61 protein-coding genes and 2 pseudogenes (2 of these 63 only partly in view) are annotated in these 53,287 nt (G+C 71.2%); 25 read left to right on the top strand and 38 right to left on the bottom strand.

Annotated features, from left to right (window positions below; translation table 11 throughout):
* Both AB0L37_RS31420 and AB0L37_RS31415 read right to left on the bottom strand, forming a co-directional pair.
* Positions 1–371, bottom strand: partial view of a virginiamycin B lyase gene (locus AB0L37_RS31420; protein ID WP_365512997.1) — the 5' portion only. Its footprint begins 571 nt before the window's first position; only the first 371 of its 942 coding nucleotides appear in the window; its start codon is at positions 369–371; the stop codon falls past the left edge of the window.
* On the bottom strand, positions 368–1,045 hold the full coding sequence (locus tag AB0L37_RS31415) for a CatB-related O-acetyltransferase (RefSeq protein ID WP_365512994.1): 678 nt from the start codon (positions 1,043–1,045) through the stop codon (positions 368–370). The genes AB0L37_RS31420 and AB0L37_RS31415 overlap by 4 nt, the downstream gene beginning before the upstream one ends.
* Positions 1,046–1,263: 218 nt before the next feature.
* Here AB0L37_RS31415 and AB0L37_RS31410 point away from each other — a divergent pair, with 218 nt between their 5' ends.
* Positions 1,264–2,241, top strand: a complete 978-nt coding sequence (locus AB0L37_RS31410; RefSeq protein WP_365512991.1) for a LysR family transcriptional regulator — start codon at positions 1,264–1,266, stop codon at positions 2,239–2,241.
* Between the two features lie 342 nt (positions 2,242–2,583).
* Positions 2,584–2,809, top strand: a pseudogene (locus AB0L37_RS31405) (hypothetical protein); the annotation flags it as partial.
* A 50-nt stretch (positions 2,810–2,859) separates the two neighbouring features.
* Here AB0L37_RS31405 and AB0L37_RS31400 read toward each other — a convergent pair.
* Complete coding sequence (locus AB0L37_RS31400) at positions 2,860–3,429, bottom strand: GNAT family N-acetyltransferase (RefSeq protein ID WP_365512988.1); 570 nt, start codon at positions 3,427–3,429, stop codon at positions 2,860–2,862.
* Positions 3,430–3,695: 266 nt separating this feature from the next.
* On the opposite strand from AB0L37_RS31400, the gene AB0L37_RS31395 reads away from it, so the two are divergent.
* Complete coding sequence (locus AB0L37_RS31395) at positions 3,696–4,112, top strand: ANTAR domain-containing protein (RefSeq protein WP_365512985.1); 417 nt, start codon at positions 3,696–3,698, stop codon at positions 4,110–4,112.
* A 26-nt stretch (positions 4,113–4,138) separates the two neighbouring features.
* Positions 4,139–4,357 carry a hypothetical protein gene (locus tag AB0L37_RS31390; protein ID WP_365512982.1) on the top strand — a complete coding sequence of 73 codons (219 nt, stop codon included), beginning with the start codon at positions 4,139–4,141 and terminating at the stop codon, positions 4,355–4,357.
* Positions 4,358–4,431: 74 nt separating this feature from the next.
* On the opposite strand, the gene AB0L37_RS31385 is transcribed toward AB0L37_RS31390, so the two are convergent.
* The 5 genes from AB0L37_RS31385 to AB0L37_RS31365 form a co-directional block, all read right to left on the bottom strand.
* A complete protein-coding gene (locus AB0L37_RS31385) occupies positions 4,432–6,777 on the bottom strand; it encodes a LuxR C-terminal-related transcriptional regulator (protein ID WP_365512979.1) in 2,346 nt (781 codons plus the stop codon).
* Positions 6,778–7,186: 409 nt separating this feature from the next.
* The gene (locus AB0L37_RS31380; RefSeq protein WP_365512977.1) at positions 7,187–7,432 is read right to left on the bottom strand and encodes a helix-turn-helix transcriptional regulator; all 246 of its coding nucleotides are present in this window, start codon (positions 7,430–7,432) and stop codon (positions 7,187–7,189) included.
* A complete protein-coding gene (locus tag AB0L37_RS31375; RefSeq protein WP_365512974.1) occupies positions 7,432–7,932 on the bottom strand; it encodes a DUF2975 domain-containing protein in 501 nt (166 codons plus the stop codon). The genes AB0L37_RS31380 and AB0L37_RS31375 overlap by 1 nt, the downstream gene beginning before the upstream one ends.
* Positions 7,933–8,079: 147 nt before the next feature.
* Entirely contained in the window at positions 8,080–8,916 is an 837-nt protein-coding gene (locus AB0L37_RS31370) for a phytanoyl-CoA dioxygenase family protein (RefSeq protein WP_365512971.1), read from the bottom strand.
* 4 nt (positions 8,917–8,920) lie between these two features.
* On the bottom strand, positions 8,921–9,127 hold the full coding sequence (locus AB0L37_RS31365) for a hypothetical protein (RefSeq protein ID WP_365512968.1): 207 nt from the start codon (positions 9,125–9,127) through the stop codon (positions 8,921–8,923).
* A 39-nt stretch (positions 9,128–9,166) separates the two neighbouring features.
* Here AB0L37_RS31365 and AB0L37_RS31360 point away from each other — a divergent pair, with 39 nt between their 5' ends.
* Both AB0L37_RS31360 and AB0L37_RS31355 read left to right on the top strand, forming a co-directional pair.
* Entirely contained in the window at positions 9,167–9,769 is a 603-nt protein-coding gene (locus tag AB0L37_RS31360) for a CGNR zinc finger domain-containing protein (protein WP_365512965.1), read from the top strand.
* Between the two features lie 5 nt (positions 9,770–9,774).
* On the top strand, positions 9,775–10,170 hold the full coding sequence (locus AB0L37_RS31355; RefSeq protein ID WP_365512962.1) for an SRPBCC domain-containing protein: 396 nt from the start codon (positions 9,775–9,777) through the stop codon (positions 10,168–10,170).
* A gap of 434 nt (positions 10,171–10,604) precedes the next feature.
* On the opposite strand, the gene AB0L37_RS31350 is transcribed toward AB0L37_RS31355, so the two are convergent.
* The 3 genes from AB0L37_RS31350 to AB0L37_RS31340 form a co-directional block, all read right to left on the bottom strand.
* Positions 10,605–10,949 (bottom strand): hypothetical protein, encoded by a 345-nt coding sequence (locus AB0L37_RS31350; RefSeq protein ID WP_365512959.1) that lies wholly within the window; start codon positions 10,947–10,949, stop codon positions 10,605–10,607.
* Positions 10,946–11,785 carry a phytanoyl-CoA dioxygenase family protein gene (locus AB0L37_RS31345; RefSeq protein ID WP_365512957.1) on the bottom strand — a complete coding sequence of 280 codons (840 nt, stop codon included), beginning with the start codon at positions 11,783–11,785 and terminating at the stop codon, positions 10,946–10,948. Before AB0L37_RS31345 ends, AB0L37_RS31350 begins: the two co-directional genes overlap by 4 nt.
* A gap of 82 nt (positions 11,786–11,867) precedes the next feature.
* On the bottom strand, positions 11,868–12,662 hold the full coding sequence (locus tag AB0L37_RS31340; protein WP_365512954.1) for a helix-turn-helix transcriptional regulator: 795 nt from the start codon (positions 12,660–12,662) through the stop codon (positions 11,868–11,870).
* 68 nt (positions 12,663–12,730) lie between these two features.
* Between AB0L37_RS31340 and AB0L37_RS31335 the strand changes: the two genes are divergently transcribed.
* The 3 genes from AB0L37_RS31335 to AB0L37_RS31325 all read left to right on the top strand — a co-directional run bounded on the left by AB0L37_RS31335 (position 12,731) and on the right by AB0L37_RS31325 (position 16,834).
* Positions 12,731–13,108 (top strand): nuclear transport factor 2 family protein, encoded by a 378-nt coding sequence (locus AB0L37_RS31335; protein ID WP_365512951.1) that lies wholly within the window; start codon positions 12,731–12,733, stop codon positions 13,106–13,108.
* Between the two features lie 188 nt (positions 13,109–13,296).
* Positions 13,297–14,031, top strand: a complete 735-nt coding sequence (locus AB0L37_RS31330) for a D-Ala-D-Ala carboxypeptidase family metallohydrolase (protein ID WP_365512948.1) — start codon at positions 13,297–13,299, stop codon at positions 14,029–14,031.
* Between the two features lie 247 nt (positions 14,032–14,278).
* Complete coding sequence (locus AB0L37_RS31325; RefSeq protein ID WP_365512945.1) at positions 14,279–16,834, top strand: discoidin domain-containing protein; 2,556 nt, start codon at positions 14,279–14,281, stop codon at positions 16,832–16,834.
* Positions 16,835–16,924: 90 nt separating this feature from the next.
* On the opposite strand, the gene AB0L37_RS31320 is transcribed toward AB0L37_RS31325, so the two are convergent.
* Positions 16,925–18,235 carry a glycoside hydrolase family 18 protein gene (locus AB0L37_RS31320; RefSeq protein ID WP_365513030.1) on the bottom strand — a complete coding sequence of 437 codons (1,311 nt, stop codon included), beginning with the start codon at positions 18,233–18,235 and terminating at the stop codon, positions 16,925–16,927.
* Positions 18,236–18,410: 175 nt separating this feature from the next.
* Entirely contained in the window at positions 18,411–18,629 is a 219-nt protein-coding gene (locus tag AB0L37_RS31315) for a hypothetical protein (RefSeq protein WP_365512942.1), read from the bottom strand.
* Between the two features lie 152 nt (positions 18,630–18,781).
* Between AB0L37_RS31315 and AB0L37_RS31310 the strand changes: the two genes are divergently transcribed.
* Both AB0L37_RS31310 and AB0L37_RS31305 read left to right on the top strand, forming a co-directional pair.
* Positions 18,782–19,273 (top strand): DUF2975 domain-containing protein, encoded by a 492-nt coding sequence (locus AB0L37_RS31310; RefSeq protein ID WP_365512939.1) that lies wholly within the window; start codon positions 18,782–18,784, stop codon positions 19,271–19,273.
* Positions 19,273–19,494, top strand: a complete 222-nt coding sequence (locus AB0L37_RS31305) for a helix-turn-helix transcriptional regulator (RefSeq protein WP_365512937.1) — start codon at positions 19,273–19,275, stop codon at positions 19,492–19,494. Before AB0L37_RS31310 ends, AB0L37_RS31305 begins: the two co-directional genes overlap by 1 nt.
* Before the next feature lie 19 nt (positions 19,495–19,513).
* Here the strand turns inward: AB0L37_RS31305 and AB0L37_RS31300 are convergent, their stop codons facing one another.
* The 3 genes from AB0L37_RS31300 to AB0L37_RS31290 form a co-directional block, all read right to left on the bottom strand.
* The gene (locus AB0L37_RS31300) at positions 19,514–20,053 is read right to left on the bottom strand and encodes a GNAT family N-acetyltransferase (protein ID WP_365512935.1); all 540 of its coding nucleotides are present in this window, start codon (positions 20,051–20,053) and stop codon (positions 19,514–19,516) included.
* Between the two features lie 9 nt (positions 20,054–20,062).
* The gene (locus AB0L37_RS31295) at positions 20,063–20,638 is read right to left on the bottom strand and encodes a GNAT family protein (protein ID WP_365513027.1); all 576 of its coding nucleotides are present in this window, start codon (positions 20,636–20,638) and stop codon (positions 20,063–20,065) included.
* A gap of 128 nt (positions 20,639–20,766) precedes the next feature.
* Positions 20,767–22,245, bottom strand: coding sequence for a non-reducing end alpha-L-arabinofuranosidase family hydrolase (locus tag AB0L37_RS31290; protein WP_365512933.1), 1,479 nt, complete (start codon positions 22,243–22,245; stop codon positions 20,767–20,769).
* A gap of 395 nt (positions 22,246–22,640) precedes the next feature.
* Here AB0L37_RS31290 and AB0L37_RS31285 point away from each other — a divergent pair, with 395 nt between their 5' ends.
* Complete coding sequence (locus tag AB0L37_RS31285; RefSeq protein WP_365513024.1) at positions 22,641–24,020, top strand: endo-1,4-beta-xylanase; 1,380 nt, start codon at positions 22,641–22,643, stop codon at positions 24,018–24,020.
* An 89-nt stretch (positions 24,021–24,109) separates the two neighbouring features.
* On the opposite strand, the gene AB0L37_RS31280 is transcribed toward AB0L37_RS31285, so the two are convergent.
* Complete coding sequence (locus AB0L37_RS31280) at positions 24,110–24,499, bottom strand: hypothetical protein (RefSeq protein WP_365512930.1); 390 nt, start codon at positions 24,497–24,499, stop codon at positions 24,110–24,112.
* A 318-nt stretch (positions 24,500–24,817) separates the two neighbouring features.
* Here AB0L37_RS31280 and AB0L37_RS31275 point away from each other — a divergent pair, with 318 nt between their 5' ends.
* Positions 24,818–25,783: a YihY/virulence factor BrkB family protein gene (locus tag AB0L37_RS31275; RefSeq protein WP_365512927.1), complete on the top strand. Its 966-nt coding sequence runs from the start codon at positions 24,818–24,820 to the stop codon at positions 25,781–25,783.
* Between the two features lie 23 nt (positions 25,784–25,806).
* On the opposite strand, the gene gvpJ is transcribed toward AB0L37_RS31275, so the two are convergent.
* Both gvpJ and AB0L37_RS31265 read right to left on the bottom strand, forming a co-directional pair.
* Positions 25,807–26,154: a gas vesicle protein GvpJ gene (gene gvpJ / locus AB0L37_RS31270; RefSeq protein WP_365512923.1), complete on the bottom strand. Its 348-nt coding sequence runs from the start codon at positions 26,152–26,154 to the stop codon at positions 25,807–25,809.
* The gene (locus tag AB0L37_RS31265; RefSeq protein WP_365512920.1) at positions 26,151–26,618 is read right to left on the bottom strand and encodes an ATP-binding protein; all 468 of its coding nucleotides are present in this window, start codon (positions 26,616–26,618) and stop codon (positions 26,151–26,153) included. Before AB0L37_RS31265 ends, gvpJ begins: the two co-directional genes overlap by 4 nt.
* A 108-nt stretch (positions 26,619–26,726) precedes the next feature.
* Here AB0L37_RS31265 and AB0L37_RS31260 point away from each other — a divergent pair, with 108 nt between their 5' ends.
* A complete protein-coding gene (locus AB0L37_RS31260) occupies positions 26,727–27,038 on the top strand; it encodes a DUF6191 domain-containing protein (protein ID WP_365512917.1) in 312 nt (103 codons plus the stop codon).
* Between the two features lie 27 nt (positions 27,039–27,065).
* On the opposite strand, the gene AB0L37_RS31255 is transcribed toward AB0L37_RS31260, so the two are convergent.
* The 3 genes from AB0L37_RS31255 to AB0L37_RS31245 are packed head-to-tail and all read right to left on the bottom strand — an operon-like array spanning position 27,066 to position 29,383.
* Positions 27,066–27,308, bottom strand: coding sequence for a non-oxidative hydroxyarylic acid decarboxylases subunit D (locus tag AB0L37_RS31255; RefSeq protein ID WP_365512914.1), 243 nt, complete (start codon positions 27,306–27,308; stop codon positions 27,066–27,068).
* 43 nt (positions 27,309–27,351) lie between these two features.
* Complete coding sequence (locus AB0L37_RS31250) at positions 27,352–28,779, bottom strand: non-oxidative hydroxyarylic acid decarboxylases subunit C (protein WP_365512911.1); 1,428 nt, start codon at positions 28,777–28,779, stop codon at positions 27,352–27,354.
* Positions 28,769–29,383 (bottom strand): non-oxidative hydroxyarylic acid decarboxylases subunit B, encoded by a 615-nt coding sequence (locus tag AB0L37_RS31245; RefSeq protein ID WP_365512908.1) that lies wholly within the window; start codon positions 29,381–29,383, stop codon positions 28,769–28,771. The genes AB0L37_RS31250 and AB0L37_RS31245 overlap by 11 nt, the downstream gene beginning before the upstream one ends.
* A gap of 108 nt (positions 29,384–29,491) precedes the next feature.
* Between AB0L37_RS31245 and AB0L37_RS31240 the strand changes: the two genes are divergently transcribed.
* Entirely contained in the window at positions 29,492–30,349 is an 858-nt protein-coding gene (locus AB0L37_RS31240) for a helix-turn-helix transcriptional regulator (RefSeq protein ID WP_365512905.1), read from the top strand.
* Between the two features lie 4 nt (positions 30,350–30,353).
* Here the strand turns inward: AB0L37_RS31240 and AB0L37_RS31235 are convergent, their stop codons facing one another.
* From AB0L37_RS31235 to AB0L37_RS31225, 3 genes are read right to left on the bottom strand one after another with little or no spacing between them, the layout of a single operon-like run.
* Positions 30,354–31,340 (bottom strand): aldo/keto reductase, encoded by a 987-nt coding sequence (locus AB0L37_RS31235; protein ID WP_365512902.1) that lies wholly within the window; start codon positions 31,338–31,340, stop codon positions 30,354–30,356.
* Between the two features lie 26 nt (positions 31,341–31,366).
* Positions 31,367–31,771 carry a cupin domain-containing protein gene (locus tag AB0L37_RS31230; protein ID WP_365512899.1) on the bottom strand — a complete coding sequence of 135 codons (405 nt, stop codon included), beginning with the start codon at positions 31,769–31,771 and terminating at the stop codon, positions 31,367–31,369.
* 54 nt (positions 31,772–31,825) lie between these two features.
* Positions 31,826–32,149 carry a carboxymuconolactone decarboxylase family protein gene (locus tag AB0L37_RS31225; RefSeq protein ID WP_365512897.1) on the bottom strand — a complete coding sequence of 108 codons (324 nt, stop codon included), beginning with the start codon at positions 32,147–32,149 and terminating at the stop codon, positions 31,826–31,828.
* A 227-nt stretch (positions 32,150–32,376) separates the two neighbouring features.
* On the opposite strand from AB0L37_RS31225, the gene AB0L37_RS31220 reads away from it, so the two are divergent.
* Positions 32,377–33,258, top strand: a complete 882-nt coding sequence (locus AB0L37_RS31220) for a helix-turn-helix transcriptional regulator (RefSeq protein WP_365512894.1) — start codon at positions 32,377–32,379, stop codon at positions 33,256–33,258.
* 10 nt (positions 33,259–33,268) lie between these two features.
* On the opposite strand, the gene otnI is transcribed toward AB0L37_RS31220, so the two are convergent.
* Entirely contained in the window at positions 33,269–34,063 is a 795-nt protein-coding gene (gene otnI, locus AB0L37_RS31215; RefSeq protein WP_365512891.1) for a 2-oxo-tetronate isomerase, read from the bottom strand.
* Positions 34,064–34,266: 203 nt separating this feature from the next.
* Between otnI and AB0L37_RS31210 the strand changes: the two genes are divergently transcribed.
* On the top strand, positions 34,267–35,226 hold the full coding sequence (locus AB0L37_RS31210) for a hypothetical protein (protein WP_365512888.1): 960 nt from the start codon (positions 34,267–34,269) through the stop codon (positions 35,224–35,226).
* A gap of 36 nt (positions 35,227–35,262) precedes the next feature.
* Here AB0L37_RS31210 and AB0L37_RS31205 read toward each other — a convergent pair whose 3' ends face one another.
* From AB0L37_RS31205 to AB0L37_RS31180, 6 genes are all read right to left on the bottom strand, one after another.
* Positions 35,263–36,798: a catalase gene (locus tag AB0L37_RS31205; RefSeq protein WP_365512885.1), complete on the bottom strand. Its 1,536-nt coding sequence runs from the start codon at positions 36,796–36,798 to the stop codon at positions 35,263–35,265.
* A 104-nt stretch (positions 36,799–36,902) separates the two neighbouring features.
* Positions 36,903–37,937 carry an MASE1 domain-containing protein gene (locus AB0L37_RS31200; protein ID WP_365512882.1) on the bottom strand — a complete coding sequence of 345 codons (1,035 nt, stop codon included), beginning with the start codon at positions 37,935–37,937 and terminating at the stop codon, positions 36,903–36,905.
* On the bottom strand, positions 37,937–38,800 hold the full coding sequence (locus tag AB0L37_RS31195) for a PP2C family protein-serine/threonine phosphatase (RefSeq protein WP_365512880.1): 864 nt from the start codon (positions 38,798–38,800) through the stop codon (positions 37,937–37,939). The genes AB0L37_RS31200 and AB0L37_RS31195 overlap by 1 nt, the downstream gene beginning before the upstream one ends.
* A 91-nt stretch (positions 38,801–38,891) precedes the next feature.
* Positions 38,892–41,024, bottom strand: coding sequence for a xanthine dehydrogenase family protein molybdopterin-binding subunit (locus AB0L37_RS31190; RefSeq protein WP_365512877.1), 2,133 nt, complete (start codon positions 41,022–41,024; stop codon positions 38,892–38,894).
* 77 nt (positions 41,025–41,101) lie between these two features.
* Positions 41,102–41,422 carry a hypothetical protein gene (locus tag AB0L37_RS31185; RefSeq protein ID WP_365512874.1) on the bottom strand — a complete coding sequence of 107 codons (321 nt, stop codon included), beginning with the start codon at positions 41,420–41,422 and terminating at the stop codon, positions 41,102–41,104.
* 29 nt (positions 41,423–41,451) lie between these two features.
* Positions 41,452–41,931 carry a DoxX family membrane protein gene (locus AB0L37_RS31180; RefSeq protein ID WP_365512871.1) on the bottom strand — a complete coding sequence of 160 codons (480 nt, stop codon included), beginning with the start codon at positions 41,929–41,931 and terminating at the stop codon, positions 41,452–41,454.
* Between the two features lie 90 nt (positions 41,932–42,021).
* Here AB0L37_RS31180 and AB0L37_RS31175 point away from each other — a divergent pair, with 90 nt between their 5' ends.
* On the top strand, positions 42,022–42,636 hold the full coding sequence (locus AB0L37_RS31175; RefSeq protein ID WP_365512868.1) for a TetR/AcrR family transcriptional regulator: 615 nt from the start codon (positions 42,022–42,024) through the stop codon (positions 42,634–42,636).
* Entirely contained in the window at positions 42,633–43,628 is a 996-nt protein-coding gene (locus AB0L37_RS31170) for an EamA family transporter (protein WP_365512865.1), read from the top strand. The genes AB0L37_RS31175 and AB0L37_RS31170 overlap by 4 nt, the downstream gene beginning before the upstream one ends.
* Here the strand turns inward: AB0L37_RS31170 and AB0L37_RS31165 are convergent.
* Genes AB0L37_RS31165 through AB0L37_RS31155 form a run of 3 tightly spaced genes read right to left on the bottom strand, consistent with a single transcriptional unit; the run spans position 43,615 to position 46,156 of the window.
* Entirely contained in the window at positions 43,615–44,286 is a 672-nt protein-coding gene (locus AB0L37_RS31165) for a 3-oxoacid CoA-transferase subunit B (protein WP_365512863.1), read from the bottom strand. The genes AB0L37_RS31170 and AB0L37_RS31165 overlap by 14 nt on opposite strands.
* Positions 44,283–44,954 carry a 3-oxoacid CoA-transferase subunit A gene (locus AB0L37_RS31160; protein WP_365512860.1) on the bottom strand — a complete coding sequence of 224 codons (672 nt, stop codon included), beginning with the start codon at positions 44,952–44,954 and terminating at the stop codon, positions 44,283–44,285. The genes AB0L37_RS31165 and AB0L37_RS31160 overlap by 4 nt, the downstream gene beginning before the upstream one ends.
* On the bottom strand, positions 44,951–46,156 hold the full coding sequence (locus tag AB0L37_RS31155; protein WP_365512857.1) for a thiolase family protein: 1,206 nt from the start codon (positions 46,154–46,156) through the stop codon (positions 44,951–44,953). The genes AB0L37_RS31160 and AB0L37_RS31155 overlap by 4 nt, the downstream gene beginning before the upstream one ends.
* A 94-nt stretch (positions 46,157–46,250) precedes the next feature.
* Between AB0L37_RS31155 and AB0L37_RS31150 the strand changes: the two genes are divergently transcribed.
* Together AB0L37_RS31150 and AB0L37_RS31145 are read left to right on the top strand one after the other, a co-directional pair.
* Positions 46,251–47,138 carry a LysR substrate-binding domain-containing protein gene (locus AB0L37_RS31150; protein WP_365512855.1) on the top strand — a complete coding sequence of 296 codons (888 nt, stop codon included), beginning with the start codon at positions 46,251–46,253 and terminating at the stop codon, positions 47,136–47,138.
* Positions 47,139–47,195: 57 nt separating this feature from the next.
* Positions 47,196–48,416: a hypothetical protein gene (locus AB0L37_RS31145; protein ID WP_365512852.1), complete on the top strand. Its 1,221-nt coding sequence runs from the start codon at positions 47,196–47,198 to the stop codon at positions 48,414–48,416.
* Here AB0L37_RS31145 and AB0L37_RS31140 read toward each other — a convergent pair.
* Together AB0L37_RS31140 and AB0L37_RS31135 are read right to left on the bottom strand one after the other, a co-directional pair.
* The gene (locus AB0L37_RS31140) at positions 48,400–49,287 is read right to left on the bottom strand and encodes a carbon-nitrogen hydrolase family protein (RefSeq protein ID WP_365512849.1); all 888 of its coding nucleotides are present in this window, start codon (positions 49,285–49,287) and stop codon (positions 48,400–48,402) included. The two genes, AB0L37_RS31145 and AB0L37_RS31140, sit on opposite strands and share 17 nt — an antisense overlap.
* Before the next feature lie 9 nt (positions 49,288–49,296).
* Complete coding sequence (locus AB0L37_RS31135; protein ID WP_365512847.1) at positions 49,297–50,721, bottom strand: APC family permease; 1,425 nt, start codon at positions 50,719–50,721, stop codon at positions 49,297–49,299.
* 263 nt (positions 50,722–50,984) lie between these two features.
* Between AB0L37_RS31135 and AB0L37_RS31130 the strand changes: the two genes are divergently transcribed.
* Positions 50,985–51,587: a TetR/AcrR family transcriptional regulator gene (locus AB0L37_RS31130; protein ID WP_365512845.1), complete on the top strand. Its 603-nt coding sequence runs from the start codon at positions 50,985–50,987 to the stop codon at positions 51,585–51,587.
* On the opposite strand, the gene AB0L37_RS31125 is transcribed toward AB0L37_RS31130, so the two are convergent.
* Positions 51,548–52,432 carry a LysR family transcriptional regulator gene (locus AB0L37_RS31125; protein WP_365512842.1) on the bottom strand — a complete coding sequence of 295 codons (885 nt, stop codon included), beginning with the start codon at positions 52,430–52,432 and terminating at the stop codon, positions 51,548–51,550. The genes AB0L37_RS31130 and AB0L37_RS31125 overlap by 40 nt on opposite strands.
* Before the next feature lie 71 nt (positions 52,433–52,503).
* Here AB0L37_RS31125 and AB0L37_RS31120 point away from each other — a divergent pair, with 71 nt between their 5' ends.
* From AB0L37_RS31120 to AB0L37_RS31110, 3 genes and pseudogenes are all read left to right on the top strand, one after another.
* Positions 52,504–52,839, top strand: coding sequence for a hypothetical protein (locus AB0L37_RS31120; RefSeq protein WP_365512839.1), 336 nt, complete (start codon positions 52,504–52,506; stop codon positions 52,837–52,839).
* Between the two features lie 153 nt (positions 52,840–52,992).
* A pseudogene (locus AB0L37_RS31115) lies at positions 52,993–53,136 on the top strand (haloacid dehalogenase type II); the annotation flags it as partial.
* A gap of 83 nt (positions 53,137–53,219) precedes the next feature.
* On the top strand, positions 53,220–53,287 hold the 5' end (the start) of the coding sequence (locus AB0L37_RS31110) for an enoyl-CoA hydratase/isomerase family protein (RefSeq protein WP_365512836.1). Its footprint extends 946 nt past the window's final position; the window shows 68 of its 1,014 coding nt (coding positions 1–68); its start codon is at positions 53,220–53,222; its stop codon lies off the right edge, out of view.

Raw genomic sequence — 53,287 nt, 5'->3', positions numbered from 1 at the left:
CGGCCGATGCGGTCCGCGGCGGTTTCGGTGAACCACAGTGCGCCGTCCGGCCCCACGGCGATCCCGAAGGGACCGCACCGCGCGGTGGGCAGAGGGAACTCGGTCACCTCACCGGCGGTGGTGATCCGGCCGATCCGGTGCGCGCGGTACTGAGTGAACCACACGGCACCGTCCGGACCGGTGCAGATGACGGAGGGGCCGCTGTCCGGGTCCAGTTGATGATGTATCGGCTCCCGACCTGGCACGAATCGTCCGATCCGGCCACTGTGCACCAAGGTGAACCACAGCGCACTGTCCGGACCCGTGGTGATCGCGTACGGGCCGCCCGCGGGATCGGACACCACGTGCTCCTCGACGGTCCGTTCCGTCATCGGTGCCCCAGTCCTTCGGTGGCGGCGATACGGGCGATGTCCTGTGGCGAACCGGCCATGATGGTGCGGGCGTTGGCGCTCACCACGTCCACGGGCCAGTCCCACCAGGCGGCGCGCAGGAGCTGCTCGACAGCCTGGTCGTCGAAGCGCTGCCTGATCGTTCTGGCCGGGTTCCCGCCCACGATGGTGTACGGCGGCACATCGGCGGTGACGACCGATCCAGCTGCGACCACGGCACCGTCGCCGATCCGTACACCCGGCATCACCGTGGCCCCGTATCCGAACCACACGTCGTTGCCGACCACCGTGTCTCCGCGGCTCGGCATTCCGGTGACGATGTCGAGGGTCTCCTCGGCCCACTGGCCTCCGAACATGGTGAAAGGGAAGGTGGACGTCCCCATCGACGGATGGGCGGCGCCTGCCATCAGGAACCTCGTACCGGTGGCGATCGCACCGTACTTGCCGATGATCAGGCGCTCCGGGCCGTAGGCGTACAGCACATTGCGCTGCACGAAGTCGGTCGCGCCGTCGGGATCGTCGTAATACGTGAAGTCGCCCGCCACCACATGGGTCCCTGCGACGAGCGGTTTGAGGAAGACGACTCGCTCGTGCTCCGGCAGTGGATGGAGCGTGTCCGGATCGGGTGTGCGCACAGAATTGCGGTCAGACGTCACGCGGGAATCTCTTCCTTTGAGTTCCGGGGGGGCAGGCAAGCGGCCGCGCAGGGAGTGGAAGCCCCAGAAGGCGGCTGAACTGGCTCCGTTCCAGCATGCGCAGCCCCAAGCCCGGCAACAACTGCCGATCTTGTTATGGTCGTTAACTCAGAGGTTCACGATCCGGTACCGCCGCACGGCAACCGGCTCGGGACGCCGCGCGGAGGGGCCGGAGCGGGATGGAACTGCGGGAGATAGAGATCTTTCTGACGCTCGCCGAGGAGCTCCACTTCGGCCGCAGCGCCGAACGTCTGAGAGTCTCCCCGGCTCGAGTCAGCCAGGCGATCAAGAAGCAGGAACGTCGCATCGGAGCGCAGCTTTTCGAGCGGACCAGCCGGCACGTACGCATGACAGCCCTCGGCGAAGAGCTGCACCGGAGGCTGAAGCCGGCCTATGAGGACATCCAAGCGGCCATGGCCGAGGTGACGGCCATCGCCCGTCGGCCTCCCGCCACGCTGACCGTGGGGGTGATGGGTGCTCAGATGCATGAGATGCGCTCGGTCCTCGACCACTTCCGGTCCGGGCACCCCGCCGTCGAACTCCGGTTCAAAGAGGTGTTCTTCAGTGACCCGTTCGGAGCGCTGCGGGCCGGTGAGGTCGACATCCTGGCCGCCTGGCTGCCAGTACGCGAGCCGGACCTCACCGTCGGCGTCGTGCTGCGCGAGGAACCGCTTCGCCTGATGGTGGCCGCGGACCATCCGCTCGCCGGGCAGTCGCCGGTGAGCATGGAAGTGCTCGGCGACCATCAGGTGCCGAGCCTGGCCGGTTCTCGTCCCGCCTACTGGGTGAGCGCTGTCCTGCCGCTCTACACACCGGCGGGGCGCCCGATCCGCCGTGGCCCGTCCGTCGGCACCTTCTACGAAGTCCTCGCCCTCGTTGCGACAGGAGAGGTGGTGTGCCCTGTCCCTGACGAGGGCCGGCGCTACTACCCCCAACCCGACATCGCCTTTCTGACCATCCACGATGCACCGCCCGTCCAATGGGGCCTGATCTGGCGCACGGACCGTGCGACCCCACTGGTGCACGCGCTCGCCGAGGCGGCGACGGAACGCGGAGCCCGATGGTGCGGTAGTGCCGGGCCCCACGGCCTGGCAAGCTCCCGTCCCGGTCCCGTCGCTGCACCAGCAGGAGGTACGCCCGAAGTTCCTGGACGATGACCGGACTCTCCTGCTGGCGGCGACCGTCTCGACCGCCCGCATCCGGGCGCCCTCGCGGAAGACCCGCCGCTCATCCGTAGGCCCGTTTCTGGTGACCGCCCTGTGCCGACGGGAGCGGACACGGTCCGCCGAGGCCGGCCGTGGGGTAGCAGACGGCAGGTTGCTCATCCACAAGCCGGCCGGCGCCGCCGCGTCGGCCGGCCTGTCCCTTAGCCGCTGTGCCGGCGAGCGTGTCCCCTGGCCGCACCTGAAGCTTGGTGAAGCGGGAGGTCGTACGGCCCTTGCTGCCCTGGCGCGGCCGACGCCGGCACCCGTCGGGCGGTCCCAGGGAGCGCCGGTGCGGTGCTCCTCGTAGACCGACTCGATGCGGAGGGAAAGCCGGGCTCAGCCACGGATGCCTGGTTCGACGGCCACAGGCGCGGGGCGGTCGTCGGCCGTGATCCGCGGGCGTCGGGCGAGTTCCTGGAGGCCGCTGTCGTCGCGGGCCTGGCCAGCGGGCGTCGATGTCCTGTGCGTCGGTGTGCTGCCCACCCCTGCGGTGGCGTATCTCAGCGGTGCGCTGGGGGCGGCCACGGCAGACACCAGCTTCATTTCCACGAGCGACGCGCCGCGCGCCTCCTAAAACTGCCGCCGCTCCCACTGATCCTTCGTGATCTCGTACCGCACACCCCCGTACTCGGAACCCTCCACTGTCATCATGTCGTCCGGTGTGGGGATGCTCTGTGCGAGCGTCATCCCGAGCTTCTCCATCACCTTGCGCGAAGGGCGGTTCACGGTCATCGTCTCGGCCCACACCATGCGGATCCCCAGCTCGGTGAACCCCTTCGCCACCAACGCATGCGAGACCTCCGTGGCATAGCCACGGCCCCAAGCCGCCTGGCGCAGCCGGTAGCCGAGTTCGGCCTCCTCCCGCGGGCCGCTGCGCAGCGGGCGCAGGCAGAACCAGCCGATGAACGCCCCGCCGTCCCTCTCGTGCGCGGCGAACAGGCCTAGGTCGTGGCCCCAGCGCTCGTAAGCGGCGAGGATGCCCGGGATGACCAGGTCGCGGACCTCCTGCGGCGGCGTCGGAGCGCCGCCGGTCAGGTAGCGCATCACCGCCGGGTCACTGTCCAGCTCGATCAGAAGGTCCGCGTCGGCGGCGGTAAAGGGGCGCAGGGTCAACCGCTCGGACTCCAGGTAGGTGGCCACGTAAAGATCATGGCCATGGCGGGCCTGACGGTCCAGGCGTTTTCCGACCCCGACGGTCACCAGGGGCTGAAGGGGCATGGCACGGCCGCTTTCACATGACAGCCCGTACGGCTGCCGAAACATGGTGAGGACCTTCGGAAGATCGGTGAGTGGGATGCCCGGTTTCCACCAAGGCGCTCTCACTCTTTGTGGCCTGCTGGATAGTCGGGTGCAACAGTGGGCAGGAGCGCCTTAGTCCCCCCACGCGACCCGACGGCGGTTTCTCGATGGCCTTCTTCGCTCTGCACCCGGCGGAGCCGCTGGTGCTGCTCTCACACGAGGATCTTGCGCGCGAGCATGCACGCCTACTCGCCATGGCCGGCCAACTGGAGCAGGCGGTGGCCTCTCACGCGGTCATCGATCAGGCCGTGGGCGCGGTGGCCGCCCTCGGGGGCATAGCCCCGGAGGAAGCGTGGCGGGTCCTGCGGGACGTTTCCCAGCGCACCAACACCAAAGTGCGATTGGTCGCCGAACATGTACTGGACTTCGTTCAGGGAGGCACCCTGTGCGAGCCGGAGCGGGCTGAACTTCAGCGCGCCATCGACCGCTACGCCACACTGCGCCGGCAGGCCCACGCCGCGAGCCCCACATCGGACGATGAAGATTCCGCCCGCACGGTGGTGGGCGACGGCGCTGACAGGTAAGAGCGCGTCTCGGTCTGGGAGATGGCGTGCAACTCTCCCTCGCGATGATCCAGATCGCCATCGCCACGGTGGTCGAGTACCGCCTCGACCCGCGACTCCCCTACGCCTGCCTCGTGCTTCCCGTCTACCCGCTCGCCTACTGGACCATCAACGCCCTCGCCTCGATCACTGCCCAGACCAGAGGGCTCGCCCGCGGCCCGCGCGACAGACGCGTCGTGTGGGACCTGCCCCGCGACACCACCTGAGTCGTGGACCGTCCGCAGCCGGTCCGTGCAGGGTGCCGAAGGCGCGCTCTTCCTGTGGTGCGGCCGGCACCCGGTCACAACTCGCGGCGCAGTGCCGCCAGTTTCACTGCGATCCGGTTCCGCGTCGCGATACCCAGTTTGGCCAGCACCCGCTCCATGTGGGCGTCCACGGTCCGCCGCGAGATGACGAGGCGTTCGGCGATCTCCCGGTTGGACAGGCCCTCGGACGCCAGCGTGGCAACCTCACGCTCGCGCGGCGTCAGCCCTGCATCCCCGTCGGCCCGCGGCTGCGGCACCAGGGAGGGTGCCGCAGGGTCGTCGCACTGGCTGCCCGCCACCTCCACGACCACCGCGGTCGGGGCCTCGGCCCCGGCCCGCGCCAGATCCTGGTACCGCTCGGCGCCCAGCGCGGCCTCGGTGGCGGCGGCCCTCTGGCAGTGGAACTCCTCCATCACCGGGGTCCCGCTCAGCCGCACACCGACCTTCTGCCACAGCGCATCGGAGGCACCGAGCAGCCAAGCGGCCCGCGTGAAACGCTGTGCGTCGGCGGCCAGCCAGGCCAGGCCCTCGACGCAGTAGCCGACGCCGATGACATCGCCGAGATCCGCCTTGATCGGGAGGGCGATGCGCAAGGAGCGGTCGCTCAGCTCGGGGTCACCCTTGGTGAAGTGGGCCATGCCCGCGACCGTATGGAGGAAGCCGCGCAGCCAACCCTCGGTCGAACCGGGCCCGAGCCGGGCCAGGCCCTGGTTCGCGCGCTCCAGGGCCCGGTCCGCCTCGCCCGCCAGGTGGTACTGGTACCCGGCCTGCACGTCGAGCGAGATCAGGCCCGTCAGATCACCCAGGGCGGCCAGGCGCTCCTGCGCGGTGGCGGCCGCTGTCTGAGCCTTGTCGAAGTCGCACAAGAACGTGTAGGCGCACTGCACATACAGCCAGCCGCGGGCTCTGATCAGCGGCTCCCCGATCCGGTCGGCGATGTCGATGCCCGCGTACAGGTCCGGGAGTGCTCCGGCCGGGTCGCCCTGGAAGACCGTGATGAAACCGCCCACCACCAGCGCCCAGGCCCGCTCGGGGGTGTCACCGGGGAACGTCTCGGCCACCTTCTCCTGCCAGTACCGGCCCTCGGTCAGCAGCCCGGAGATCTGCCAGTACCCCCAGAGCGCGCCGGCCAGCCCCGCGCCCTTGCGGGCCGACTCGCGCCGGCCGAGCGCGTGCTCCAGGGCAACGCGGATGTCCGCGTGTTCGCGCCGCAGTTCACGAAAGCGCCGCATCTGGCTGTTGTCGGTGAAATGCCGGTCGAACTCGTCGGCACGCACCACGTAACGGGCCAGGTGCCGGTCGCGCAGGGTCCTGTCCTCACCGCGCTCAAGAAGCCTCTCGGCGCCGTATTCGCGCAGCGTGTCCAGGAGTCGGTAGCGGGTACCGGGACCCGCTGGCTCCTCGCCGTCGGCCGGATCGGTGTCGACGCGCTGCACGACGGACTTGTCGACGAGGTCGATGAGTACCTCCATCACGTCGTCGGCGTCCAGGTCACCGAATCCGCAGACCTCCTCGGCGGCCGGAATGTCGAAGACATCGGCGAACACCGACAGCCGCGCCCACAGCAGCCGTTCCCGCTCGTCGCACAGGTCGTGACTCCAGTCGATGGCCGTACGCAGTGTCTGGTGGCGCGGCACCGCGGTGCGGCGGCCGCCGGTGAGCAGGCGGAAACGGTCCTCCAGACGGTCGATGAGCTGACGCAGCGGCACCGCGCGCAGCCGCACCGTGGCCAGTTCGATGGCAAGCGGCATGCCGTCCAGACGGCGGCACAGGCGCACCACGTCACCGCGGTTCGCGTCGGTGACCTCGAACCCGGGCACCACATCGGCGGCCCGTCGTTCGAAGAGTTCCACGGCCTCGCCGCCGTCGTCGGCGACCTGGAGCGGAGAGACAGGGAAGGTGCACTCGCCGGGAACGTCGAGGGGCTGACGGCTGGTGGCGAGGACCCGGACCCGGTCGGTCTCGCGCAGCAGGATGTCGACCAGCGCGGCGCACGCGTCGATCAGGTGCTCGCAGGTGTCCAGGATGAGGAGCAACTCGGTTTGGACGCTTCGCAAGTGGTCGAGCACGACGTCGAGTTGGGGTCGGATGTCCTGCTCGGGCAGGCCGAGGCAGGCGGCGAGGGTGTGCGGGAGCAGCGCCGCGTCACGGAGTGCGGACAGTTCCACGAGGCATGCCTGCCGCTTCCCGTCGCTCACGAGGTCCTGTGCGCAACGCAGGGCCAGCCGCGTCTTGCCCACTCCCCCGGGCCCGATCACGGTGACGCTGCGCCGGCCCCGCACCGCCGCCCGCAGCCTGCCCGCCTCCCGCTCACGGCCGACGAACTCCGTGATGTCCCGGGGCAGTTCTCCGGGACGCCTGCGAACCATGCCGAGCGTCATACGGCGCACGATCGCGCACGGAAGCCCGCCTTGGGCCCAGTTTCCAGAAAATCTCACCGCGGGCACAATGCGACTGCTCTCCCACCGCCCACGCACCCCGAACCTGGCACTACGTATCCGCCGACGGCGGCCGTCCTCATGGCAGAGCCTGGGTGAAGTGCGCGGCGCAACTGCCCATATGAGGGAGCAGTCTCCGCGGGGCGCGGCCGTCGACGAGCGCGTCGTACGTGCCGCCCCGGCGTGAATGAGCCGCTGCCGGGTCTGTTGAAGCCTCCGCCACGGCCGTGACCTCCACCGCCCGGAACAGCACACCGCCCCTCATTGCCTGAAGCAGCGGATCGCCGCGTCCTCGACGGCGCGCCCGTGTGCGCGGGGCGCCACCGCGGCGGCGGGCTGACCACCACTCCTTCTACACCGGTGCGCCCTGGTCGAAGACGCGTTCCTGCTCGTCCGCAGGGGCCCACCGCAGCAGGTCCCCCGGCTGGCAGTCGAGTACCTCGCAGAGCGCGGCAAGCGTAGAGAAGCGCACCGCCTTGGCCCGGTTGTTCTTGAGGACGGCCAAGTTGGCCGCGGTGATCCCGACACGTTGGGCGAGCTCGCCCACTGACATCTTTCGCTTGGCGAGCATCACATCGATGTCAACGATGATCGGCATCAGATGACCTCGTTGAGTTCGGCCTGCATGTGCGCCGCCTCCCTGTCGCGGGCGACAGCCTGGGCGAGCACCATGCGCAGCACGAGCACGACGAGCGCGACCCCCAGCGCGGCGAGGCCGACGCCACCGATCAGGAGAACCACGCCTGGCGCGACGGCCTCGCCGGGCGCCAGGACGAATCCGAGCGTCCACGACAGGAGCGCCGCCGCGGCGAACGCGCCGGTCACGATGTCGACCTGCCGGAAGGCGGCAGGCGAGACCACCGTGCCGCGGCGGACCTTGGTGACGAGCTGCCAGACACAGACGAGGACGATCTCGGCGCACACGATCCCGAGCAGGAGGATCAGCAGGATCGGCACCCGCGGCAGGTTTGCCGCATCCCCGTCGAGACCGTTCAGGTCATGCCCGAACAGCGGCACCATCACTGTCTGCACCACCACCGAGCCGGCAAGCAGTGCCACGATCACGGCCCGTAGTGCGAGCATCGTCAACTTCCCCATGAGCTTCCCTTCTATCGAAATTCGATAGTAAACCATCGTTCTTCGATAGAAGCGTTCGCGTCGCGGATGCCCGAAACGCGGGATCGATGCGGACAGCACCGCGGGCCTCAGAGCAGGGCAGAGAGCGAACCGCCGCTCCCCCCGGCCTCAGAGCGGCCCTCTCCCGCCTCCCCTTTCGACCCGAGTCGCCCTTCCGGACCGCTTGTCATCACCGACCACGTGTCCCAGGCCCTGGCGGATCGCTGCTTCCACGGGTGAGTACGCGCCGTCCGCTCGCTCCAGTTCGTACGGTGCGGCCGGCATCAGCGGCGGCTGCGCCATGAAACGCGGCCGCAGCCCATGGTGCGGTTGCGCCGCGTGCACCAGGAACGGGTGACACAGGAAGACGTCGCCCGGGGACCCGGTAGCCAGGGCGACGGGCCGGTGCTCAGACGCGGCCACGAGATCGGGGGCGAGCGTCAGCCCGCTCGCCCCGTCCTCCCCGTACTTCTCCAGCACCTTGGGTACATCCAGGTGTGAGCCGACTCGGATCCGGGTCGGGGCGTCCGCGTCACCGACCTCGCTGAACAGGAACAGCATCAGCAGCGCCCGGCCCCGGGAACGCAGATTCGTGAAGTACCAGCTCTCGCCTTCCGGCAGGTAGCTCCCCTCGATGTGCCAGCCCGCGTCGTCCGGTTCCTCCTCGTGCGGGAAGCGCAGCGGGAACGTGCCCAGCGAGTAGCGCGGCTCCCAGCGTCCTTCTCCGGCGAGCAGGTCATAAGCCCGGTGCAGGGCGGGCGAGTTGGGCGCGGCGGCGAACGGCCCCTGCGCCATGCCGGCCACCCAGTGCACGGGCTGTTTCCACGTCGACGGGTCGTCCGGGGCGCAGCCCGTCTCCCGCCAGAGCAGCCGCGCGCAGTCCGCGGCCACGCGCGGCGCGACAGCGCCTTCCAGCTTCACGAAGCCGTCGCGGAGGAAACGGGATACCAAGGTCGTGTCTTCCATGCCCTCAGCGTGCGGCGAAACCGCCCCGGTCACCCGACATCCACCGCACCGCTTTTGTCGGGCGATCACTACAGCGCGACGGCACATCTGAGGCGTGGTCGAGGCGCAGGCGGTTCGTGTCCGCCTTGCCTTCGGGCGCGTCCTGGAAGCGCAGACGCCGGCCGCGGCCGACGCCGCTGATTTCGTCGAACGGGTTGATGTCGATGGCCAACTTCCCACCCGACGCCATGTAACCCGTTATATTGGTTACATGGATTCCTCGGCATCGAAAGGGCTCACGCTGCGCTCTCATACCGGCGTGGCCTACCGATTCGACCCCGGCGCACTGTGCCTGGAACTGCTGACCACCGGCGGCCCCGGCCCCTACCGTCGGTACGAGGTCCTGCACGAGCCTGCCGACCTGGCCGCGTGGGCGGGCCGATCGCGGCTCACCCCGACAGCCGCACTGGATATCTCCGCAGCCGAGGTGGCCGACGCGCGCAGGCTCCGCGACGCACTGTTTCGCGCGGTCATCGCCCACACGCACGGCGAGCCATACCCGCCTGGAGACCTGGAGACCATCAACGAGGCAGCCGCCCGTCCGGCCCTGGCCCCCGCCATCACACCGGCCGGGAAGCGGCAGTGGGCCGGGGCTCCCAGTGGCGCGCACCTGATGGCCACCGTCGCCCGGGACGCCGTCGAGCTGCTGACCGGCCCCTTCGCCCACCGCATCCGTACCTGCGCCGCCGAGGACTGCCACCTCATCTACGTCGACACCTCACGGCCCGGTCGGCGCCGCTGGTGCTCCATGGAGCACTGCGGCAACCGCAACAAGGTCAGGGCGCTGCGCGCCCGCCATTCCGAGGAAGGATGACCGCCATGCCCACAGGACTCACCCAGGACGCCGGCTGGCAGATCGGCGTGTCCCGCACGCTGCCCCACGCCACACCCATCGTCTGGGACTTCGTCAGCAGTCCCGAAGGGCTCGCCCTCTGGCTCGGCCCCGGCACGGCCCTCTCCCCCGAACGCGGCACCTCCTACCGGACGACCGACGGAGTGACAGGTGAGGTGCGCGGCTACCACTGCGGGAAGAAGATTCGCGTCACCCACGGCACCACCACGATCCAGGTCGCTCTCACCCCCGCCGCCGACGGGACCCGGACGATGCTCCGCTTCCACCAGGAGCACCTGGCAAGCGCCGAGGAGCGCGAACGGCGACGGGCGCACTGGCAGCGCGTCATGGACCAGGTCGCCATCGCCCTCGCCCGAAGCTGACGACGACGTGTGACACCTGACCGGAGACGGACGCGCCGCCAGCCGTCGTCGACCGCGCAGGGGGCGTGCCCTGATTCGCCCGCCCATGCCGCTCGACCTACGCGGCGGGGCGGGCGGCGGTCGGTCGGTCGGCGACGTGAACACCGCCTGCCGCGAAAGCATCTGTCGGCCCGTCACTGTTGGACCACTGCTGGAGCCCAGCAAACAGGGAAGCGCGTGCTTCTCGCCGGTGTCGGCGCCATGTCGCCGACACCGGTGACCCGGCCTTGGGCGTGCCGCCGTACTCGCAACGGTGGTTCAGCGGAATGGTCGGCTCAGTCACTCGTCTGTCGCTCAGCCCTGTACGAGCAGCGATCCAAGCGCCCCACGGTCACACTTGCGGTCGCCCTAACTGGACCCGGAGCCGATGGTCCGTGCGTCTACCGGGCGAAGGGTCACGACCTCGCCTCCGCCACGGACGCCGGGTCCGCCGTGGCCGCCATGTCCACGAGGCGCTCGAAGAAGAACTCGTGCTTGAGGAAGGAGACGTCGTACTCGTGGCCCGGGGCCGGCGGGATGAGCTGCGAGGCCTGGATCAGCCGCCAGCCGTCGAGGAGGGCGGCGACGCCGGTCTCGTAGGGCGGCTCGTCGCTGTCGCCCGTGGTCGGGGTGGTGCGGCCGGTCCCGTCGTACCGGGCCCAGCCGACGACGGGGGAGTCCAGGGCGGACGTCGACAGGTAGAGGACGAGCACCTGCTGACGCGGCGTCATGAGGGCGGGGTTGTTCATGGCGGCGCTCATGCGGCGGGCTCCTGCGGGCGGTTGGCGACCCTGGTCACCCAGTGGTCGAGGTCGAAGGTGTCGTCGCCCGTCAGCGCGCGCCACAGCAGGACGCGGTTGTAGCGTTCCAGGCGGCCGGCGGCCTGCTCGTACCACGGGAAGTGCGCGTCGAGTTCGTGGCGCACCCGTGGGTCGTCGAGGTCCGTGGTGTCCCACAGGAGCCGCTGGCGGACCCGCGGGTTGAACCGGACCTTGAACATGTAGCGGACGACGTCGCTGTCGTTGCGGCGGCCGCCGTGCCAGATGCCGTGGTGCAGAAACACCACGGTGCCGGCCGGGCAGACGAGGCGGTCCTGGCCGCGCAGGTTCTGGTAGCGGCCGGTGTCGGTCTCGTTGATGCGCCGCAGATGGCTGCCGGGCACGCTGAGCGTGCCGCCCATCTCCAGGGTGACGTCCTGCGGGTAGTACATGAGCTGCACGTCGAACGCGTCAGGACGTACGTCGATGATGGCGTCGGCGTGCAGCGGCTGGGCCTCGCCGCCGCGGGGCTCGCGGATGTGCACGGCGTGGTGGTCGATCGCCGGCTCCGGGCCGACCAGGCTGTGCAACGCGCCTGCCACCTGCGGGAGTTCAAGGAGTCGGGCGGCGAACGAGCCCGGGTCGTACGCCTTGGAGAGCGGAGTTCCGTACGGCACGTCGGGTACGCCGTCGGCCAGGCCGCCCAGCGCCTCGGCGTTCATCCCTGGCGGCACCACCGCGTCCAGGCGCAGGGCGCCGCGGGCCACGAAGCGGGCCATCTGCACCGAACTCAGCAGGTGCTCACCCGGCCCCGGGGCGTTCTTCGCTGTTTCTTCCATGACCGTCACGCTAGAAGCGACGCCGAAGGAACGCGTGGGCCGTGTTCACCTTCTGCTGGTCAATTCTCACCATCAGGTCGGGTCAGGGCAGGTCGGCCGCACGGACCGCGCGCGGGGACCTCCCCAGTTCACGGCGGCACGCCTTGTTGAACGCCTGGAGGTCCGGGATGCCCACGGACGCGGCGACGGCGGGGATGGACAGTGTGCTGGCCCGCAGCAAGTGGCGGGCCTGCGCCATCCTGCGCGCCCGGATGTAGCCGATCACGGTCTCCCCCATGGCCGCCCGGAAGAGCCGGGTCAGATGGTTGTGCGAGACACCGGCCGCCCGCGCGATCTCCGGGACGGTGAGGGGCACGGCGAGATGTTCCTCGATGAACGCGACGGCCACCGCCACCGCCGCATGCGTGGCCGGCGCGGCACCGCCCTGGGCCGGCGCCAGCTCGGCCACCCGCCACAGCGCGGCCCACACCTCGGCCACCGCCCGCCCCGGGGTGCTCGACCAGGCGGCCAGGGCCTGTCTCAACTGGCCGTCGAGCAGGGCGACTTGGCGGCCCGCATGCTGCACGGCCGGCACCTCACGGGGCCGCCCGGACGACCCGAGGCGCAGATGCACGTAAAGGTGCTCGGAGCGGCCCCGGTAGCGGTAGCGGACCGGCGTGCCCGGCGGCACCAGGCTGACGCTGCCGGGGCGGATCTCGTACGCGACACCGTCGACGGTGAGCTCGGCCTCGTAGTCGTACAGGTGGAACTGCCACAGGTCCGGCAGCTGGAAGTCGTCGACGTGTCCGGCCGGGCCGTGGATGCCGACGCCGATCGCGGCGGGGGCCGGCGGCTCGTCGAGCGGAACGAGCACGAGGGAGGAGGGCGGCGAGCTCATCCGGCAATGATCCCGAATGATCCCGCTCGCGGGACAGGCACCCGCGCGACGGCTGGTATTACTGGGGTATGCAGGAAGAGACGGCACGCTCCGCGATCGACACGTTCATCTCCGCGTTCAACGCCTCGGACGACAGCTATGTCACCGCCTTGCTGTCACAGGCCCTGACCACGGACGTCGTCTTCTGGGGGCCGTTGGGCCGCAGCGAGGGGATCGCGGCGGTCGAGCGGTTCGTGCTGGACATCCGGCACCACCCCGCGGGGGCCGGCACGATGGTGCGCTGCTCCGCGGTGGACATGCCTGACGAATGGGCCCGGTACCAGTGGGTCTTCACCACGCCTGACGGCGGCCCCCGCCTGACGGGCACGGACGTCGTGCATCTGCGACGCAGCCTCATCGACCAAGTCATCGTGTTCGCCGGGGAGATCAAGCCGTCCGGCTCCTGAGGAGTCCCTGCCCGCGAGCGTGGCGGGGGTGCCGGCGCCGCGGTGGAGGCGGTGGTGAACGCGACACCGGGTACAGCCTGCCGGGCACGCCCCGCAGGCCCTATTGACGCGCGTAGCGGCAGTCGGACACTGTCGATGCTCGACTCTTCGTTCCCTCCTTCGCTCCCCTTCTCCCGTCAGGAGTCATCGTGCTCAGACGTCACCTTCGCGCACTGCTCACGCTTGTCATGCTCGCCTCACTGACGACGATCGGCGCCGCGGCCACCACCGGAACCGCGCACGCCGACACCTGCTACACGTGGAACCGGACCCTCAGCGAGGGCACCAGCGGTGAGGACGTGCGGCAGTTGCAGATCCGGGTCGCCGGATACCCGGGGTACGGCGGAGTGCTCGCCGTCGACGGCGAGTTCGGGCCGGGCACCAAGGCCGCGGTCACCCGCTTCCAGCAGGCGTACGGGCTGGCCGCCGACGGCATCGCCGGCGCCCAGACGTTCAGCAAGATCTACGCCCTGCAGGACAGCGACTGCACTCCGGCCCACTTCACGTACGCCGAGATGAACCGCTGCAACTCCGACTGGTCGGGCGGCGCCGTGTCCGCCGCCGCCGCGAAGGCCAACGCGCTCCAGCAGATGTGGAAGCTGGAGGCCCTGCGGCACGCCCTCGGCGACCGCGCCCTCACCACCAGCAGCGGCTTCCGCTCCTACTCCTGCAACAACGCGGTCGGCGGCGCCTCCAACAGCAACCACCTCTACGGCCGCGCCATCGACCTCGTGGGCACCCCGACCTTCTGCGAGATCGTCAAGCAGGCCCGCTCGCACGGCTTCAACGAAATCCTCGGCCCGGGCTACCCCGGCCACAGCGACCACGCCCACCTCGGCAGCCAGAGCTCGCGCTACTGGTCGGCCTCCTCCTGCGGCATCTGACGTCGCAGCGCTCGCACCGGCGCCTCCATTTCCTGACAGCACTCAAGTGAACGCCGCCGCACCGTTCGCAACATCAGAGCAGGTGGGCGGGGTGCAGGGGCCGGTGCGGGCGATCTCTTCGTTCGGGTTGTGAAAAGAAGTAGCTCCCGGGGTCTTGCCGAACAATTACCTCAACTCTTAAATCAAAGCTCGAACTAAGCAGCTTCATACGGCAGTTCCCCCCTCACCCCCGCACGGAGTGACACGCATGAGACACAGATCGCTGGGGATAGCGCTCGCCACGGCGGCGGCGCTGCTGACCATCCCCGCCCAGACCTCGACGGCCACCGCCGCGGCCGCCGAGACGCCGCTCTCCCAGGGCAGGACCGCCACGGCCTCCTCCACCGAGAACGGCGGCACGCCCGCCGCGTACGCCGTCGACGGCGACACCGGCACCCGCTGGTCGTCCGCCGCCACGGACACCCAGTGGCTCCAGGTCGACCTCGGCGGATCGGCGACGGTCAGCAAGGTCGTCCTGAACTGGGAGGCCGCGTACGCGAAGGACTACAAGATCCAGGTCTCCGACAACGGGAGCACCTGGTCCGACCTCAAGTCCGTCACCGGTTCCGACGGCGGCACCGACACCCTCGACGTCTCCGGCCAGGGCCGGTACGTGCGCATGTACGGCGTCACCCGCGCCACGCCGTACGGCTACTCCCTCTGGGAGTTCCAGGTGTTCGGCACCTCCGGGAGCACTCCCCCGGCCGACGGCTGCTCGACGACGAACGCCGCCAAGGGCCGCACGGCGACCGCGTCGTCCACGGAGAACGCCGGCACCCCGGCCTCCGCGGCGTTCGACGGCGACACCGCGACCCGCTGGTCAAGCGCCGCGTCCGACCCGCAGTGGGTGCAGGTCGACCTCGGCTCCGCGCAGAGCATCTGCAAGGTGGACCTCAACTGGGAGGCCGCGTACGCCAAGGCCTTCAAGATCCAGGCCTCGGCCGACGGCCAGAGCTGGACGACCCTGAAGGACGTCACGGGCGCCACCGGCGGCACCACCTCCTACGACGTCAGCGGATCGGGCCGCTACCTGCGGATCTACGGGACCACGCGGGCGACGACCTACGGCTACTCGCTGTGGGAGGTCGCGGTGCACACCGGTTCCGGCGGCTCCGTCCCGCCCGTCGAGGGCGGCGGCGACCTCGGTCCGAACGTCATCGTCGTGGACCCCAACACCGCGAATCTGCAAGCCAAGTTCGACCAGGTCTTCGCCCAGCAGGAGTCGAACCAGTTCGGCTCGCAGCGCTACCAGTTCCTGCTGAAGCCGGGCACGTACAACAACATCAACGCCCAACTCGGCTTCTACACCTCGATCTCCGGGCTCGGGCTCAACCCCGACGACACGAAGATCAACGGTGACGTCACGGTCGACGCGGGCTGGTTCAACGGCAACGCCACGCAGAACTTCTGGCGCTCCGCCGAGAACCTCTCGCTCAACCCGGTCAACGGCACCGACCGCTGGGCCGTCGCGCAGGCCGCGCCGTTCCGCCGTATCCATGTCACGGGCGGTCTCAACCTGGCGCCCAATGGCTACGGCTGGGCCTCGGGCGGCTATATCGCCGACTCGAAGATCGACGGCACGGTCGGCCCGTACTCGCAGCAGCAGTGGTACACCCGGGACAGTTCGGTGGGCGGCTGGACCAACGGCGTGTGGAACATGACGTTCACCGGGGTGCAGGGCGCCCCGGCGACCAACTTCGACACCGGCCCGTACACCACGCTCGACACGACGCCGGTCTCCCGCGAGAAGCCGTTCCTGTACCTGGACGGCAGCGACTACAAGGTGTTCGTGCCCGCCAAGCGCACGAACGCGCGCGGCGTGTCCTGGCCCGCCAACGCGGGGACGTCCCTCCCGCTGAGCCAGTTCTATGTCGTCAAGCCCGGCGCGACCTCGGCCACCATCAACCAGGCGCTCTCGCAGGGCCTCAACCTGCTGTTCACCCCCGGCGTGTACCACCTCGACCAGACGATCGAGGTCAACCGCGCGAACACCGTGGTGCTCGGGCTCGGTCTCGCGACGATCGTCCCGGACAACGGCATCGACGCGATGCACGTCGCCGATGTCGACGGCGTGAAGCTCGCCGGGTTCCTGATCGACGCGGGCGCCAAGAAGTCGGACACGCTGCTGCAAATCGGCGGTTCCGGCGCGAGCGCCGACCACGCCGCGAACCCGACCTCCATGCAGGACGTGTTCGTCCGGATCGGCGGCGCGGGCCCCGGCCTCGCCACCAACTCCGTGGTCGTCAACAGCGACGACGTGATCGTCGACCACACCTGGATCTGGCGCGCCGACCACGGTGACGGCGTCGGCTGGGAGACCAACCGCGCCGACTACGGGCTCGTCGTCAACGGCGACGACGTCCTGACCACCGGCCTGTTCGTCGAGCACTTCAACAAGTACGACGTGCTCTGGAACGGCGAGCGCGGCCGCACGATCTTCTTCCAGAACGAGAAGGCGTACGACGCGCCGAACGCCGCCGCCATCACCCATGACGGCATCGTCGGCTACGCCGCCTACAAGGTCGCCGACAGCGTCAACACGCACGAGGCGTGGGGGCTCGGCAGCTACTGCAACTACACCTCCGACCCGAGCATCGTGCAGCACCACGGCTTCCAGGTCCCGGTGAAATCGGGCGTGAAGCTGCACGACATCCAGGTCATCTCGCTCGGCGGCAAGGGGCAGTACGCCCACGTCGTGAACGACACCGGCGCCCCGACCTCCGGCACCGACACCGTCCCGTCCAAGATCACGTCGTTCCCGTGATCCGGATCCCGCTCCACTGAACGCCCGTGCGGGGCGGCTCCGTCAGGGCCGCCCCGCACGCTTGTCCGAGAGCCCGCTGCGGGGCCCGCCTCAGTGGCCGAGGGCGCGATCGACCGTCCGCACCAGTTCCCCGTCGGGGGTGTCGCCGTCCAGCGACCAGAACATCGCGCCGCCGAGCCCCTTCGCCCGTACGTAGCGCGACTTCCGGGCGAGGACCTGCGGATCGTCGTACGTCCACAGGGTCGTGCCGTCGAAGAGCCAGGCGTGGCCGGCGCGACGGTCGCGGTGGAGGGTGTACGTGCCCGAGCCCGCCAGCGCCTTCAGCTCCTTGTAGTCCGCGTAGCCGTCGGCCCACTTCGCCGGGGCGGGGGCGGTCGCGGGCTGTCCGAGGCCGTCGCCGCCACCGCTGACGCCGGTCCAGCCCTGCCCGTAGAACGGCATGCCGACGACGAGCTTGCGGGCCGGGGCGCCCCGCCGCAGCCACGCGTCCACCGTGCCGTCGACGCTGAAGTCGTCGCGGGCGAACAGTGCGGACTGCTGGGCGGTGGTCTTCTCGCCGCTGACGTGGAAGTCGTAGCCCTGGAGGTTGACGAAGTCGAAGTCCTTCATGATCCTGCGGACCTCGAACCCCGCGTCGATCTTCGCGGGGGCCGTCGGGACGAACGCGGAGAGCTCGTAGCGCTGGTGCCGGGTACGACCGTAGTCGTCGAGCTGGCGGCGGAACTCCCCCACCAGAGCGGTGAAGTTCTGCTTGTCCTCCGGGCGGTACACGGTGTCGCTCTCGCCCTCGGAGCCGGGCCACTCCCAGTCCAGGTCCACGCCGTCGAAGACACCGGCCGCGGCGCCCGGGCCGCCGCGGGCCCCGTCCCGCGGCAGGTTGCCCTTGATGTAGAGGTCGAGGCAGGAGGCCACAAGGGCCTTGCGGGCGGCGGGAGTTCGCACCGAGTCCGAGAAGTGCGTGGACCAGGACCAGCCGCCCAGCGAGATCATCACCTTGAGGCCGGGGTGGGCGGCCTTCAGCTCACGCAGCTGGTTGAAGTTGCCCGCGAGGGGCTGGGTGTCGGTGTCCGCGACGCCGTCCACGGAGTTCTCGGCGTCGAGCGGCCGCTGGTAGTCGGCCCAGGGGTCGGACTCGCCGGCGACGTTGCCCATGAGGCATTTTCCGTCGGGCCCGATGTTGCCGAAGGCGTAGTTGACGTGGGTCAGCCGGGCGGCGGCGCCGCTGCGGTCCAGGTCCTGGACCTGGAAGTCGCGCCCGTAGACGCCCCATTGGGTGAAGTAGCCGACCCGGCGCGGGGACTCGTCGGGCCCGCCGTGGGCGGAGGCGGCCGGCGCGAGCGCGCCGAGGAGGGAGAGCGACGTGACGGCGACGGCAGCCCGGGACAGAAGTCTTCGGCGCAGGCGTGAACGCATGGCGGGGCTCATTCCTGTGAGGCGGTAAGCAAGTGCCGTACGGGACAACGGACTTGCACGCACGAGAAACTATTGGTCTGGACCATCCGGGTCAAGAGTTCGGAAAGGCCAGGCCCGCCCCATGGTGCCGTTCTTGTGGTGTTGTCGGGTGGCGCCGCCCCGCCTACCGCAGGTCGAGGGAGTCGGCCGCGGCGACGAGGCGCCGCAACTCCTTCTCACTCCAGCCGGTCAGCCGCGCCACGCGGGCCCAGTCCTCGGGGGTCGCGTCGCCGGAACGCAGGGCGGCGGCCGCCTCCGTCTCCAGGTCGGCGCGGGCCGCGTCCAAGGCGGCGACGGCATCCCGGTGCCGCTGCAGCGCGAGTTCCGTCTTCGTCAGGTCCATGACCGCCTCACCTTCACTTGCCGGCACCGATGCCTCGCCACTCGTATGCCCACGACGTCCCAGATTCACGTCCCCCGCTTCTATGTCACCCGACTTTGCTTCACCTATCGAAATTCGATAGGTTTCCATCGTCACTCGATGGAGGATGAGTCATGGGAAAGCTGACGGTCCGTGCCCTACGCGCCGTACTCGTGGTGGTGCTCGCGGGCACCCTGTTCGTTCAGGCGTCGATGGCGTGGGTCCTGGTCAGCGGGTCCGATCCGGAGGACGGCTCGGCCGCGCTGACGGCGATGCGCTTGATCACGCTCCTGGGCATGGTGACGGTCCAGGTCGCCCTGGTCTGCGTCTGGCGGCTCGTGGCGATGGTGCGGCGCGGCACCGTCTTCTCCCACGCGGCCTTCCGGTACGTGGACGGCGTGATCGGGGCGATCGTGGCGGCGGCCCTGCTGTGGTTCACGGTCACGGCCGTCAACGCGCCGGGCCAGCGGGACGATCCGGGCGTCACCCTCATCATGGGCGGGATCGGCCTCGCGGTCCTGGGCGTCGCGCTCATCGTGCTCGTGCTGCGCATGCTCCTCGCGCAGGCTGTCACACGCGATGCTCAAGCGGCCAAGATGCAGGCCGAGTTGGACGAGGTGATCTGATGCCGATCGTCGTCGACATCGACGTGATGCTGGCGAAGCGCAAGATGTCCGTCGGCGAGCTGGCGGAGCGCGTCGGGATCACCCCCGCCAATCTCGCCGTCCTCAAGAACGGCCGCGCCAAGGCCGTGCGTTTCGCGACGCTCGCCGCGCTCTGCGAGGCCCTCGCCTGCCAGCCCGGTGATCTGCTGCGGTGGCAGGCCGAGGACGCCGCCGGAGCGTGAGGCGCCGGCGGCCGTCCGCTCAGCCGACCCGCCGGGCCAGCACCTGCCCCGGCCACTGCCCGGACAGGAAGCGGTCGGTGCGGGTGAAGCCGTTGCGCTCGTAGTAGGCGACCAGTTCGCCCCCGCCGCCCGCCCAGCAGTCGACCCGCAGCAGCTTCACCCCGGCCCGCCGCGCCTCGTCCTCGGCATGACCGAGAAGAACCGAGCCGATGCCCGCGCCGGCGCGGCGCCGGTCGGTGATGAGCAGCCGGACATACCGCTCGGGCTCCTCGGCGGGCGCGATCGGCGTCTGTGGACTGGGGCCCGAGTCGAGGACCAGCGCCCCGACCGGGGTGCCGTCCAGCTCCGCGATGAACGGGGCCTTCTCCGTCAAATAGCTCTCGACCCGCGCGACCCCGCCGGGCTTCCGCGAGTACGGGGTGACGCCCCACTGCTCGGTGTTGCCGCGCGCGTTCATCCACGCCACGGCGGCGTCGAGCATGTCCAACACAGCCTGCGCGTCGCTCAGATGGCCCGGCCGGATGCGTACACCAGAACTCCCGTGCGTCCTCTCGTCCATGGCCCGAACCTAGAGTTCGCCTCGCCCTGCGCCCTCCTGGGGCCGCCACTCCCGCCGGAGCAGACCGAACACCCATGAGTCGGACACCTCGCCGTTGACGACGCAGTCCTCCCGCAGCGTTCCCTCCCGGACGAATCCGAGCTTCTCCAGGACCCGGCCGGACGCCGCGTTGCGCGTATCGGCCTCGGCCTGCACCCGGTTCAGATCCAGGGTGTCGAACGCCCACCGCAACACGGCGTGCGCGGCTTCCGTCGCGTACCCGTGCCCCCACATCGGCTCGTCCAGGACGTAGCCCAGCGAGGCGCTGCGGTTGCCCTCGTCCCAGCCGGTCAGCCCGCACCAGCCGACGAAGGCGCCGTCGGACGCACGGTCGATGGCCACCCGCGCCCCGGTGCCGTCCTGCTCCAACTGCCCGCAGATCGCGATGAAACGGTCGGCGCGCGCCCGGTCGCTCCACGGCGCGGAGTCCCAGTAGCGCATGATGCGGGTGCTGCTGTGCAGGGCGAAGAGGCGGTCCGCGTCGGCCTCGGTGAAGGGCCGCAGTCGCAGGCGGTCGGTGTGCAGGATGGGCGTGGCCAGAGTCATGCGCCCCATCTTGCGGCTCCTGGGCGGGGGCAGAAACCGAATTTCGTGGGTGGCCCAGGCGTAGCGGACAGGGGGCGCAGGACCGGCGACCGGTCCCACGCCCCCACCTTGACGCGCTCGACCGGATGTCAGCGCTGCAAGGTCAGCAGGCCCGGGCGGTAGGGCAGGAGGCCGTAGTCTCCGCCCGAGTTGGGGCTGCGCCCCTGGTAGAGCAGTTGCAGGTGGCAGGGGTCGACGGTCATGGTCTGGTCGGCGCTGGTACGGATCAGCTCGCCGTGGCTGATGTCATTGGTCCAGGTGGCGCCGCTGTTGGCCTTGCCCGCGAAGGGGTTGCTCTCGGTCGCGGCCTGGGGCGTCCAGGAGCCGTTCAGACTCGTGGCCGTGAACGAGCGGAAGTAGCGGCCCTGCGAGCCGATCGCCTCGACCATCATGAGGTAGCGGTTCTGGCCCTGGAGCTTGTAGACCTGCGGGGCCTCGAACAGGTTGTTCGTCGAGTCGCTCATGACGACGGTCGAGGTCGAGCCGAAGCTGCCGGGGAAGTTCCCGATCGGCATGCTCGCCCGGTAGATCTTGCCGTTGTCACCGGCGAAGAACAGGTACATGTTCGTCCCGTCGCCGATGATCGTCTGGTCGATCGGGCCCGTGCCGGAGCCCGCGATGGTCCCGGAGAAGAGCACCTGCGGAGCCGACCAGCCGTTCGCGTTGGTGGGATCGCTCGACGTCCGGTACGAGAACGCGCTCGCGCCCCACTGGTAGGTGAGCACCCAGATGTTCTTCGGGGCGAAGTAGAAGAGCGAGGGCGCGACCGTGGAGCTCGACATCGCGTTCTGGCCGGCCGAGGCCATCTCCGACCAGTTGCCGAACAGGTTGAAGTTCATCGAACCCCAACTCGTCCCCGTGTCATGGGTCGTCGCGTACACGAGCTGCTTGCCGTTGTACGGGGCGACGGTGAAGTCCTTGAGCGACGCCCAGCCCGCCTTGGGCTGCGCGAGGGCGCCCGTCGAGGACCAGCGGTAGGAGGCCGGCAGGTCGCACGGGGCGGAGGTGTCGTCGCCGACCTTGACGAGCTTCCACTGCTGGTTGGTGCCGCCCCAGTCGTCGTACTGGACGATGTTCCCGCCGTCGGCGGTGGAGGCGCCCTGCACCTCGAGGGCCTTGTTGCTGTGGCGCGATATCAGCCGCACGTAGCCGTCCGAGCTGTCGGCCAGCCGCCACTGCTGGTTGGTGGCGTTGAGATCGGACCACTGGACGATCGAACCGCCGTTGGCGGTCGACCAGTTGTAGACATCGAGGACCTTGCTGGAGAGGCGGGACTTGACGCGGTAGTAGCCGTCCCCGGAATCGACGAACTGCCACTGCTGCTGGCTCTGGTCGTTCCTGGTCCACTGCGTGATGCGGGCGCCGTCGCTGGTCGCCATGTTGTAGACATCCAGGGCCTTGCCGCTGTTGCGGTTGACCAGCACGTACGAGGCGTTCGGGTCGACCGTCGCCGCTTCGGCCGGCTGGGCGCCGAGGAAGGCTGCCACCAGCAACAACGGTGTGAGGACGGCGAGTAAGCGTCTGCGCAGGCGTCCCGGACGGGCTGGTGACGGGGGGTGAGACCACATCGGGCGGCTCCTTGGGTGTGGGGTGACCCGCGACCCCGGTTCCGAAAGTTTTTCGGAAGGTTCCCGGAATCCGTGACGCCACAAGCTAGGAATCCGCAGCCCTCCGGTCAAGGCATCTCACCGATCTGTCTGAAACAGCGGGTAGACGGCTCGCCGATGCATCGGAAGTTTCGGAAACTCAACGGAAACTGTTTTTGCCGCGAGTCTTGACGCGCCACGGTCAATCCCCCAACCTCCCTGTCTGAGGAACCGACCGCAGTTCGACATACCGACCGACGTCGGCCCATCCCCTCTCTCCAGGAGATACAGCCATGAGCTTGTATGCCCTCCCCCGCCCCGACAGCCCAAGACCCGCTGCCCGCAAGGCCGTCGACCGCCGCAGGTCACGCGGGTTCATGCTGGCGCTGGCCGCCGGCGTCCTCGGTACGGTCGTCGCGCTGGCCACGCCCCCCGCACCCGCGCACGCCGCCGAGAGCACCCTCGGCGCCGCGGCCGCGCAGAGCGGCCGCTACTTCGGCACCGCCATCGCCTCGGGCAGGCTGAGCGACTCGGCGTACACCACCATCGCGAACCGCGAGTTCAACATGGTGACGGCCGAGAACGAGATGAAGATCGACGCCACCGAGCCGCAGCAGGGCCAGTTCAACTTCACCGCCGGCGACCGCGTCTACAACTGGGCCGTGCAGAACGGCAAGAAGGTGCGCGGCCACACGCTCGCCTGGCACTCCCAGCAGCCCACCTGGATGCAGAACCTGAGCGGCAGCACCCTGCGCCAGGCGATGATCAACCACATCAACGGCGTCGTGGGCCACTACAAGGGCAAGATCGCCCAGTGGGACGTCGTGAACGAGGCCTACGCGGACGGCAGTTCGGGCGCCCGGCGCGACTCCAACCTCCAGCGCACCGGCAACGACTGGATCGAGGTCGCCTTCCGCACCGCGCGCGCCGCCGACCCGGCCGCCAAGCTCTGCTACAACGACTACAACATCGAGAACTGGACGTGGGCGAAGACCCAGGCCGTGTACAACATGGTCAAGGACTTCAAGGCGCGCGGCGTGCCGATCGACTGCGTCGGCTTCCAGTCGCACTTCAACAGCAACAGCCCGTACAACAGCAACTTCCGTACGACGCTGCAGAGTTTCGCGGCCCTCGGCGTCGACGTGGCCGTCACCGAACTCGACATCCAGGGCGCCTCGTCCTCGACGTACGCGGCCGTGACCAACGACTGCCTGGCCGTCTCGCGCTGCCTCGGCATCACCGTCTGGGGTGTGCGCGACACGGACTCCTGGATCTCGGGCGACACGCCGCTGCTCTTCAACGGCGACGGCAGCAAGAAGCCGGCCTACACCGCCGTCCTCAACGCGCTCAACGGCGGCACCACCACGCCGCCTTCGGACGCCGGAGCCGTCAAGGGCGTCGCGTCGGGCCGCTGCCTCGACGTCCCCAACGCCAGCACCACCGACGGTACCCAGGTCCAGCTGTGGGACTGCTCGGGCGGCACCAACCAGCAGTGGACGTACACGTCCGCCGGTGAACTGCGGGTCTACGGCAACAAGTGCCTGGACGCCGGGGGCACCGGCAACGGCGCCAAGGTCCAGATCTACAGCTGCTGGGGCGGCGACAACCAGAAGTGGCGCCTCAACTCCGACGGCTCCATCGCCGGCGTCCAGTCCGGCCTCTGCCTCGACGCCGTCGGGGCCGGCACCGCCAACGGTACGCAGATCCAGCTCTACTCCTGCTCGGGCGGCACCAACCAGCGGTGGACCCGCACCTGACGCACGCGCACCCTCGTCCTCGCCCCTCCGCGGCCGTGCGATACGCCGCGGAGGGGCTCGTTCGTCTCGGATTCGCTCCGATCCGTCACCTACGGGTGGCGCGGCGCGGGCCTGTCCTGCTCGCTGTGCCAGCCACCGGGGTGGACGACGCCGACAAAGCCGTTGGCCTGGTTGAGGACGTAGCGGTAGCCGTGCACCGTGCTGCTCGCGTGACCGGCGCCGAGGTTCGCGACCCGCTGCCCCTTGACCGTGATCCAGGCCATGTACGTCCCGTCCGGCAGGGCGTACACGTGCGCCCGGGCACCGTTGCTGAGCGTGTAGTTCTGCTCGGCGGACCGGCCCGCCGAGGCGGAGGCGACGGTCTGCCCGCCGGGGTGCGGCGCGGTGGAGTTCGCGAACGCGGCGGCGGCCGGGACGGTGAGGCCGATGACGAGGCCGGAGACGGCTGCGGTCCGCAGGACACGACGTGAGATCGACATGGCGACTGGTTCCTTGCTTCGTACGGGGTGGGTGACGCCGGGTGGGATGTTCTTGCGTCACCAACAAACCTACGGAGCAGCTGTGTGCGCCTTCCGTCGAATACGTAACAACAGGCTCACAACGTCACGAACCGACGTGAACAGTGACTTTGGTCCCACGGGACCGGTGACCGTCGGCCCCCGGGACCGCCCTCTCTCCCGATTCCCTCTCTTTCGTCCTGTTCCCAACCACCCGCGAACAGACCGGAGTTGCCTCCGCCCGAGCGGGCATCCGGACAGGGACCGACGCTGGCCCGCCGAACCGAGGAGCGTCCCGCCGTGGGAACCGTCGTCCACGTCCCGCAGACCCGGGACATGATCGGAGATGAACTCTCCGGTGACGAAGCCTTCGCCGCGCTGCGCCGCTACGGCGGTGTGCGGCTGCTCCTGGACTCCTTCAGCCGCTTCCGTTACGCGGACGGCTTCACCAACGCGCGGGCGCTCGCCTTCCAGATGGTGCTCGGCCTCGTGCCCTTCACCGTCGTCCTCGTAGGGCTGGCGACCAGCGTGCACACCGAGTCCGTGGGCCGCGTGGTGGAGCTGACGCTGGCCCGGATCGTGCCGGGCGCGAGCACCGGCGTCGTGGAGAAGGCGTTCGACGGGACGCGCCGCACCGCGGACAGCGACGTGTGGAGCACGGTGGCGCTCTGGCTCGGTCTGGCCTTCGCCGTGCTGAACCTGGCCTCGGCCATGGGCCAGGTCGAGCGCGGTGCGAACCGCATCTACGGCATCGAGCGCGACCGGCCCGGGCTCGCGAAGTACGGCCGGGCGCTGGTGCTGTCCGTGACCGCGGGGCTGCCCATGGTGCTGGGGTTCCTCGTGATGGTCGCCGGTTCGGCCGTGGGTGACGCCGTGGCACGCACGACCGGGGAGCATCGCGGTGGCATCGGCTGGTGGGGTGCGCTGCAGATACCCGCCGGGCTGCTGCTGGCGTGGATCGCGTCCGCGGTGATTCTGCGCAGGGCGCCGCGCCGGACACAGCCCGGGTACACGTGGCTCGCGTTCGGGTCGGCGGTGCATCTCGCGCTGTGGGTCGCGGCGACCTGGCTGCTGGCTCTCTATGTGGGCAGGAGCGGGGCGTTCGGGTCGATCTACGGGCCGCTCACGGCCTTCATCGCCCTGCTGCTGTGGGCCAACCTCACGGCCGTGGCCCTCTTCCTCGGCATCGCGTTCGCCGCCCAGCTGGAGGCCGCCCGCGCCGGAATCCACGTACCGGTCCACCCCGACCCGGGGCCGGGGCGCTGAGCCTGAACAAAGCCCTGGAGGCGTCAGCGTCCGCGCGGCTGTCCCAATACGTCGGAGATGCCCTTGGCCACGCCGGTCAGCGCGCTCTCCGTCCTGCCGCGGGACGCGGTACCGGCGACCATCTCCGGCAGGCCGGCGGGCTTCCTGTTCCCCGTCTCCAGGTCGAGTCGGTTGCAGGCCTCGGCGAAGCGCAGGTAGGTGTCGACGCTGGCGATGACGATCCGTACGTCGATCTTCAGGATCTCGATGCCGACCAGCGAGACGCGGACGAACGCGTCGATGACCACCCCTCTGTCGAGGATCAGCTCGAGCACGTCGTAGAGACCGCTCGTGCCACCTCCCCCGCCCTGCCGCGCCACGGGCATGCTCATGCGTCGTCCTCCTTCGTCTGCGATCCGGTCCTCGCCGTCCGGTCCGCCGCGGCCGCTGCGCCCGGTTCGGGCCTGAAGCAGGCCGTGACGTCCTTGCCGCGCGGGCATTCATGGGTCTGCCAGGTCTCGGCGAGCGCGTCGATGAGCAACAGGCCGCGGCCGCCCGTCTCCTCCGTGCCCGCGGCGCGCGGGCGGGGCGGGGCCGGGCTGCTGTCGTGCACCGTGACGTGGAGGCATTCGCCGTCCCAGGTCAGGATCAGCTGCGCGGTGCTTCGCGCGTGGATGTGCGTGTTCGTGACGAGCTCCGAAACCGTCAGCAGCACGGCGTCGACCGTCTCCGGCGCGCGTGCGGACCACTCCAGGTCCTCGAGATGCTCGCGCGCCCAGTCACGCGCGGCCTTGATCCCGCTGCTGATCGGCAGTGAGCGCGCCCATCCCACGGCCCTGAGTGAAGAGTCAGGCACGATGGACCGCCTTTCCGCGTCCCCTTCCAGGTGCCCACTGACGGCCCCTTCACTGACGTCCGGGGCGGGGAACTCGCCGGCGGCGACGCGCGGGGCGGATACTGAGGCATGTCCTTCGTCTTCTTCATGACCCTGCCCGGGCTGGTCGTCGTGCTGACGCTGGTGGCTTTCGTCGACCAGTTGTTGCTGCGCGCGGGACGGGCCGGAGTGCTGCCGTGGCGGAACAGCGCACGGCAGGGTCAGATATCCGCGACCGGGTTCGAGCAGTTGCACGCCACTCTTTCGCCGGGCAAGCAGAACGAGTTGAAGGAGCGGCAGTCGGCCCTCGTCCTGCCGGACGGCGAGGACGACGGGGCTCCGCCGAACAGGACGACGGTCGATCTGGCCGCAGGGACCGCCGTCGTCCGGATCCCGCGCTGAGAGGGACGCCGCCGGCCCTCGCCCGGGTCACACCGCTCGGAGCGGCGGCACCGTCGGTACCTCGATCGCGTGCGCGATGTCCGACTCCGTCAGCTTGAAGCTGTCGGGGTAGGCGTCGCGCCGGGTGCGGCGGGCGGGTTCGGTGGTGCGCCATGTGTAGAGGCAGCGGGCGCACTGGAGCACGTCCCACACCCCGGGGACGGGGGACGCGGCGAGGTGGGTGACGGACCCGTGCGCACAGCGGGGGCACTCGATTCCGTGCGTGTTCATAGGAGTTGGCCTTTCAGAAGGTGGCGGGCGAGGAGCCGGGACGTCAGTGACGGTCCGCGATCATGCGCTGGAGGCGGGCGGCCCACTGGGCCGTCTCGGGCAGGTCCTTGGCCGGCGTCGAGAAGTTGCCGCGGACGTCGGGGGCCACGGGCGTCGTCGCGTCGATGATCATCTTGCTGGTGATCCCGGCGGGCTGGGCGGCGGGCGCGAGTTCGAGGACGGACAGGTTCGGCAGGATCATCACGTCGTCCTTCGGGTTCACCTTCGAGGACTGCGCCCACATCACCTGCGGCAGGTCGAACGGGTCCACGTCCTCGTCGACGAGGATCACCTGCGATACGTAGCCCAGGCCGTGCGGCGTCGTCATCGCGCGCATCCCGACGGCCTTGGCGAAGCCCCCGTACCGCTTCTTCGTGGAGATGATGACGAGCAGGCCGTGCGTGTACATGGCGTTGACCGCCTGCACCTCGGGGAACTCGGCCTGCAACTGCTTGAGCAGCGGGACGCAGGTGTTGGGCCCGACGAGGTAGTCGCACTCGGTCCACGGCATGCCCAGGTAGAGCGACTCGAAGACCGGGTTCGTACGGTACGAGACGCGGTCCACGCGGATGACGGGCATGCGGCGGCCACCGGAGTAGTGGCCGGTGAACTCCCCGAAGGGGCCCTCGATCTGGCGCTTGCGGGACTCGATGACACCCTCGATGACGACCTCGCTCCCCCACGGCACGTCGAATCCGGTGAGCGGCGCCGTCGCGATCGGCACGGGCGCTCCGCGCAGCGCGCCCGCCATCTCGTACTCGCTCTGGTCGTACGCCATCGGCATGCCGGCGACGATCGCCATCACCGGGTCGTTGCCGAGGGTGATGGCGATCGGCAGGTCATCGCCCACCTCCTCCGCCTTGCGCAGGTGCTGGGCGACGTCGTGCATGGGGACGGGCTGGAAGGCGAGGCGGTTCGCGCCGAGGACCTGGATGCGGTACGTGCCGACGTTCTGCTTGCCGAAGTCGTCCGGGGCGTCGGGGTCGCGGGAGACGACGGCCGCCTTGTCGAGGTAGAAGCCGCCGTCACCGTCGTTGAGGCGGAACAGCGGGAGCACCGAGAAGAGGTCGACGTCGTCGCCTTCCTGGCTGTTCTCGCGCCACGGGGCGTCCTCGCGGCGTTCGGGCGCGACCGGGAAGGCGTCCCAGCGGCGCGCGAACTCCGCGACCTGGTCCTTGACCGGGGTGTTGCGGGGCAGTCCGAGGGCGAGGGCGTGGTTGGCCCAGGAGCCGTGCACGTTGAGGGCGATGCGGGCGTCCGTGAAGCCCGCGACGTTGTCGAAGCAGAGGGCGGGGGCGTTCTCGCCGATGCGGCCCGTCGCGTTGGCGGCGGCCGCCAGATCGGGCTCGGGGAGCACCTCGTCGGTGATGCGCAGCAGTTGCCCTTCCTTCTCCAAGGTGTCGAGGAAGCTGCGCAGATCGTCATACGGCATGGTGAAGTCCTTCGTGCGGTACGGGGGTTGAGGTGCGGGCGGCGCGCGTTCCCGCCCACCGCTTGGCGGCCGGGGCGGGCAGGTCGAACTGGTCGAGGACGCGGGCGACGACGTGGTCGACGATGTCGTCGACCGTGCGCGGGTTGTTGTAGAAGGCGGGCATGGGCGGCACCAACTGGACGCCCATGCGGGCGAGTTCGAGCATGTTGCGCAGATGGATCTCGCTCAGCGGTGTCTCGCGCGGGACGAGGACGAGCTTGCGCCGCTCCTTGAGGACGACGTCGGCGGCGCGCGCCACGAGCCCGTCGGCGTACCCGGCGCTGATGCCCGCGAGCGTCTTCATGGAGCACGGCACGATCACCATCCCGTCGGTGCGGAACGATCCGGAGGAGATCGTGGCGCCCTGGTCGTCGGGGTGGTGCGTCACGTCGGCGAGGGCGGTCACGTCCGCGACGGACAGACCGGTCTCCAGGCCGATGGTGGTGCGCGCCCAGCGGGAGAGCACCAGATGCGTCTCGACGTCCGGCAGCTCCCGCAGCTGTTCCAGGAGGCGGACACCGATCGGGGCGCCCGTCGCCCCCGTCATTCCCACGACCAATCGCACCGGACCACTCCTCACACGTCGCTGACCTGTGCTTTCACGCTAGGAGGCGATACGGGCGCGGCGGCGGTACGCTCAGGTCTCGCGATGGGGAAAAACGGACACCCTGAGGTGAGGGACCTCGCGTACACCCCGGCCGTCGGCGCACCGGCCGGGGTCGAGGTCGTGGAACTGGCCGATCTGCACGCGCGGTCGCTGCGCCACGGCAACGACCCGTACGCGCCGCTGCGCCCCGCCTTCCACCAGCTGATCGGCGCCCGCGAGCGGCCGCTGTCGCTCACGGTGGACTTCGTCGACCACGAGCTGCCGCCCGGGGCGTGGCTGTGGATCCGGGCGGGGCAGGTGCAGCGGTTCGGCCCCGACCTCAGGGGTGCGGACGGCGTCGACGTCCTGTTCCCTTCGGGCTTCCTGCCGCCGGCGATCGTGGCGGCCGCGCACATGGATCCGCCGTACGAGCAGCGGCCGTTGACGCCTCGCGCGCCGGACGCCCAGGGGGTACGGCTGGCCCTCGACCACCTGGCGTACGAGTACGGGGCGATGGCCTCACTGCCGCTTCAGGCGCACACGGAGGTGCTGCGCGCCCTGCTGTCCGTCCTGGTGGTGCGCCTGGCGAAAGTCCGCGACCCGGCGCCGCGGGCCGCCGCGTCGAGCGACACCTTCCGCCGTTTCCACGCGGCCGTGGAACGCGACCACGCGGTGACGCGCCGCGTCGAGGACTACGCGGCGGCCCTCGGCTACAGCCCGCGCACCCTGACCCGCGCCACGCTCGCCGCCACGGGCCGCACGGCCAAGCAGTACGTCGACGAGCGGGTCCTGCTGGAGGCGAAACGCCTGCTGTGGCACAGCGGCCTGCCCGCGAAGGAGGTAGCGGACGCCCTCGGCTTCCCCGACCCCAGCGACTTCACCAAGTTCTTCCGGCTGCGTACGGGGGTGACACCGGGGGCGTTTCGGGCGGGGCCCGGGGCGTAGGCGGCTACTTGCCCACCAGGCCCATGTGCATCTCGTTGTAGCGGTCCCCCTGGACGCCGATGCGCGCCGCCAGCGTGTCGAGGTCCGCCAACTCGTCGGCGGACAGCGGGACTTGGGTCGCCCCGGCGTTCTCCTCGACGCGCTCGATGCGGCGCGTCCCGGGGATGGGCACGATCCACGGCTGCCGCGCGAGGAGCCAGGCGAGCGCGATCTGGCCCGGGCTCGCGTCCTTGGCCCGGGCCAGGGCGGCGACGTGGTCGACCAGCACCTGGTTGGCCGCCCGGTTGTCCTCGCTGAAGCGCGGGATCGTGGCCCGGACGTCGCCCTCGGCGAAGGCGGTGGCGGCGTTCACGGTCCCGGTGAGGAAGCCCTTGCCGAGCGGGCTGAACGGCACGAAGCCGATGCCGAGTTCGGCCAGCGTCGGCAGTACCTCGGGCTCGGGATCACGCGTCCACAGCGAGTACTCGCTCTGCACCGCGGTGACGGGTTGCACGGCGTGGGCGCGGCGGATCGTGCCCGCCGCGGCCTCCGACAGACCGAAGTGGCGCACCTTGCCCGCCTTCACCAGCTCGCCCACCGCTCCGGCGACGTCCTCGACGGGGACGTCGGGGTCCACGCGGTGCTGGTAGAACAGGTCGATGGTGTCGGTGCGCAGGCGGCGCAGCGAGGCATCCGCGACCCGGCGGATCTGCTCGGGCCGGCTGTCGAGGCCGGCCGCCTTCCCGTCCTCGATGCGCCAGCCGAACTTCGTCGCGATGACGACCCGGTCCCGTACAGGGGCCAGCGCCTCGCCCACCAGTTCCTCGTTGACGTACGGGCCGTAGACCTCGGCGGTGTCGAAGAAGGTGACGCCCCGGTCGACGGCGGCGCGCAGGACGCCGATCATGTCGGCGCGGCTGCCCGGGTTCGGGCCGTAGCTCTGGGACATGCCCATGGCGCCCAGACCGATCGCCGATACCTCGAGGCCCTGGCCCAACGTACGGGTGTGCATGTCGATCGATCTCCTCGCGAGGTGTGTCAGCGGCAGCGGGTGCTGCGCCGATCGGCGGTGTACTCGTCGTCGGTGACGTGGTCGAGCCAGGTGACGTCGTCGGTCTCCCACAGCGCGATGTGCGTCATGAAGTTCTCGGGGGCGGCCCCGTGCCAGTGTTCCTCGCCCGCCGGGGTCCAGATCACGTCGCCGGGGTGGGCCTCCAGGATCTCGCCGCCGCGGGACTGGATCAGGGCGACGCCCTCGGTGATGTAGAGGGTCTGGCCCATGCCGTGGGAGTGCCAGGCGGTACGGGCGCCGGGTGCGAAGCGCACCGCGTTGGCGCGGGCCCGCGACGGCTCCTCACCGCGGTAGATCACATCGGCCCAGGCATCGCCGGTGAACCAGTCGGCGGGCAGCTTCATCGTGGCCGGCTTCTTCAGGAGTTCCATGGGTGTCTCTTTCTGTCTCTTTCGTTATACGTAGTACGCCGCGGGGAGGGTGGCTCAGGCCTGCGACTGCTCGTCGGCGAGCCGCTTCAGCTGGGTGATCGCGGTCATGGCGTTCGGCCAGCCCGCATAGAACGCCAGGTGGGTGATGGCCTCGGAGAGCTCCTCGACGCTCAGCCCGTTCTCCAGGGCCTTGCCCAGGTGGTACGGGAGCTGCTCGGTGCGGTAGAGCGCGGCCAGCACGCTCACCGTGACCAGGCTGCGGTCGCGGGGCGCCAGGCCCGGCCGCTCCCAGATGTCGCCGAACAGGAGGTCGTCGGTGACCTCGACCAGCTTCGGCGCGATCCCGGCCAGTTCCTGCGGCGCGGACTGCTTCGCCATGCGATGACTCCTCGTGTGGTTCCCGATCGCTGTGCCGGTGTGCGCACAGATCCGGCAGGCCCGCTCCGGTCCACTCTCGTCCAGAGCGGCCCGCCCGGCAGCCGCAGCGTCCGCCCGGCTGCCCTCGGTTTCGAGGGAACCGCAGGTCATCCGCGTACGGAAGGTCCTGCCGTTACCGGTACTGACAGGACCCCCCAGACCCGTCGCGGCGCACCTAACCTGGATTCATGGACACCGCCCACGACATCCGCGAGTTCCTCGCGAGCCGCCGCGCGAAGATCACCCCGCAGCAGGCGGGGCTGCCGGCCTACGGAGGAAACCGCCGGGTGCCGGGGCTGCGCCGTGAGGAGGTCGCCCTGCTGGCCGGTGTCAGCATCGACTACTACGTCCGTCTCGAGCGCGGTCACCTGGGCGGTGCGTCGCAGGAGGTCCTGGACGCCGTCGCGAACGCGCTGCAACTCGACGAGGCCGAGCGCGCCCACCTCTACGACCTGGCCGCCGCTCAGCGCGGACGCCCCTCGGCCCGCCGCGCGACCGCCAAGCAGCGTCCCGGCGTCCCCGCCAGCATCCAGCGCGTGCTCGACTCCATGACGGGCACCCCGGCCTTCGTCCGCAACGGACGTCTGGACATCCTGGCCGTCAACCGTCTGGGCCGCGCCCTGTACGCCCCGCTGTTCGGCGCCGACGCCGCGCCGCCGGTGAACATCGCCCGCTTCCAGTTCCTCGACCCCGCCGGGCGGGACTTCTTCCCCGACTGGGACGCGGCTCTGAACACCACGGTCTCCCTGCTGCGCACCGAAGCGGGCCGCGCGCCGCACGACAGTGAACTCACCGGCCTGATCGGCGAGTTGGTGACCCGCAGCGACGACTTCCGCACCGCGTGGGCCAAGCACAACGTGCGCCTCCACCACACGGGCCGCAAGCCCTTCCGTCACCCCGAAGTCGGCGACCTGCTCCTCGACTTCGACGCGATGGCGCTGCCCGCCCAGCCCGGGCTGACCATGACCGTCTACAGCGCCGAACCGGGCACCCCGGACCACGACGCCCTGCGCCTGCTGTCCACCTGGGCCGCCACCGAGGACGCCCAGCGGACCCGTGCGCATCCGTGACGGTGCCCGGTCACGCGTGCTCTCCTCGCACCTCCCTCAGCCAGCCGAGGCCCTCGCTCGTGCCGGCGCGGGGGACGTACTCGCAGCCGATCCAGCCGTCGAACCCCAACGCGTCGACGACGGCGTACAGATGGCCGAAGTCGACCTCGCCCTCGGACGGTTCGTGGCGGTCGGGGACGCCCGCGATCTGGAGATGGGCGACGCGGCCCGTGGGCAGGTCGCGGCGGAGGGTGGCCGTGAGGTCGCCCTCGACGATCTGGCAGTGGTACAGGTCGAGTTGAACCTTCAGGTTCACGGCGCCCACCTCCTGGACGATCGCGTGCGCGTCGGCCTGCCGGTTCAGGAAGTAGCCCGGCATGTCCCGGGTGTTGATGGGTTCGATCAGGATGTCGATCCCGGCGGACTCCGCCTGGCGGGCGGCGTACGCGAGGTTGGCCAGGTACACGTCCCGGCAGGCGGCGCGGTCCGCGCCCGGCGGCACGACTCCGGCCATCATGTGGATGCGCGGGCTGCCGATCGCGACGGCACAGCCCAGGGCGCGGTCGACGCTCTCGCGCAGCTCCGCCTCCCGGCCGGGGAGCGCCGCGATGCCGCGTTCGCCGGCGTCCCAGTCGCCGGGCGGAGCGTTGAACAGGACCTGGCGCAGGCCGTGGGCGTCGAGGCGGTAGCGGAGTTCAGCGGTGTCGTACGCGTACGGGAAGAGGTACTCGACGGCGTCGAAGCCGTCCGCCGAGGCCGCCGCGAAACGGTCGAGGAAGTCGTGCTCGCGGTACAGCGTGGACAGGTTCGCGGCGAACCTCGGCATGGCGGCTCCTGGTCGGCAGGGTGGGTCGATGATCTGCCGCGCCGAGGACGGGGCAGCGAGCCAGAACGTACCCCGGGGCGGGCGCCGGGCCGGTGGCGGGTTCGACGACGGCCGTACGTTTCACCGCCCCACGCTCGGCAAGGCGCCCCGCCGGTGATGATCACGGCGATCCGTCGCGGCCGGCGCGGCGGGGAGGAGGCGATGTGCGCACAGCTCGGGCGAACGGTGGAGCGGGCCGGCTCCGGCGGCGGGTCCTGCTGAGTGCGGGGGTGGCGTCGGCGGCCGCGGCATGCGGCACGTCGCAGACCCCCGAGAAGAAGGCGCGGCCCTCCCCCGCCCGCTCGCCCCGGCCCACCCGCCGCCGTGCCGAACTGCCCCGCGGCGGGCGCCGGGTCTTTCCCGAGCACCGGCTCGTCGGGTACTGCGGGCTGCCCGGCGCCGCCGCTCTCGGGCGTCTTGGCACCGGGGATCTCGACGACCGGGTCAGGGAGATCGAGCGGCGCGGCCGCGCGTACGCCGACGGCCGCCGCGTACTGCCCGTGCTCGAACTGCTCGCCGTCGTCGCCAACTCGACGCCGGGGCCCGACGGTACGTACCGCAGTCGTACGCCCGACGCGACCGTGCGCGCCTTCCACGAGGCGGCCGGGCGGCACCGGGCCCTGCTGCTGCTCAACATCCAGCCGGGCCGCGCCGACCCTCTCGACGAGGTGAAGGCGCTGGAGCCGTGGCTCGTCCGCCCCGATGTCGGCATCGCGCTCGATCCGGAGTGGGAGATGGGCCCCGGCGAGAAGCCGGGTGACACGTACGGGCACACGAGCGGTGCCGAACTCACCCGCGTCGCCGCCTATCTGGCCTCGCTCGTCGAGCGGCACGACCTGCCGGAGAAGGTCTTCGTGCACCACCAGGTCGCCGAGTCCGTCGTGCGGGACGCTCGGCGGATCGTGGCGCCCGACGGTGTCGCCCTGGTCAAGAGCGCCGACGGCATCGGCACCCCGCACCTCAAACGGCGGACGTGGGAGCGGCTGGTGGACGCGGTGCCGCCCCGGGTGCACACCGGGTTCAAGCTCTTCTTCGACGAGGACACGCGGGACGGCAGCCGCCTCATGACGCCGGACGAGGTCCTCGGCCTGACGCCGCGGCCGTCCTACGTCATGTACGAGTGAGCACCTGCCCCCGCCCTTCCGGGCGGGGGCGAGGCGTCAGGCCTTGTCCTGCATGCTGCTGCGGGCTTTGTTGGCCTGTTGCGCGGCCTTCGGATCCTTCTCGTCCGCCTTGGCGCGCACCCCTTGCTCGATGCGTTCGCCGATCGACTTGTCGATGTGGGACCAGTAGGCGAAGGCGCGGACCAGAACGGGTTCGCTCACGTCGTTGAGGAGGTGACCGACGACGTTGTCGACGAGCCGGTCGCGCGCCGCGTCGTCGAGGACCTCGCGCACCAGCGTGCCCGCCTGGCCCCAGTCGTCGTCCTCGGCGTGGTCGACGTAGGCGGCGCGGGTGATCTCGCCGTCCGCGTGCCAGCTCGGCGGGGTGCCGTACCGCTCGGTGTCGGCCGCCGGGCCGCCCTTGGAGTTCGGCGCGTAGACCGGGTCGGTCGTCCTGCGGTACGCCATCGCGCCGTCCTTGGAGTACGTGTGGACGGGCACGACCGGGGCGTTGACCGGGAGCTGCTGGTAGTTGCCGCCGATGCGGTGGCGGTGCGCGTCGGCGTACGAGAACAGCCGGGCGAGCAGCATCCGGTCGGGGCTCGGGCCGATGCCGGGCACGAAGTTGTTGGGCTGGAAGGCGGCCTGCTCGATCTCCGCGTGGTTGTCCGTGGGGTTGCGGTCCAGGGTCATCCGGCCGACCTCGTGCAGCGGATAGTCGGCGTGCGGCCAGACCTTGGTGAGGTCGAACGGGTTGAAGCGGTAGGTGGCCGCGTCCTCGTACGGCATGATCTGCACGTGCAGCGTCCAGCTCGGGAAGTCGCCGTCGCGGATGTGCTCGAAGAGGTCACGGGTGTGGTAGTCGGTGTCGGCGGCGCACATCTGGTCGCCCTCGTCCTGCGTGAAGAACTCGATGCCCTGGTCGGTCTTGAAGTGGTACTTCACCCAGAACCGCTCGCCCTGCGCGTTGATCCACATGTACGTGTGCGAGGTGTAGCCGTTCATGTGGCGCCAGGTGCGCGGGATACCGCGGTCGCCCATGAGCCAGGTGACCTGGTGGGCGGACTCGGGCGACAGGGTCCAGAAGTCCCACTGCATGTCGTGGTCGCGCAGGTTGTTGTCGGCGCGGCGCTTCTGCGACCGGATGAAGTGCTGGAACTTCATCGGGTCCTTCACGAAGAAGACCGGGGTGTTGTTGCCGACCATGTCGTAGTTGCCTTCGCTGGTGTAGAACTTCACCGCGAAGCCGCGCGGGTCGCGCCAGGTGTCCGGGCTGCCGCGCTCACCGGCGACGGTCGAGAAGCGGGCGACCAGGTCGGTGCGGGTGCCGGGCTGGAAGACGGCCGCCTTGGTGTAGGCGCTCACGTCGGCGGTGACCTCGAAGTGCCCGAAGGCGCCGCTGCCCTTGGCGTGGGGCTGGCGTTCGGGGATGCGCTCCCGGTTGAACTGCGCCATCTGCTCGATCAGATACGCGTCCTGGAGCAGGATCGGACCGCCCGCGCCGACGGTGAGCGAATGCTCGTCGCTCTCCGCGGGGGCACCGGAGTCGGTCGTGGTGGCGGGTGAGATGTCGCGTGCCGTGTCATCGGCCATGGCTCTGCCTTTCGTCGTGCGGGGCAGTGACGTCCTGGATCATCCATGGATCGGATGACCCCGTGCGGACGGGGCAAACACGCCCTGGTCCGCCCCGTTGCGGGCTACGTCCGTGGAAAGTGGCGTGTGGTGGGCTTCCGGGCTTCGTCGACGTCGCGTACGGAGGGCGCGGACGGGTCGGCCGGGTTCTCGCCCACGGCGAGGTGTTCGAGCAGCACCGCGAGTTCGTTGCAGGCGCTCTGGACCGAGCGGCGGGTCGCGCGCTGCTCGGTGACGAGCGAGGACAGGAGCAGGGCGGTGAGCGCCGCGGCGCCGTTGAACGCCTGGAGCTTGACCATGATCTCGATGCCGCTCAGCCCCGAGAACGCGCCGACCCGGGTGTTCGCCGCATACGTGGTCAGGACGGAGGCGACCAGCGCGCACAACATGCTGCCGGCCAGTTGGAAGCGGAGCGCGGCCCAGATCAGCAGCGGGAAGACGAGGAAGAGCATGCTCGTCGGGCTGAGCACGGCCACCGGCACGATCACCAGCGCCGCGAGGCCGAGACACACCGCCTCCTTCCAGCGCCGCCGAGGGAAGCGCCCGGCGCCCAGGGACAGCACGAGCAGCAGCGGCGTGACGAGCAGGACGCCCATCGCGTCGCCGACCCACCAGGCCAGCCACACGGACCAGAACTGGCCGGGGCTCAGTCCGCCGGTCCACACCTGGGGCGCGACCCCGGCGGTCGCGCTGATCGCCATGGCGCCGAGCCCGCCGAGGAAGACCAGGGCGATCCCGTCCCGCAGACGTGAGACGTCGAGCCGGAAACCGACCCGGTGCAGCAGCAGGCAGGCGCAGAGCGGGGCCGCGGTGTTGCCCGCGACGGTGATCAGGGTGGGGAGCTGGGGTGTGGTGAGCGAGGCGATCACGAGGAGCGAGCCGAGGGCGATGCCCGGCCAGACCCCGACGCCGAACACGAGCAGGGCGGCGAGGGCGAGACCGGTCGGCGGCCAGACGGGCGTGACGATCACACCCTCGATCACGAGTTGTCCCATCAGACCCAGGCGCCCGGCCACGTAGTAGCACACGGCTACGGCCAGGGCCTTCAGTACGAGGTCCAGGGACCATCGGGGCCGCCGAAAAACCAACACACAAGCCATCAGACACCGCGCGGACCTCCCCGGCCATGCGGGAGCCGCCATCCCGTGCCCCCGTCGTGGCCGACGACGAGGACCGCGGCGTCGTCCTCGTGGTCGACCGAGTCCGCCAGCTTCATGACGCCGCTCGCGAGGGTGTCGACGCCGAGTCCGGCGCCGGCGGTGATCTCCGCGAGCCGTCTGACCTGGTGCAGGCCCTCGTCGAGGCTGAGCGAGGGCCCCTCCACGACGCCGTCGGTCGGCAGGACGAAGACTCCGCCGACGGTCAGCCGGTGGCAGGCGACGGGGTACGTGGCGCCGTGCAGCACGCCGAGCGGGGGCCCGCCCTCCTCCTCGTCGATGCCGGAGCGGCCGTCGGCCGTGGCCCAGATGTGCGGGATGTGGCCGGCGCGGGCGCACTCCAGGGTGCCGGCGGCCGGGTCGAGCCGCAGGAAGGTGCAGGTGGCGAAGAGGTCGGCGTCCAAGGAGACGAGGAGGTCGTTGGTGCGGGCGAGGAGTTCTCCAGGGTCGCCGGTGACGGAGGCCAGGGCGCGCAGCGCGACGCGGACCTGCCCCATGAACGCGGCGGCCTGGATGTTGTGCCCCTGCACATCGCCGATGGACAGGCCGATCCGGCCGTCGGCCATGGTGAAGGCGTCGTACCAGTCGCCGCCGACGTTGAGTCCGTGGTTGGCCGGCATGTAGCCCACGGCGAGGCGCACGCCCGGGGCGCTGGGCAGGTCGCGCGGGAGCATGCCGCGCTGCAGCGCGAGCGCGAGCTCGACCCGGGACCGCTGCGATTGCGCGAGTTCCCGGGCACGGGCGGTCAGGGCGCCGAGCTTGGCCAGCAGCTCCGCGCCGTCCTCGGCGGACTCGCTGCGGAACATCGGCCTCCTTCGTTCCACCGGGCGCACCTGTCCACCCTGCCCGGAACCGGGGACGACCGCACCTTGTCGGGTCGAGCACGCCGGCCGGCCCTCATGCGGGCGTTCGGCCGGGCCCAGGGGGCGGGCAGGCTCCGGGCGTCGCGAGGATGCGGTCCGGGGTGAGGGGCAGTTCCCTGAACCGGACGCCCGTGGCGTGGTGCACCGCGTTGCCGATCGCCGCCGCCGTCCCGACGATGCCGATCTCACCGATCCCCTTGCTGCCCATGGGGTTGAGGTGCGGGTCGTCCTCCTCGATCCAGTGGGCCTCGACGGCGGGCACGTCGGCGTGGGCCGGCACGTGGTACGAGGCCAGGTCGCACTCCGCGAAGTCCCCGAACGCCGTGTCCAGGGTGCTGCCCTCGGTCAGCGCCATGCCGAGCCCCATCGTCATGGCGCCGACGAACTGGGCATGTGCCGTACGGGAGTTGAGGATGCGGCCCGCCGCGTAGACGCCGAGCAGCCGCCGCACGCGCACCTCGCCGGACACGCGGTCCACGCCGACCTCGGCGAAGTGGGCGCCGAAGGCGTGCCGGGCGTACCCGTCCTCCGCGTCGGCGGTCCCGGCCGTGTCCGCCGTGGCGGTCAACCCGTCGGCGGGCACCGGCTGCCCGGGGCGTTCGGCGAGACGTGCGGCCAGCCGCGTACAGGCCTCGTGGACGGCCCAGCCCCAGGAGGCCGTGCCGGACGAGCCGCCGGCCAGCGGCGCGGCCGGCAGGTCGCTGCTGCCGATCTCGGTGCGTACCCGGTCCAGCGGGACGCCGAGCGCGTCGGCGGCGACCTGTGCGAGGACGGTACGGGCCCCGGTGCCGATGTCGGTGGCGTTGACGCGTACGACGAAGGTGCCGTCGGGGTGGGCGTGGGCGCTCGCGGTGGACGGCGCGACGAGCACCGGATACGTGGCGGCGGCCACCCCGGTCCCGAGCAGCACGGCGCCGTCGGCCGAGGAGCGGGGGCGCGGATCCCGGTCTTCCCAGCCGAATCTGCGGGCGCCCTCGCGCAGGCACTCCGCGAGGTGGCGGCTGCTGAACGGTTTGCCGCTGTCGGGCTCGCTCCGCGTGTCGTTGCGCAGCCGCAGTTCGACGGGGTCCATGCCGAGTTCCTGGGCCAGTTCGTCGATGGCGGACTCCAGCGCGTACATGCCGGGCGCCTCGCCCGGCGCCCGCATCCAGGAGGGGCTGGGCACGTCGAGCGGGACCACGCGGTGGGTGGTGCGGGCGTGCGGGGAGCCGTACATGACGCGGGTGGCCGCGGCGCCCGTCTCGACGAACTCCTTCACTCGGGAGGTGTGCGCGGTGACCTCGTGCAGGACGGCGGTCAGCGTCCCGTCGGCCGCGGCGCCCAGCCGCACCCGGTGCAGGGTGGGCGAGCGGTGGCCGACGACGGCGGCCAACTGCGGCCGGGGCAGGGCGAGTTTGACGGGCCTGCCGGTCTCCCGGGCCGCCATGGCGGCGAGCACCACATGGGGCCGCGGGGTGCCTTTGGCACCGAAGCCGCCGCCCACGTGCTCGGAGACGACCGTGACCCGGTCCTTCGGCAGGCCGAAGAGGCCCGCGAGGACGTCGCGGACGGTGGTGGCGCCCTGGCTGGAGTCGTGCACGGTCAGCCGGCCGTCCCGCCACCGCGCGGTCGCCGCGTGGGGCTCCATGGGGTGGTTGTGCAGGGGAGGCACGCGGTAGGCGACGTCCACTCTGACGGGCGCCTTCGCGAACGCGCCCTCGGGATCGCCGCGCACGTGCTCGTCCCGGGCGCCGTCGTCGTCCTTCGGCACGTACGCGCCGGGGTGATCGGCGCGCAGCGTGACGTCGTGGGGTTCTTCGGCGTACGTGACCCGCAGCGCGGCGGCGCCCTCGCGCGCCGCCTCCAGGGTGTCGGCGACGACGAGCGCCACGTACCAGCCCCGGTGCGGGACACGGGTGTTCTGGAGCACGGCGAGCGTCGCGTCGTCCGGTTCGGCGAGCCTCGGGGCGTCGAAAGGGGTCAGCACCCGGACCACGCCGGGGACGGCGAGCGCGGGCGCCGTGTCGATCGCGGTCACCGTCCCGCGTGCCACGGTCGCCGGGACCGGCCAGGCGTGCGCGCAGCCGTCGGGGGTGTGTTCGGCGGCGTAGCGCGCGGCGCCGGTGACCTTCTGCGGGCCTTCGCGGCGCGCGGCCGGGGCTCCGAGGGAGCGGGGGTCGTCCGGCATGGCGTTGTCTCCCTGGTCGCGTCGTACGGGGCCGCCCCTCAAGACTGGTCCAGGTCACGCGGTACGGCACGCCGGGCTCACGCGGGGTTGTCCACCCCGGTCACCGCGGGCGGCCCGAGCGGCGCGTCGTCGGCGTCGAACCCCACGTCGCGCAGCGCCGCCGCGACGCCCCGTACGGCTTCGGCCTCCGCCTCCCGGCTCGTCCCCGCGGTCACCTCCACGCGGGCGCTGAAGGTCCGGTCGTCGTTGACGGTGAGGACGTCGATGTCCTCCTCGCGCCCGAGTTCCGTGTGGTGCGGGTCGGCCGGGCGCAGCCGACGGGCGAGGCCGGCCCTCGTGTCGTCGTCCGGCGCGCGCAGGAACGTACCGGGCACGGTGATGACGTAGGTGGTGGTCACGGGATCGGCCGTCCTCTCGCGTGGGCGGGTCAGCGGTGCCGGGCGACGCTCTTGCGCACGGTCCTGCGACCGGACGCGGCGGCGCCGCGGACGCGGTGGGCCGCCGACGGCTTGCCGTGCGTGTCGGCCGCCGCGATGAGCAGGCCGCCGAGCAGCGAGACGTTCTTCAGGAAGTGGGTGCGCTGCTGGGCGCGGCGCTCGGGGTCCTTCTCCTTCCACCAGGCGTGTCCGGCGAGCGTCGTCGGCGCGAGCGACCCGGCGAGCGCGAGGGCGGCGACGCGCGGCAGCCGGCCCGTGGCCAGCAGCGCGCCGGCGCCCACCTGGACCGCCGAGTTGATCCGGACGAGCTGCTCGGGGTCCTCGGTGAGTTTCGGGACCCTGGTCGCGACGGGGACCGCCACCGGTTCGGCGGCGGGCGCCACCCGGGCGGGGGCGCGCAGCGTGGACAGACCGCCGACGACGAAGACGGACGACAGCATCGGGCGTGCGCATTTCCTCAGTACAGCCATACCGAACCGACTTCCCCGGCTTCCCGACCTCAGTCACCCTGGTCGCAAGGAGATAGATAGACTGGTCTACCCAGTAATACGGGAGTGCTGATGACGGACACGGAGAAGGCCCCGGGACGGCGCCCCGGCAGGCCGCGGGGCGTCGCGCGGCAGCGGTTGCTCGCCGTCGCCGCGCGACGCTTCTATGCGGACGGGGTGGCCGCCACGGGCATCGACACGATCACCGCCGAGGCGGGCGTGGCGAAGATGAGCCTCTACAACAACTTCTCCTCGAAGGCCGAGCTGGTCCGCGCCTACCTCGACGCGCGGCACGAGGAGTGGCTGGGGCTGTACCGGGCGCGGCTCGCGCAGACCTCGGGCGGCGGCCGCGAGGGCGTGCTCGCCGTGTTCGACGCGTACGCGGATCACGCCTCCTTCGCGTACGAGCACGGGTTCCGCGGGTGCGGACTGCTGAACGCCGCCGCCGAACTGCCCGCCGGGGACGAGGGACGTGACCTCGTGCGCCGGCACAAGGAGGAGGTGGAGGGGCTGCTCGCGGGGCACGTGGCGCGGCTGCTGCCGGGGCGGGACGCGCAGGCGTCAGCGGTGGCCGAGCATCTGGCCTTTCTGCTGGAGGGTGCCATGGCGCGGGCCGGTCTCGAAGGCGCGGGCACCCGTGTCGCGCACGCCCGGGCGATGGCGGCGGATCTGGTGGACCGCCTGTGAGCCGTACCGCCGGGCAGAGCTCCGGGTCGGTGGGCGTCGGGTCGTTGTGCGTGCTGGTGGCGTCGGTGCTGTGGGGCACCACGGGAACCGCGGCGACGTTCGCGCCCGCCGTCGGGCCCCTGGCGATCGGGGCCGTCGCGATGGGCATGGGCGGACTGCTGCAAGCCCTGGTCGCCGCGCCGCGGATCGTACGGGAAGCGCCCCGGCTGCGGGCGCGGCGCGGGGTGGTGCTGCTCGGGGCGCTCGCGGTCGGCGCCTACCCGCTCGCGTTCTACAGCTCCATGCGGCTCGCGGGGGTCGCCGCGGGGACCGTCGTGTCGATCGGCTCGGCCCCGCTCGCCTCGGCCGTGGTGGAGCGCGTCGTCGACAAACGGCGCCTGACCCGGCGCTGGACGGCCGGCGCCGCGCTCGGCCTGACGGGCGCGGCGCTGCTGTGCGTCGCCGAGGCGGCCCGGGCCCACGCGGGGTCCGGGTCGCGTTCCGTCGGGGCGACCGTGCTCGGCGTGGGGCTCGGGCTGGTCGCCGGGCTCACGTACGCCCTGTACTCGTGGGCGGCCCACCGCCTGATCAGCGGCGGGATCAGCTCGGGCGCGGCCATGGGCGTGGTCTTCGGGATCGGCGGGCTGCTGCTGGTGCCGGTGCTGGTGTGCACGGGCGCTCCGCTGCTCGACTCCTGGTCCGCCGCGGGCGTCGGTCTCTACATGGCGCTCGTGCCGATGTTCCTCGGTTACGTCCTGTTCGGCTGGGGCCTGGCTCACGTACCGGCGAGCACCGCGACGACGCTGACCCTCCTTGAGCCCGCCGTCGCCGCCGTGCTCGCCGTCCTGGTGGTCGGCGAGCGGCTGCCCTCGGCGGGGTGGGCGGGGATCGCACTGGTCGTCGGATGTCTCGCGGTGCTGACCGCGCCGCGCCGCGCGGCCGGGCGGTCCCGGGCGGGCGGCGCGGACGAGGCGCTCACCGGTCGGCCGCTGACCGACGTCACGAACCGCTGAAGGTCAGCGGGACGTCCAGCCGGGCGGTCAGTTCGTCGGGCGTGATGCCGAACGTGCGGGCGACGGTGACCCCTTGGGGCGTGAGGTCGAACACCGCGAGGTCGGTGTAGACGCGGTCGACGCAGCCCAGGCCGGTGAGGGGGTAGGTGCACTCGGGCACCAGCTTGGGCGTGCCGTCCTTGGTGAAGAGGGTCATCATCACGAAGACCTTCTTGGCGCCGATCGCCAGGTCCATGGCGCCGCCGACGGCGGGGATGGCATCGGGCGCGCCCGTGTGCCAGTTGGCGAGGTCGCCGGCGGCGGAGACCTGGAAGGCGCCCAGGACGCAGATGTCCAGATGGCCGCCGCGCATCATCGCGAAGGAGTCCGCGTGGTGGAAGTACGCGGCGCCGGGCAGTTCGGTGACGGGGACCTTGCCCGCGTTCGTGAGGTCGGGGTCGATCGCGTCGCCCTGCGCGGCCGGGCCCATGTTGAGCATGCCGTTCTCGGTGTGGAGCACCACCCCGGAGTCGGCGGGCAGATGGTCGGCGACGAGGGTCGGCTGGCCGATGCCCAGGTTCACGAAGGCGCCGTGCGGGATGTCGGCCGCGATGAGGGCGGCGATGTCGTGCTTGCCGAGCGGGGCCCGGTCGCTGGTCGGTCGGGTCGTCGTGGTCATGCGCGGGCCGCCTCCTGCACCACTCGGTCGACAAAGATGCTCGGGGTCACGACGGTCTCCGGGTCGAGCGTGCCGGTGTCGACGATCTCGCGCACCTGCGCGATCACGGTGGTCGCCGCGGTGGCCATGACCGGGCCGAAGTTGCGGGCCGTCTTGCGGTAGACGAGGTTGCCCATCCGGTCGGAGCGGTGGGCGCCGATCAGCGCGACGTCGCCCTTGATCGGGTACTCCAGGACGTAGGCGCGGCCGTCGATCTCGCGGGTCTCCTTGCCCTCGGCGAGCAGGGTGCCGACGCCGGTGGGGCAGTAGAAGGCGCCGATGCCGGCCCCGGCGGCCCGCATGCGTTCGGCGAGGCTGCCCTGCGGGACGACCTCCAACTCGATGCGGCCGCTGCGGTACAGCTCGTCGAAGACCCACGAGTCGGCCTGGCGCGGGAAGGAGCAGATCACCTTGCGCACCCGCCCCTTGGCGAGGAGCGCGGCGAGTCCGGTGTCGCCGTTGCCCGCGTTGTTGGAGACCACGGTGAGGTCCGTGGCGCCCTGCCGGATGAGCGCGTCGATCAGGTCGACGGGCATCCCGGCCATGCCGAACCCGCCGACCAGGACGGTCGATCCGTCCTCGACGCCGGCCACGGCCTCGTCGGCCGTGTCGCACAGCTGCGTGGTCATCGGGTCCCTCCGCTCACGTTCTCCAGGACCACGGCGAGCGCCTGGCCCACTCCGATGCAGATCGCGGCGACGCCCCAGCGCTCGCCGGACGCGCGCAGCCGGTGCGCGAGGGTGCCGAGCAGCCGTCCGCCGGACGCGCCGAGCGGGTGGCCGAGCGCGATCGCGCCGCCCTTCGCGTTGACGGTCCCGGGGTCCACGTCCCACGCGTCCACGCAGGCCAGCGACTGCACGGCGAACGCCTCGTTCAGCTCGACGGCCGACACGTCGGACCAGGTGATCCCGGCGGCCTTCAGCGCCCGGTTCGCCGCCTCGACGGGCGCGTAGCCGAAGTCCTGCGGGTCGAGCGCGGACACGCCGCGGCCGGCGATCCGGGCCAGGGGGTCGGTGCCGATGTGCGCGGCGGCCTCGCCCGAGCCGAGCAGGACGGCCGAGGCGCCGTCGCTGAGCGGCGACGCGTTGCCCGCGGTGATGACGCCGTCGGGACGGAAGACGGGCTTCAGCGCGGCGAGCTTCTCCGGGGTCGAACCGGGGCGGATGCCCTCGTCGCGGTCGAGGACGCCGCCCTTGCCGTCGATGTCGACGGGCACGACGAGGTCGTCGTAGAAGCCGTCGTTCCAGGCGGCGTCGGCGAGCTGGTGCGAGCGGGCGGCGAACGCGTCCTGACGCTCGCGCGGGACCGAGAAGCGGTCGGCGAGCTGTTCGTTGGCCTCGCCCAGGGAGACGGTCCACTCCTCGGGCATACGCGCGTTGACCAGGCGCCAGCCGAGCGTGGTGGACACGGCCGTCATGTCGCCGGCCGGGAAGCCCTTCGCGGGCTTGGGCAGCACCCAGGGCGCGCGGGTCATGGACTCGACGCCGCCGGTGAGCACGATGTCCGCGTCGCCGGTCTCGATGGCGCGGGAGGCGATGATCGCCGCGTCCAGGGAGGAGCCGCACAGCCGGTTGACGGTGGTGGCGGGCACCGAGGTCGGCAGACCGGCCAGGAGTACGGCCATCCTGCCGACGTTCCTGTTGTCCTCACCGGCGCCGTTGGCGTTGCCCCACACGACGTCGCCGATCCGCGCCGGGTCGAGCGCGGGCGTCTTCGCCAGGGTGCCGCTGATGGCCAGCGCGGCGAGGTCGTCGGGGCGGACGGACGCGAGCGCGCCCGAGAACCGTCCGAAGGGGGTCCTTGCTGCTGCGTACAGGTAACTGTCGGTCACTCCCTCACCGTAGGAGCGTCCTGTTCATCGCGTCCAAGACCTAGTCGGCATGAATTGATAAGGGCTCTTTATGGGTGCTTGTAGGGTGGGCCGCATGGAACTGCGTCAGCTCCGGTACTTCCTCGCGCTCGCCGAGGAGTGCCACTTCGGTCGCGCGGCGGCCCGGCTGCACGTGGCGCAGCCGGCGCTCTCCCAGCAGATCAAGCAGTTGGAGCGGGACCTGGGCATCACCCTGTTCCACCGCTCCACGCGCCGCGTCGAGGTCACCGAGGCGGGTCGCCATCTCACCGGCTACGCGCGGGCGCTGGTCGCCGAGGAGGGCCGGGCCAGGACCCATATGCGCGAGCTGGCGACAGGCCACGCGGGGCGGGTGCGCGTCGGGTTCATCGGAACGGCGACGTACGACGTGCTGCCGCGGGTCGCCCGGACCGTACGGGCCGGACTTCCCGGGATCACCATGGAGTTGCGCGGCGAGCTGCTCACCCCGGAACTCGTCGCGGGGCTGCACACCGGCGCGTACGACCTGGCGGTGGTACGCGGCGCCGTGGCCGATCCGGAGATCCGCCTCACGCCGCTGCGCTCGGAACCGCTGGTGGCCGTGCTGCCCTCGCACCATCCGCTGGCCGGGCGCGAGAGCATCGCACTGGAGGCGCTGGCCGGGGAGCCGTTCGTCATCCACCCCTCGCAGCACCGCTCCTCGATGTACGACCGGGTGCTCGCGGCGTGCGAGCGGGCGGGGTTCCGGCCCGCGTCGCTCGTGGAGGTCGGCGAGACGGCCACGCTGGTCGTGTTCGTGGCGGCCGGGCACGGGGTGGCCCTCGTGCCGCAGTCGGTGCAGAGCCTCAGTCTCGACGGTGTGACGTATGTGCCGCTGGCCGCGGCCGAGTCGGTCGATCTGGTCCTGGCGCGGCGGGCGCAGCGCAACTCCCCCGCCGCCGAGCAGGTCGCTTCGGTGATCGAGGAGTGCGTGAGCTCCCCGTGAGCGCCTCGTGATCGCCGGGCGGCCGGGGTACGCTGCCGGGCGTCGAGGGGGTTGATCATGTACAGGACCACGGGGACACGGACCCGGGGCGCGGCAGGAGCCGTCGCGCTGGCCGCCGTGCTCACGCTCGCGGGGTGCGGGTCGGGCTCCGGGCCGCAGCCGCGTGCCGGCGGCACGGCCTCGTCGCCGAAGGCCCCGGGATCCGCACTGAGCTGGGATTTCGCGCACATCGCCGACTTCCACGGGGAGATCTCCGACCTCGCCGTGCTGGCCGAGGACGACGTGTGGGCGGTCGCGAACGAGAACAGTGTCCAGGGCGCCGACCCCTATCTGCTGCACTTCGACGGCGCGCGGTGGCGGCGGGAGGAGTTGCCCGACGCTCTCGGCGCGACCGACCATCCGCCGGAGTTCGAGGAGATCGGCGACAGGGCGCTGTGGCTGCGGCCGAGGGCGGCGCAGGCGGGCGGCGGCCCGCGGGCGTGGGCGCAGTGGGACGGCAGCCGGTGGTCCGCGGTGCCGGATCCCCCGCCGGACACGGCCGGGGACCTCGAGGCCACCGCGCCGGACGACATCTGGGCGCTCACCGCGGAGCAGACCGCACGGCACTGGGACGGTGCGCGCTGGACCTCGTACCAACTCCCCTACCCGGCGTCCGACTTGGCGGTGGTCGGGCCGGACGACGTCTGGGCCGTGGGCAGCCGGTCGACGGGGCCCGGTACGGAGCTGGGGTACGGCGAGCGGTACGCGCAGCCCGCGTCGACGCACTGGGACGGCTCGGCCTGGGCGTCCGTCGAGGCACCGACCGCCCGCTTCGAGAAGCCGGTTCCGCCGGAGCCGAGCGCCGGGCTCGGGCAGGTCGTCGCCCTGGACGGTGGCGAGGTGCGCGCGTACGGCATCAACTCCTTCAACCACGGCGAGGTCGAGCCCGAGCCCTCCGACGAGCACATCCGGCTGCGCTGGGACGGCACCCGGTGGGCCGACCAGGAGCCCGCGCCGGGGCAGTGCGCCCTGCGGACCCCGGTCGGCCAGGACGCGGACGGCCTGTTCCTGGACGGCAATTGGTATCTGACGGACGACGGGCGCTGCGTGAAGATCACGCGTCATCGCCTGCCGCTGTCGACCGGGGCCCGCAAGGGGTCGAACCAGTCCCTGTGGCTGACGGAGATCCACCGGGTCCCGGGCACCGACGAGTGGCTGGGCGCGGGCCACGTCCAGGTGAACCAGTCCGGCGACCCGTTCAACGCCCCGGTCGTGGTGCGGCTCAAGCGCCGGGGCTGACCTCCGCGGCCCAGGCCGGCGGCGCGAACGACCCTCCGTACAGCGGGAGTTCGATGTCCTGACCGTAGCGGGCGAGCTGGGCCCAGGGGCGGTTGATGCCGGCGGAGCCGTAGCGGCGGACGCGGGTGACGGCGTCGAGGTCGAGGACGTCGACGAGGACCTCCTCGCCGGATCCGGCCTGCTGGCGGACGGTGCCCTCGGGGTCGACGATCGCGCTGGCGCCGACGCCGCAGGGGTCCGCGGCGTTGACGTTGACGACGTAGAGCTGGTTGGTCCACGCGTTGGCGCGGGCCATGACGAGTTCCATCTCGCGGTCACGGGTGGTGGTCAGGGTGGGCTGGAGGATGACTTCGGCGCCGAGCCAGGCCAGCTGGCGGGCCGTCTCGGGGAACGAGCCGTCGTAGCAGATGGCGAGGCCCACGCGGCCGACGTCGGGGATGTCGAAGACGACGAACTCCCGCCCGGGGGCGGCCTGTTCGTAGGGCTGCCAGGGGAAGACCTTGCGATAGCGGGCCGCGATCTCGCCCTGCGGTGAGATCGCGAGGGCGGTGTTGTGGACGGTGCGGCCGTCCTCGGCGCGCTCGAAGACACTGCCGGGGACGAGCCACAGGCCCGTCTCCCGGGCGAGGGCGCCGAGCCGGTCGGTGAGCGGGCCGGGGACCGGGACGGCGACCTGCTCCATCCAGTCGGCGGGGCCGCGACCGAGGAGGGGACCTTCGGCGGCGAGCAACAGCTCGGGCACGACGACGAGTTGGACGTGCGGGAAGAGGTCGCGTACGGAGCGGACCTGCCCGGCGAAGCGCTCCCAGCTCGCTTCCGGGTCGTGGGGGACGGGGGCGGTCTGCAGGGCGGCGATGGCGAGTGTGCGCATGAGTGGTGGTCAGTCCTCGGTGACGGTGCGTTCGACGACGGCGGTGCGGCCCTCGGCGAAGAAGCGGCGGTAGCGGGTGCGGACAGTGAGCAGCGCCAGGGCGCCCACCGCGAGGGAGCCGACGCCGAGCAGGAAGACCCCGCCGACGCCGTGGAAGGAGGTGCTGCCGTACGCGGGGTCGTACATGTCGTGGGCGCTGCGCGCGAAGGCGGCCAGCATCATCACGCCGCCGAGCAGCGGGAGCACGCCCTTGAGGAACAAGTCCCTCACAGATGTGCGCAGTTGGCGGCGGAAGTGCCAGACGCAGGCCAGCGCGGTGACGCCGTAGTAGCAGGCGATGAGCAGGCCGATGGAGAGGATCGCGTCGCCGAGGAAGTCGGCCGACGCGGCGGTGAGCAGGACGAGCAGGGCGGACGCGGCCACGCCGTAGAAGAGCGTGCCGAAGACCGGGGTGCGGTGGCGTGGGTGGATGCGGGTGAAGGCGCGCGGCAGGGCGCCGTGCACGCCCATCGACAGGGTGCTGCGGGAGCTGCCGAGCACGCAGGTGAGCAGGGCGGAGACGGCGGAGACGCAGACGGCGAGCTGCACGACCTTGGCGAGGGCGGTGCCGAGGACGGGGGTGGCGAGGGTCGACAGGACGTCCGCCGCGTTGTCCGGGTTGCCGAGGCCGAGGCCGGTGGCGCCGGTTCCGGCGAAGCCGATCGCGGCGAAGCCGGTGAAGAGATACGTGCCGAGGAGCACGAAGGTCGAGATGAGTGCGGCGCGGCCGGGGATGCGGTCGCTGTCGCGGGTCTCCTCGTTGACGGTGATCAGGGCGTCCCAGCCCCAGTAGATGAACAGGCACAGCAGGACCGCCTCGGCGAACGCGCCGAACCCGTCGAAGGCCGTCGGGTCGAGCCAGGCGAGCGAGGGCGCGGCGGCGCCGTCGCGGGCGAGGGCGACGACCCCGAAGCCGAGCAGGGCGACCAACTGGAGCCCCATCAGGACGTATTGGACCGAGGCCGCCATCTGCACGCCGCGGTACGCGATCGCCGTGACGACGGCGAGGAGCAGCACCGCCGTGGCGGCGACGGCGGTGCCGTCCGCGGCGAGGCCGTGCAGCCCGAGCAGATCGAGGAGGTAGCCGGCGCCCACCTGCGACAGGGCCGCCATCGCAATCAGCGTGGCGATCTGCGGGACCCAGCCGCCGGCCAGCCAGCCCGCGTGCGACCCGAAGGCGCGGGTGGTCCACACGAACGTGGTCCCGCAGTCGGGCATCTCCCGGTTGAGCTCACGGAACGCGAAGGCGGTCAGCAGGATCGGCACGAAGCCGAGCAGCAGGGCCGCCGGAGCGAGGTGCCCGACGACCAGGGTCACGAAGCCGAGGGTGACGGCGATGCTGTACGCCGGGGCGACGGACGACAGGCCGAGCGCGACCGCGCCGAGCAGCCCCACGGATCCGTCGCGCAGGCCTTTGCCGGACGTACCGGCGGGCGTTGCGGTCCCGGTCGGATCCTCCCGGCCGGGACCGGCGCTCCTTGCGGTTCTTTCGGCCCTTGGGCCTCTCTCGGCCCTTGGGCTTCTTTCGGTCCTCACGAGGGCTCCTGACAGCCGAAGTTTTGTTAAACGCAGATTTAAGAGACCCGTTGGGATCGCGTCAATAGCTGCGATGACCTTTGTTAAACTCGCGTCAACACATGGGCGTACGGGAGGGTGACGTGGCAGCACGGAAAGGCAAGGACAAGGAGGCCCGCCGGGCCGAGCTGGGCGCGGCCGTCCAGCGCGCGCTCCTCGCGCGGGGCCTGGAGGGCCTGCGCCTGCGCGACGTCGCCGAGGAAGCCGGGGTCACGCCCGCCGCGGTGCTCTACTACGGGGACCTCGACGGCCTGGTCTACGAGACGTACCAGCAGGCCATCGAGCGGTACAGCCAGGGGCGCGAGGAGGCGTCGGAGCGGTTCTCCGACGCGCCCGGCCGACTGCGGGCCTGTATCGAGCACGGGGTCGCGCAGGGCCCCGACGACGCGCTGACGCGGCTCCTCTTCGAGTACTGGCCGCGCTGCCTGCGCGACCCCAAAGCGGCAGCCCTCGACAGCTCTTTGACGGAGCGTCAGATCGCGGTGTACTCGGGCGTCCTGGTGCTGGGACAGGCGCAGGGGCACTTCACGCTTCAGGATCCGCCGCGGCTCCTTGCCGCCAACTTCGTCGCCATGGAGGACGGCTACCAGATGGAGGTCCTCGCCGGCCGGCGCTCGCGCGCCGAGGTGATCAGGGCGCTGCGTTCCTACGCCCGCGCCGTCACGGGGTTCGACCTCGGCGAGTGACCGGGCCGCTCGTCGTGCGCGGACAGCGCCGCCGCGACGAACCGGGCGACGAGCGGGCGGCGGTCCCGTGCGGACCAGGCCAGGACGATGCGGCTGGGCGGCGCGTCGACCACCGGCTTGTAGACGAGGCCGGGATGCTCCGGCTGGACGAGGGAGCGCGGGAGGACCGCGATCGTCCGGCCGATCATGACGAGCTGGTTCAACTGGCCCACGTCGGCGACCTCGGGGCCGCTGCCGCTGTCCGGTACGCCGGTCCAGTGCGGCTGCACCTCGTGCTCCAGATCCGCGAGGCGCACCTCGGCACGGCCCGCGAGCCGGTGGCCCGGCGGCAGGACCGCGACGCGCCCCTCGACGTGCAGGGTCTCGTGGTCGAGACCGGTCAGATCGTCGAACGGGGCGTAGAGCAGGGCCACGTCGGCGCGGCCGTCACGGAGGTGGTCGGCGCGGTCGGTGGCGCCGCCGAACAGGACGTCGACGCTGCGCGCGTCGGGCTGCCGCCCGTACGCGGCGAGGATCCCGGACAGCAGGTCGGCGTCGCCACCCGGCTTGATCACAAGACGCAGCCCGGCCCGGGTGTCACCGGCCCTGCGGGCGCTCTCGGCGGCAGCCCGCACCGCGCCGAGCGCGTACCGGCCGTGCTCAAGGAGCGCCTCGCCGGCCGGGGTCAGCGCGACGTGCCGGCTGGTGCGCTCAAGCAGCCGGACACCGAGCCGGGACTCGATCCGGCGGATCGCCTTCGACAGGGCGGGCTGGGCGATGGCCAGGCGCGCGGCGGCCCGGCCGAAGTGCAGCTCGTCGGCGACCGTGACGAAGTACTCGATCTCGCGCGTCTCCAGATCAGCCATGCCTCCAGGTTATCGCTGGAGAACGAGAAGGTCTTGGACAGGGCGTCGAGGCCGGGCGTTCCATGGACGACATGAACAACACGAACAGCAGGATTCAGCACACGATGATCGTCTCGTTCCCCGACAACACCCCCGACTCCGACGTGGACCAATTCCTCAAGGACATCGAAAAGGTGATGCGCGCCTCCGGCAGCGTGGAGACCTTCGCGGCGAACCGCCACATCCGCGTGCCCGCCGACGAGCACAGCCCGGTGTTCGTCGCCACGGCGATCGTGCAGATCGGCGTCGCCGACCGCGACGCCCTCGACGCCGCGTACGCGGTGCCCGGCCTCGAGGACGTCATCACGCACTGGCAGTCCCGCCACCCGTATCAGGTGGTCTGGGCCAATCACGAGCCGCTGGCCTGAGAGCCCGTAGTCGACAGGTGACACCGGGACGGGCGTGACGGGAGAGGGACCATGGCGGAGCTCCACGACATCGAGGCGGTCGTCTTCGACGTCCTCGGCACGCTCGTCGACGAACCCGGCGACGGCGTACGGAGATCAGCGCCGCGGCTCCCCTGGGACCTGCGTGCCGCGCAGGCGCAGGACCTGCGCACCGCGTACGTGCGGAGCCCGGCCGGGGATCCGCCGGCCGACTCCGACGTCTTCGACGCGGAGTTCGAGGCGCTGGGCGGACCGGTCGGGGTCCTCACGGGTGGCTGACGGAGCCCTCGTTCGCCCCCGGGCGGGCCGCCCGCCTACCCTGGCGGGGCGATCTTGATCCCGCCGCACTTCGGAGGCTGCCCGTGTCCACCCCCGTTCCTCCCCCGGTCCGCGCGTCGGTGACGGCCGCGGGCGTGGGCGACCTGGTCCT

Source organism: Streptomyces sp. NPDC052225 (assembly GCF_040679615.1).
Taxonomy (GTDB): Bacteria; Actinomycetota; Actinomycetes; order Streptomycetales; family Streptomycetaceae; genus Streptomyces.
This window is presented reverse-complemented; position numbering and strand designations above follow the sequence as displayed.

Coding starts and splice junctions, on each gene's coding strand:
- AB0L37_RS31305 (WP_365512937.1), top strand. CDS start 19,273: ATGCCGATCGTCGTCGACATCGACGTGATGCTGGCGAAGCGCAAGATG.
- AB0L37_RS31395 (WP_365512985.1), top strand. CDS start 3,696: ATGGCCTTCTTCGCTCTGCACCCGGCGGAGCCGCTGGTGCTGCTCTCA.
- AB0L37_RS31350 (WP_365512959.1), bottom strand. CDS start 10,949: ATGAGCGCCGCCATGAACAACCCCGCCCTCATGACGCCGCGTCAGCAG.
- AB0L37_RS31200 (WP_365512882.1), bottom strand. CDS start 37,937: ATGGCTTGTGTGTTGGTTTTTCGGCGGCCCCGATGGTCCCTGGACCTC.
- AB0L37_RS31175 (WP_365512868.1), top strand. CDS start 42,022: ATGACGGACACGGAGAAGGCCCCGGGACGGCGCCCCGGCAGGCCGCGG.
- AB0L37_RS31150 (WP_365512855.1), top strand. CDS start 46,251: ATGGAACTGCGTCAGCTCCGGTACTTCCTCGCGCTCGCCGAGGAGTGC.
- AB0L37_RS31340 (WP_365512954.1), bottom strand. CDS start 12,662: ATGAGCTCGCCGCCCTCCTCCCTCGTGCTCGTTCCGCTCGACGAGCCG.
- AB0L37_RS31290 (WP_365512933.1), bottom strand. CDS start 22,245: ATGTGGTCTCACCCCCCGTCACCAGCCCGTCCGGGACGCCTGCGCAGA.
- AB0L37_RS31160 (WP_365512860.1), bottom strand. CDS start 44,954: ATGACCACGCAGCTGTGCGACACGGCCGACGAGGCCGTGGCCGGCGTC.
- AB0L37_RS31345 (WP_365512957.1), bottom strand. CDS start 11,785: ATGGAAGAAACAGCGAAGAACGCCCCGGGGCCGGGTGAGCACCTGCTG.
- AB0L37_RS31255 (WP_365512914.1), bottom strand. CDS start 27,308: ATGAACACGCACGGAATCGAGTGCCCCCGCTGTGCGCACGGGTCCGTC.
- AB0L37_RS31225 (WP_365512897.1), bottom strand. CDS start 32,149: ATGGCGAAGCAGTCCGCGCCGCAGGAACTGGCCGGGATCGCGCCGAAG.
- AB0L37_RS31220 (WP_365512894.1), top strand. CDS start 32,377: ATGGACACCGCCCACGACATCCGCGAGTTCCTCGCGAGCCGCCGCGCG.
- AB0L37_RS31410 (WP_365512991.1), top strand. CDS start 1,264: ATGGAACTGCGGGAGATAGAGATCTTTCTGACGCTCGCCGAGGAGCTC.
- gvpJ (WP_365512923.1), bottom strand. CDS start 26,154: ATGAGCATGCCCGTGGCGCGGCAGGGCGGGGGAGGTGGCACGAGCGGT.
- AB0L37_RS31165 (WP_365512863.1), bottom strand. CDS start 44,286: ATGACCACGACGACCCGACCGACCAGCGACCGGGCCCCGCTCGGCAAG.
- AB0L37_RS31385 (WP_365512979.1), bottom strand. CDS start 6,777: ATGACGCTCGGCATGGTTCGCAGGCGTCCCGGAGAACTGCCCCGGGAC.
- otnI (WP_365512891.1), bottom strand. CDS start 34,063: ATGCCGAGGTTCGCCGCGAACCTGTCCACGCTGTACCGCGAGCACGAC.
- AB0L37_RS31315 (WP_365512942.1), bottom strand. CDS start 18,629: ATGGACCTGACGAAGACGGAACTCGCGCTGCAGCGGCACCGGGATGCC.
- AB0L37_RS31230 (WP_365512899.1), bottom strand. CDS start 31,771: ATGGAACTCCTGAAGAAGCCGGCCACGATGAAGCTGCCCGCCGACTGG.
- AB0L37_RS31310 (WP_365512939.1), top strand. CDS start 18,782: ATGGGAAAGCTGACGGTCCGTGCCCTACGCGCCGTACTCGTGGTGGTG.
- AB0L37_RS31235 (WP_365512902.1), bottom strand. CDS start 31,340: ATGCACACCCGTACGTTGGGCCAGGGCCTCGAGGTATCGGCGATCGGT.
- AB0L37_RS31180 (WP_365512871.1), bottom strand. CDS start 41,931: ATGGCTGTACTGAGGAAATGCGCACGCCCGATGCTGTCGTCCGTCTTC.
- AB0L37_RS31285 (WP_365513024.1), top strand. CDS start 22,641: ATGCTGGCGCTGGCCGCCGGCGTCCTCGGTACGGTCGTCGCGCTGGCC.
- AB0L37_RS31120 (WP_365512839.1), top strand. CDS start 52,504: ATGAACAACACGAACAGCAGGATTCAGCACACGATGATCGTCTCGTTC.
- AB0L37_RS31380 (WP_365512977.1), bottom strand. CDS start 7,432: ATGCCGATCATCGTTGACATCGATGTGATGCTCGCCAAGCGAAAGATG.
- AB0L37_RS31260 (WP_365512917.1), top strand. CDS start 26,727: ATGTCCTTCGTCTTCTTCATGACCCTGCCCGGGCTGGTCGTCGTGCTG.
- AB0L37_RS31195 (WP_365512880.1), bottom strand. CDS start 38,800: ATGTTCCGCAGCGAGTCCGCCGAGGACGGCGCGGAGCTGCTGGCCAAG.
- AB0L37_RS31335 (WP_365512951.1), top strand. CDS start 12,731: ATGCAGGAAGAGACGGCACGCTCCGCGATCGACACGTTCATCTCCGCG.
- AB0L37_RS31355 (WP_365512962.1), top strand. CDS start 9,775: ATGCCCACAGGACTCACCCAGGACGCCGGCTGGCAGATCGGCGTGTCC.
- AB0L37_RS31205 (WP_365512885.1), bottom strand. CDS start 36,798: ATGGCCGATGACACGGCACGCGACATCTCACCCGCCACCACGACCGAC.
- AB0L37_RS31250 (WP_365512911.1), bottom strand. CDS start 28,779: ATGCCGTATGACGATCTGCGCAGCTTCCTCGACACCTTGGAGAAGGAA.
- AB0L37_RS31375 (WP_365512974.1), bottom strand. CDS start 7,932: ATGGGGAAGTTGACGATGCTCGCACTACGGGCCGTGATCGTGGCACTG.
- AB0L37_RS31370 (WP_365512971.1), bottom strand. CDS start 8,916: ATGGAAGACACGACCTTGGTATCCCGTTTCCTCCGCGACGGCTTCGTG.
- AB0L37_RS31360 (WP_365512965.1), top strand. CDS start 9,167: ATGGATTCCTCGGCATCGAAAGGGCTCACGCTGCGCTCTCATACCGGC.
- AB0L37_RS31190 (WP_365512877.1), bottom strand. CDS start 41,024: ATGCCGGACGACCCCCGCTCCCTCGGAGCCCCGGCCGCGCGCCGCGAA.
- AB0L37_RS31295 (WP_365513027.1), bottom strand. CDS start 20,638: ATGACTCTGGCCACGCCCATCCTGCACACCGACCGCCTGCGACTGCGG.
- AB0L37_RS31300 (WP_365512935.1), bottom strand. CDS start 20,053: ATGGACGAGAGGACGCACGGGAGTTCTGGTGTACGCATCCGGCCGGGC.
- AB0L37_RS31145 (WP_365512852.1), top strand. CDS start 47,196: ATGTACAGGACCACGGGGACACGGACCCGGGGCGCGGCAGGAGCCGTC.
- AB0L37_RS31140 (WP_365512849.1), bottom strand. CDS start 49,287: ATGCGCACACTCGCCATCGCCGCCCTGCAGACCGCCCCCGTCCCCCAC.
- AB0L37_RS31280 (WP_365512930.1), bottom strand. CDS start 24,499: ATGTCGATCTCACGTCGTGTCCTGCGGACCGCAGCCGTCTCCGGCCTC.
- AB0L37_RS31325 (WP_365512945.1), top strand. CDS start 14,279: ATGAGACACAGATCGCTGGGGATAGCGCTCGCCACGGCGGCGGCGCTG.
- AB0L37_RS31125 (WP_365512842.1), bottom strand. CDS start 52,432: ATGGCTGATCTGGAGACGCGCGAGATCGAGTACTTCGTCACGGTCGCC.